Raw genomic sequence first — 57,671 nt, 5'->3', positions numbered from 1 at the left:
CACCAGCATCATGGTGAACCCGCGCCCTCTAAGCGAGAAGTGAAAGCCTACAAAGAGCTTCTGAAAACGCCAGATTTTGATGATCAAGTTGTAGCTCCATCACCTCCTCAAGGGCATGTGGCACCAGTCGAAACCAGAGACAACATAGAAAATAGAGAAAACATAGAAAATATAGAAGCTAAGCCTGCTCAACAGAATCCTGTTCATTCAAAACCAAGAGCTCCTGTGACGGACTTAGGCAAAGCCGTCTCGGTAGTGGAACGCCAATATTTGGTAATGGGAAACAAAAACGGCAGTGTATTGGTGTCTCTAGCCAAAGCGGAATTGCTACGTGTGATTGGCCAACTTGATACTCGAGAAGGGGCGTTAAAAAGCCAACCGTTATTGGTGCCTTTATCGATTAAGCTTGGTAGTGAACTTGTCGAGGTTGCTAAGGCGTTGAGCCAAACACTGGCGTTATTGGGGATTGAGCTTAAGGCGCGAAACAGTGAAGCGGTAATGGTGATGGGCGTGCCTTCTCCGTTGAGGCAGCAAAACTTACAAATTTTAATCCCAGATCTGTTATCTTACGCGGCTTCATTAAACGCTCAGATTGTCGATAATCACGCTGCTACTGTTTTTAACGCAGATAATGTTTCTAACGCTGCTAATGTTTTTAACGATATGTTGCCATCATTGGTCAACTGGATCGGGATTCAAACGGCACAAGTAAAAAGCGACTACACTTTATCTGAAGCGGTTCAACTAGTTGGGGAACTTGAACAGCTTTGGCATGGTCTACTTCCATTAGATGATCCAGAGTTTGTCAATCCTATCGACTTTTCAGCGACCATAGCCGCGTTTACGGTTTAACTTTTTCGCGATGGCATTTGTCTTTTTAGCTGAATACGTCGCGACACAAAGCCCTTTTTTATAAAGCGCTCTAACAGAGAAACAAATACAAAATATCATGACTGAAAAATTACCTTTAGCGTTGTTTTTAATGGGCCCTACGGCATCAGGAAAAACAGATTTAGCTATCCGCTTACGTCAGAAATACCCAGTAGAGATCATCAGTGTCGACTCAGCATTGATCTACAAAGACATGGATATCGGCACCGCTAAACCGGATGCAGGAGAGCTCGCGCTCGCGCCCCATCGTTTGATTGATATTCTCGATCCAAGCGAAGCGTATTCTGCGGCAGATTTTCGTCGTGATGCGATCAATGAAATGAATAAGATTGTAGCGGAAGGAAAAATCCCGTTACTGGTTGGTGGCACAATGCTGTACTACAAGGCATTGTTGGAAGGCTTATCGCCATTACCGGCCGCGGATCAAGAGATTCGTAAGCAGATTGAAGCGGAGTCTATTGAACAGGGTTGGCAGGCATTGCATGATCAATTAAGAGAGATAGATCCCGTATCCGCTGAAAGAATACACCCAAATGATCCACAAAGGCTTTCAAGGGCATTGGAAGTTTACCGAATTTCGGGTAAAACATTAACAGAGCTAACTCAAACGAAAGGCGATAGCCTGCCATTTCGTGTAAAACAATTTGCAATAGCTCCCAAGGAAAGGAAAGAGCTCCATCGCCGCATTGAACTTCGCTTTGAGAAGATGATAGAGGCGGGGTTTGAAGATGAGATGAAGGCGTTATATGCCAGAGACGATCTTCACCCTGAACTGCCATCGATCCGATGCGTTGGTTATAGGCAGATGTGGGATTATTTAGATGGGAATTGCGATTTAGACGAAGCGGTTTTCCGTGGTGTCTGCGCAACCCGTCAATTGGCCAAGCGACAAATCACCTGGTTACGCAGTTGGGATGATTTAACTTGGTTGGATAGCGAAAACATTGATCAGGCGTTAGAAACTCTTTCAGATGCAATAGCATCTGATTAGTATTGCTGTGTATAATGTGATCGCTTTTTGCGTGAATATACTCTGAAAAGGATCAGTTATTGAGGCTTTTAAAAATCACAGCCTTTCAATAACAACGGAGTTTTTTTATTCGTTTAGCTCAGATGCAAAGGCCGCACCTTTTTGTGCACCACTAGCTAAATAATTACAACAAAATATAAATAAGGAAAATAAAATGGCTAAGGGGCAATCGCTACAAGACCCATTCCTAAATGCACTCCGTCGTGAGCGCATTCCAGTCTCTATCTATCTTGTTAACGGCATCAAGCTGCAAGGTCAGATCGAGTCTTTCGATCAATTCGTGATCTTATTGAAGAACACAGTAAACCAAATGGTTTACAAGCATGCGATTTCTACTGTGGTTCCTGCTCGTGCAGTTAGTCACCACAGCGGCGAGCAACAGCGTGCGCCATCTGATCGTCCAGAGAAGACTGAAGATTAATCGTTCAATTGATACAGCTTGCGCTGTAATAAGGAGTTGGTTGCTTGTTTGACCGTTATGAATCCGGCGAGCGAGCCGTACTTGTTCATATCAACTTCACGCAAGAGGGAGAATGGGAAGACCTAAGCGAATGTGAAATGCTGGTCTCCTCAGCGGGGGTAGAAACGCTACAAGTGATTACTGGTAGCCGACAATCCCCACTCCCTAAATACTACGTTGGAGAAGGTAAAGCCCTAGAAATCGCTCAAGCCGTTCAGCTGACCGGTGCTGAAATTGTGATTTTTAACCACTCTCTCTCTCCTGCCCAAGAGCGAAACCTCGAGCAATTGTGTAAATGTCGTGTGATTGATCGCACGGGTTTAATCTTAGATATCTTTGCACAACGTGCGCGAACTCATGAAGGTAAGCTACAAGTTGAGCTCGCTCAGCTTCGTCATATCTCTACCCGATTGATTCGTGGTTGGACTCACCTTGAAAGGCAAAAAGGTGGTATTGGTCTTCGTGGTCCAGGTGAAACTCAACTGGAAACCGATCGACGTTTGTTGCGTGACCGTATAAAAGCGATATTACGTCGTTTAGCGAAAGTGGCTAAGCAGCGTGAACAAGGACGACGTGCTCGTAATCGAGCTGAAATCCCAACAATTTCTTTGGTTGGTTATACCAACGCAGGGAAATCAACACTTTTCAATCAAATCACTAGTGCAGGTGTTTATGCGGCAGACCAACTGTTTGCAACTCTAGACCCAACACTACGTAAGATTGAATTGGCAGATGTCGGGCCTGCAATTCTCGCAGATACCGTAGGTTTTATCCGTCATCTACCACACGACTTGGTCGCTGCGTTCAAGGCTACGTTACAAGAGACGCAGGAAGCTGACATTTTGTTACATGTTGTTGATGCCAGTGATGACCGCTTTCGTGAGAACATTCAGGCTGTTCATGAAGTATTAGAAGAAATCGATGCTCATGAAGTGCCAACCCTTGTAGTCATGAACAAAATTGACTGCATGGAAGACCAAAAACCTCGAATTGAAAGAGACGAAGAGGGCGCACCACGCGCTGTTTGGGTTTCTGCAATGGAAGGAGAAGGGATTGAACTGCTGTTTGAGGCTTTAACTGAGCGTTTAGCGAGTCAAATGGTTCAATTCCGGTTGTGTATTCCACATCAACATCAAGGCCGTATTCGCAGCTTATTCTTCGAGATGAAATGTATTCAACAGGAAGAGTATGATGAAAATGGTAACTTGTTGATAGATATCCGAATGCAACAAATAGATTGGTCTAAACTTGAAAAAAGAGAAGGGGCGCTCTTAGGTGACTTTATCGTTACCAAAGAGACTGCTACAGTATAACGTCATATCAAATGATGGAGCTTTCTAATGGCGTGGAATGAGCCTGGAAATAATAACAACGGCGATAATAACGGCCGCGATAATGACCCTTGGGGTAAGAACAATAATCGCGGCGGCCGAGATCAAGGACCGCCAGACTTAGACGAAGTGTTTAGTAAACTAAGTCAAAAGTTAGGTGGCAAGTTTGGTAAAAAAGGTGGCAACGGTAACGGGCCATCTATTGGTGGTGGCGGTGCGATTGGCTTTGGTGTCATTGCTGTCATTGCGATTGCTATCTGGTTCTTCGCTGGTTTCTACACCGTTGGCGAAGCAGAAAGAGCCGTTGTACTTCGACTGGGTCAATTCGACCGTATCGAAGAACCGGGTCTTAACTGGCACCCACGCTTCATCGATGAAATTAAAGATGAGCAACTGGTTAACGTTCAAGCGATTCGTTCTCTACGTGCTTCTGGCACCATGCTAACGAAAGATGAAAACGTTGTGACGGTTGAAATGGGCGTTCAATACCGTGTTTCTGACCCGTACAAGTACTTGTATCGTGTAACGGATGCGGATGATAGCTTACGCCAAGCAACTGATTCTGCGCTTCGTGCGGTAATTGGTGACTCACTAATGGATAGTATCCTAACAAGTGGTCGTCAGCAGATTCGTCAGAGCACTCAAGAAACGTTGAACCGTATTATTGATAGCTACGACATGGGTATTCTGATTGTTGACGTGAACTTCCAGTCAGCACGTCCACCTGAGCAAGTGAAAGATGCATTTGATGATGCTATCGCGGCTCGTGAGGATGAAGAGCGTTTTGAACGTGAAGCTGAAGCTTACCGAAATGACATTCTTCCAAAAGCAACAGGTCGAGCTGAGCGTTTGAAGAAAGAAGCGGTCGGTTACTCTGAGCGTATTGTTAATGGTGCTTTGGGTCAGGTTGCTCAGTTCGAGAAGCTTTTACCTGAATACCAAGCTGCTCCTGAAGTAACACGTAACCGTATGTACCTTGATACAATGGAAAAAGTGTACTCAAGCACATCGAAAGTCCTGATTGATTCTGAATCAAGCGGTAACTTGCTATACCTACCAATTGATAAGCTAGGCGCACAAGGTGGTTCTCAGTCGGGTACTCGCCCTGCAAAAGCATCATCAACTTACGATCAAATTGAGTTAGAAACTCAAGCGGATCCAAAGTCTAGCACTCAAACTCGTTCAGACAGTTCACGTCAAGGGAGATACTAATAATGCGTAAATTAATGATCCCTGTATTAGTTGTGACGATTGCCCTTCTATTGATGTCACTATTTGTGATTCAAGAAGGCGAACGTGGCATGGTAATTCGTTTTGGTCGAGTTCTCGATGACAACGGCGTATCACGAATCTATGAACCAGGCTTGCACTTTAAACTGCCACTGTTTGATCGCGTAAAAGTACTTGATGCTCGTATTCAAACGATGGATGGTCGTTCTGACCGTTTCGTAACATCAGAGAAAAAAGACGTTCTAATTGATACCTACGCAAAATGGCGTATTGCTGATTTTGGACGTTTTTATCTGAGTACCGGCGGCGGCAATATCATGACGGCAGAAGCACTTCTTGAGCGTAAAGTGACAGATGTTCTTCGTTCTGAAATTGGTGCTCGTGAAATTAAGCAGATCGTGTCAGGCCCTCGTAATAAGGACATCCTGCCAGACTCTGCTGATAGCGAAGTTGTTACAACGGTAGCGGCTGCAGAAGCTCTAGAAGTTGATGGCGAACGCGACAAGATCATGGAAAACGTTTTGTCTGGAACGTCAGAAAGTGCGATGGCTGATTTAGGTGTTGAAGTTGTTGATTTCCGAATGAAGAAGATTAACCTTCCTGACGAAATCAGTGAATCTATCTACCGCCGTATGCGTGCAGAACGTGAATCGGTTGCTCGTAGACACCGTTCTCAAGGTCGTGAGAAAGCAGAAGTTATCCGTGCTCAAGCTGAGCTAGAAGTAGCAACAGTTCTTGCAGAAGCTGACCGTACAGCTCGAATCACTCGTGGTGATGCAGATGCAGAAGCAGCGAAGATCTACTCTGATGTGTACAGTAAAGATCCTGAGTTCTATGGCTTCATGCGTTCATTGCAAGCTTATGAGACTTCATTTAGCGATAAGAGCGACATTCTAGTACTGGATCCGAAGACTGACTTCTTCCAATACATGAATCAAGCAAGCGGTGCTCCAGCAAAATAAGCTGATGCGTTAGCGGATGCTTAGCTCAATAAGCAAAATACGTTAAAACTTAAAAGGCTCCCATTATGGGAGCCTTTTTGTTTTCTATTCTTTGAAGACTGAAGACTAAATATTGGCCATTGCGTCATCGAGGGAAATCGAGCGACAGAGCCGTGCTTTGAGAAAGCCTAGCGGTAGGTCATGAAAGCGATAACGACGCCAGCAACCACAAGGCAACCGCCAATTCGACGCAGTTGCGTGTCTGGCTGTTGGCTTAATTGAGCAACCATGTTTCTCCAGCCATTGGGTGCAATCAAGGGCCCCAGCCCTTCAACGATAAGAACAAGCCCGATTGCGAGCCAGATAGAATTAGACATGTTGCTGCCTTTTGTCTGTAAAAAGATAATAATATCAGCATCTTTACGGATCTTCGCGGTGTCATTGCAAATTTGCTTGTCGTTAGCTTTAACAATTATGAACAAAAAATGACTGCAAGAAATGTGATTCGGTGCTAGAATCCATTTTTAATTAGCAACAGAAATTGGAAAGATGGGAAATAACGTAGTCGTTCTAGGCACCCAATGGGGTGATGAAGGTAAAGGTAAAATCGTTGACCTTTTAACTGAAGATGCAAAATACGTGGTTCGCTACCAAGGCGGTCACAATGCAGGTCACACACTTGTAATTGACGGTGAGAAAACCGTTCTTCACTTAATTCCATCAGGTATCCTACGCAATAACGTTAAATGTGTTATTGGCAACGGTGTAGTATTATCGCCTGACGCACTTCTTAAAGAAATGAAACCTCTTGAAGAACGCGGTATCCCAGTACGTGAGCGTCTTTTCATCTCTGAAGCTTGTCCTCTAATTCTTCCGTACCACATTGCAATCGACAACGCGCGTGAAATCGCTCGTGGCGCTAAAGCTATTGGTACAACGGGTCGTGGTATCGGTCCTGCTTACGAAGATAAAGTTGCTCGTCGCGGTCTACGCGTTGGCGACCTTTTCGATAAAGAAGCATTTGCTGAGAAGCTAAAAGAAGTTATGGAATTCCACAACTTCCAACTAGAGCACTTCTACAAAGCTGAAACAGTAAGCTACGAAGAAGTTCTTGAGCAAGCGATGAGCTACGCAGACATGTTAACTGCGATGGTTATCGACGTAACTGACGAACTAGACGCAGCACGTAAGCGCGGCGACAAGATCATGTTCGAAGGTGCTCAAGGTACGCTACTAGATATCGACCACGGTACTTACCCATACGTAACGTCTTCTAACACGACTGCTGGTGGTGTTGCTGCAGGTTCTGGTTTTGGTCCTCGTCACATCGGTTACATCCTTGGTATTACTAAGGCTTACTGTACTCGTGTTGGTTCAGGTCCATTCCCAACTGAGCTATACGATGGCCTTGAAAAACAAGACCCAGTTGGTAAGCACCTAGGCGATGTTGGTCACGAGTTTGGCGCAACGACTGGTCGTCTACGCCGCACTGGTTGGTTCGATGCTGTTGCTATGCGTCGTGCAATCCAAATCAACTCTCTATCTGGTATCTGTCTAACTAAACTAGACGTTCTAGATGGCCTAGAAGAACTAAAAATCTGTACTGGTTACAAGATGAAAGATGGTTCTATCCTAGAAGTTTCTCCAATGGCTGCTGAGTCATTCGAAGAAGCGACGCCAATCTACGAAACAATGCCTGGTTGGTCTGAAAACACATTTGGTGCTAAATCTATCGACGCGCTTCCACAAGCTGCTCTAGATTACATCAAGCGTATCGAAGACCTAACTGGCGTTCCAATTGATATCGTATCAACTGGCCCAGATCGTAACGAAACTATCATCAAGGTTCACCCATACGGCGCATAATGCCCGCTGAGTGATTACCAGGCACTAACCGTGCTGTGGTAATTAAAGTACTTTGTTAATTAAAGTGCTCTGATAATGAAATAGTTTTCTAAAAGCCGACTTTATTAAGTCGGCTTTTTAATACCTGCAATTTAGCCATGCACTCTTTGATGGTGATCTTTTAAGCGTCATCAGGCAAAATATTGCCCATTAGCGGCAAGTTTTGTCTAAAGCCGTCAGGGTTATTGCCGATACAGATATCATGGAAAGTGAAGTTCACCCTGTTTTGTGCGTGTAGAAATCCTCTGCGGCCCTCAATAGATAACTTTAGCGACAGATAATAGAGTGCAGGTATGAAGCTACGAATTGTAGCAGCTTCATTGATAATGGCGCTGAGCTCACCCTTGAGTCATGCAAATTTGACTGACGTGGGAGAGCCCGTTCCAATATATACAGAAGCTGAACTGATTAATTTAATCGAGAATAATCAACACCTAGAGCGAGTGAAAGCTGATAAGTGCCAGTTAGTTGAAGATATCGTTGCTCGTGCGACGCGTATTAGCTTGCCTTCTTATGAGTTTTTATACGGTGATATGTTGGCTTGGGGCGTGTGTGTTCCACAAGATGTAGAGCTTGGCATTTACTATATGGAAAACGCGGCGCATCAAGGTTTACCGGCTGCACTAGAGCAGCTAGGTCGTTATTATTCTCGTGGAACCTTGGTTCAACAGGACAAAGAGCGCGCGATTCCGTATTTACGTGAAGCGGCCTCTATGGGTAACCTAAGTGCGAGTATTCACTTAGCGGAACTCTTGCTGCGTGATTACGGTAGCCCGTTAGATTATGAAGATGCTTACCGCTGGTTATACAACTCGGTGACTGCGGATGATAGGCAACACAAACGCATCACCGTGCTTCGTAGCGGTCTGGAACAGAGAATGCCAGACAATATTATCGCTCGAGCAAAACGTCGAGACGTGTTCTGGTAATGACGAATATTAATTAAGGTTGATGGTGAACGACTGCACTCGTTAGCCATCTATCTTGATATAGAAAGATATCGATATAAAAAGGCCTCGTAGGTAAATACCTATGAGGCCTTTTTTGATCTTAACGGTAAACCGTTTATCTCACTCGGTGGCGTTATTGAACAACTTCACCAGATTCAATCACCGTCTTACGAACGACTTTAGTGAAGTCGAGTGCTTCTTGACGAATCTTATCTTCATCGACTGTTAGCATGTCGCGGTCTTGCATGATGATCTTACCGTCAACGATGGTGTGGCGAACGTTACCAGAATTAGCTGAGTAAACTAATGCAGAGTATGGGTTGTAGACCGGAACCATGTTTGGCGCTTTCGTATCGATCACTATGATGTCGGCGAGTTTACCCGCTTCAAGAGAACCGATCTTATCTTCCATGTGTAGCGCTTTTGCTGCGCCCATTGTTGCCATGTCGATCACTTTGATCGGCGGCATTGCGGCACGATCTTTATTCACCAGCTTGTGAACTTTAGCGACTTGGTTGAATTCATCAATGGTGCTCAGTGTGTTACCAGACATTGGGCCATCAGTACCTAAACCAATACGAACATTTTCGTCATACATCTTAAGCGCAGGAGATACACCTTTTGCTGACTTGATGTTAGCACTCATGTTGTGAGCCACACCCATATCCGATTTTTTTACCAGTTCGATATCATGATCGTCAACAAGGATCATGTGTGCACCCACCAAGTTTTTGTTGAGTGCGCCAATGCTGTCCATGTATTGAACCGGTGATAGCCCATCTGAACGCTCTGCGATTTTCTCTTCTTCACGGTGTGATTCTGCTAGGTGAATCATTACTGGTACATCGAGCTCTAGAGAGAGCTTAGAGATCTTCTGCAGTATCTCTGTGGTGTTGGTGTAAGGCGCATGTGGTGCAAACGCGGGTGTGATACGCGGATGGTCTTTGTATTCTTCAATGAAATTCAGCGCGTATTGGATGCCTTCTTCCGCATTAGCCGCATCAGCGACTGGGAACTTAATCACGGTTTCACCAAGAATGGCACGCATACCGATCTTATCGACAGTTTTCGCAACTTCATCTTCGAAGTAGTACATGTCGGCGTAAGTCGTGACACCGCCTTTCACCATTTCAACGTTACCGAGATTAGCGCCAATGCGTACCATGTCTCGCGATACCAGTTTCTTCTCTAGAGGGAAGATATAACGGTGAAGGCGATCTGGCACATCATCGGCTAATGAACGAAACACGGTCATTGATACGTGAGTATGAGTATTGATGAGACCTGGCATAACGATATCGCCATCAACGTCTAACACTTGCTTCGCTTGGTACTGCTTCTCTAGTGAAGCATCACCAACGGCAATGATTTTGTTGTCTTTCACGACAACCGTTCCGCTCTCATAAACCGTTTTGTCTTGGTTCATGGTTAGAACCATCGCATCGGTAATCATTAGGTCGGCTTTTTCCATCGCAGAACTCGCGAATGGAAATAGAGCGAGGCTTGCCATTGCTGAAGCCAATAGGGTGCGTTTTAGTTTCATATCAATACTCAGAACAGGAGTTGGTAAAGTGTCAGGATAATAGTGTATTTCATTCATGGCGCAAACGTTTGTTTTATCGTTTGCTTGAAATTTTGATGATAGTCCGCCTCTATGAAGCGATGTTTCACAAAGTGAAGATATGTATCAATCTTAGGTTATTTTAGGCTTTTCCAAAGCATATCTGTAGCTTACCCCTAGCATCAGATATACTAGGGGTATATACATTCCTTGCTTAAGCAGGCCCGCCTATGTCAAAAAACACACCAATGTCAGAAAACACGACAGCGACAACCACTGTTGATCCTTTTGCCGACCGAGAGTCGAAAAATTACGAAAACCCAGTACCAAGCCGAGAGTTCATTATTTCGTTTCTAACAGACGCGAATATCCCAATGAACCGTAACGATCTATTCGAAGCTTTGGGTTTGGCTGGAGAGGAACAATATGAAGGGCTGCGTCGTCGTTTACGTGCAATGGAACGTGATGGACAGCTTATCTTTACCCGTCGTCAGTGCTACGCATTGCCTGAGAAGATGGAATTGATTAAAGGCTATGTGATTGGTCATAAAGACGGTCATGGTTGGGTTCGCCCAGACGGCAGTGTGGGTAAAGACAATGATATCGTGTTGCCGCATCACCAGATGAAAACCATCATGCACGGTGATTACGTACTGGCTCAGCCGACTGACAATAGTAAACGTGGTCGTCGTGAAGGTCGTTTGGTTCGTGTTCTTGAAGAGAGAAAAACCCCACTTGTTGGTCGCTTCTTCCTAGAATATGGCCATTCTTACGTGGTTGCTGATGATTCTCGTATTAGTCACGACATCCAGATCCCTACCGAGCATAAAGGCGGTGCTCGAATGGGTAATGTGGTTGTGATTGAAATTACGGATCGTGGTGGTCGTTCTCGTAACATGATGGGTAAAGTGACCGAAGTTCTTGGTGAAAACATGGCTCCGGGTATGGAAACGCAGATCGCGATCCGTACTCACCAGATCCCACAAGAGTGGCCTGAAGCGGTAGATAAGCAAATCGTAAACCTCGGTGAGCATGTTCCTGAAGAAGCAAAAGAAGGACGTGTTGATCTACGCAAACTGCCATTGGTTACCATTGATGGTGAAGATGCGCGTGACTTCGATGATGCGGTTTACTGTGAAGCGAAGAAAGGCGGAGGCTGGCGCCTGTGGGTAGCGATTGCTGACGTAAGTTACTACGTTCGCCCAGATACCGCGCTAGACAAAGAAGCGATTAACCGTGGTAACTCGGTATACTTCCCGTCACAAGTTGTGCCAATGCTGCCAGAAGTCCTTTCTAATGGCCTATGTTCATTGAACCCTCAAGTCGACCGTTTATGTATGGTGTGTGAGATGACTATCTCAGACAAAGGTAAACTGTCGGGTTACAAGCACTACGAAGCGGTAATGAACTCTCATGCCCGTCTGACTTACAACAAAGTTGGCGCTATCTTAGATGGCAATGAAGAACTTCGTGAGCGTTACGAGCCTGAAGTTCCACATCTTGAAGAGCTTCATAAGATGTACAAGGTACTTAAGAAAACGCGTGATGAACGTGGTGCGATTGAGTTTGAAACGGTAGAAACTAAGTTTATCTTCAATGCGGATCGTAAGATTGACCGTATTGAGCCAGTCATCCGTAACGATGCACACAAGATCATCGAAGAGTGTATGATTCTTGCGAATATCGCATCGGCGTCTTACGTAGAAAAAGCGAAAGAACCTGCACTGTACCGTGTTCACGATACTCCGGGAGAAGAGCGTTTAACGGGCTTTAAGAGCTTCCTGAGTGAGCTAGGTTTAACGCTGGAAGGTGGCCTGTCGCCATCACCAGTAGACTATGCACAACTGATGCAACAGATTAATGAGCGTGAAGATCGTGAGTTAATCCAAACCATGCTACTGCGCTCGATGAAGCAAGCGGTATACAACGCGGACAACGCAGGTCACTTTGGTTTAGCTCTTAAACGCTATGCTCACTTTACCTCGCCAATTCGTCGTTACCCAGATTTGCTATTGCACCGCGCGATTAAGTACCTTATTGCGAAAGAAGAAGGCCGTCAGAGTGAGCGTTGGACGCCAACGGGTGGTTACCACTACACTTTCGATGATATGGACTTCTACGGCGAGCAGTGTTCAATGACTGAGCGTCGTGCTGATGATGCTACGCGTGAAGTGAACGACTGGCTGAAGTGTGAGTACATGCAAGACCATGTCGGCGAAGTGATGGATGGCGTAATTGCTAACGTGACTGGCTTCGGCTTCTTTGTTCGTCTCACTGAACTGCATATTGATGGCTTGGTACATATCTCAGCGCTAGCGAATGATTACTACCAATTTGATGCTGTTGGTCAGCGTTTAGTCGGTGAAAGCTCAGGTAACATCTACCGCTTAGGTGATTCGGTTAAAGTGAAGGTTTCTGCGGTTAATCTAGAAACTCGCCAAATCGACTTTGATTTAGAAGACACCGATCGTCAGCCTCGTGGTAAAGGTAAAACGGCCAAGAAGCGTGCAGCTGAAGCGATGAAAAAGGCGAAAAGCAAAAAGCGTTCAGCGGTGAAGAGTAATAAGCCGGGTGTACCTGCGACGCCTTTAGTTGAACCGACTAAGCGACCAGACGGTAGCTCTGAAAGTTCAGCTAAGAAGAAGTCAGCGAATAAAACCGGTGCTGCGAAAGCGCGAGCTAAGAAAAAGCGTACCGCAAGTCGTAAGCCAAAGGCTGATAAGTCTTAAGTTTATAAGCCTTAAGGTTAATAAGTATTAAGCTTAATAAGTCTTAAGCTTAATAAGGCGCTTTGCTAGTTAGGTTTAGCACAGCGCTAATTTAATGCGACATGACTTTAACGCGAGATGACTTTAACGCGAAAAGATTTTAATGCGAGAGTATCAGGCGCAAGACGCATACTCTCGAAATAAACAACACAGGGGTGAGTGCATCGGGTTTGATGTCATTCATCTCTGAGCAATAAGAGTAACCAGAGACAATGAGTAACGAATTTATTTACGGTATTCACGCGGTGAAAGCCGTACTAGAAAAAGATCCAGCGCGCTTTATTGAAGCGTACGTGCTTAAAGGTCGTCAAGACGATCGTCTTCTTCCATTACTGAATCAACTGCAGCAATTTGGTGTGTCGATTCAACAAATGGGCCGTAAGCCGCTTGATGAAAAAGCACAGGGTGCAAATCACCAAGGTCTTATTGCTAAGGTGAAGCCTGCTAAGCAGCTTAATGAAACTCACCTAGACGATATCCTAGCGCAGCACGAACAGCCTCTGCTGTTGGTTCTAGATGGCGTAACAGACCCTCATAACCTAGGTGCTTGTCTACGTAACGCGGATGCTGCGGGTGTGGCGGCTGTTATCGTACCTAAAGATCGCTCTTCGCCGCTAACGGCAACCGTAAGTAAGGTTGCTTGTGGCGCAGCTGAAACCGTTCCTCTAGTACGCGTAACCAACCTAGCTCGTACAATGCGTGCACTGCAAGAGCAGGGTGTATGGTTCGTGGGTACCGCAGGTGAAGCAACGCATGATATCTACCAAGCGAAGCTAACGGGTCCTCTTGCGGTAGTTATGGGTGCAGAAGGTGACGGCATGCGTCGTTTAACGCGTGAAACCTGTGATGACCTAATTAAGATTCCAATGTCAGGCAGCGTGTCGAGCCTCAACGTTTCGGTAGCATCAGGCATCTGTCTGTTCGAAGCGGTACGTCAGCGCCTAGCTCAATAGCGTTAAGCTGAGTCAAAAGGCAAAACGACTCTAAGTCTATGAATTTATTAACGCTCACCACTTGCTGGTGGGCGTTTCTTTTTAGGCTGTTATGACGGAATCGTTTGGTTTGTCAGATGGCTAGATGGCGAAAGAAAAACTGTTTCATTATTAGCCAAATACCGCTTGCCAATACCGGGTTCTTTCTATAATATTTGCCGTCCTTAAAACTCGGTCATTTTTCTTTAGTTCCTTGCTTCCCTTGGACGACCGAGCCTTTCGTGGAAGCTAATAATCCGTAAGGAGCAACCAAATGCGTCATTATGAAATCGTATTCATGGTTCACCCTGATCAAAGCGAGCAAGTTGCTGGCATGATCGAGCGTTACACTGGTTCAATCACTGAAGCTGGCGGTACTATCCACCGTCTAGAAGACTGGGGCCGCCGTCAAATGGCTTACCCAATCAACAAACTTCACAAAGCTCACTACGTTCTTATGAACGTTGAAGCTGGCCAAGAAGTGATGGACGAGCTAGAAACTGCTTTCCGTTTTAACGATGCAGTTCTACGTAACATGATCATGCGCACTAAAGGCGCTGTGACTGAGCAATCTATCATGCTTAAGCAAAAAGAAGAGCGTGCAGAGCGTGCTCCTCGTCGTGATGACCGTGAAGAACGTGCACCACGTCGTGAAGAAGAAGCTAAGCCAGAAGCTGCTGCTGAGTAATTCTTTTTTGGCCTTTTAGGTCATTAAATTTTATTCAACTCGTTTAGGTATTTTCACTACAAGCATTTGCTTACGCTTATTTATAAGCCTGTGTTAATACCGCATTATTAAATTTAGATCAGGAGATAGCCCATGGCTCGTTTCTTCCGTCGTCGTAAATTCTGCCGTTTTACTGCAGAAGGCGTACAAGAGATTGACTACAAAGACGTAGCAACTCTAAAAAACTACATCACTGAAGCTGGTAAAATTGTACCTAGCCGTATCACTGGTACAAGTGCTAAATACCAACGTCAGCTAGCTCGCGCTATCAAGCGTTCTCGTTACCTAGCTCTACTACCGTACACTGACAAGCATCAGTAATCGGTAATAGTTAACAATAGTTTAAGAGGACTAAGATAATGCAAGTTATTCTACTTGATAAAATCGGTAACCTAGGTGGCCTTGGCGACCAAGTAAACGTTAAATCTGGTTACGCTCGTAACTTCCTTATCCCACAGGGTAAAGTAGTTATGGCAACTAAAGACAACGTTGCTATGTTCGAAACTCGCCGTGCTGAACTAGAAGCTAAAGTTGCTGAGCAACTAGCTGCTGCAGAAGCTCGCGCAGAGACAGTTAACACTCTAGAAGGCGTTACAATCGCTTCTAAAGCTGGTGACGAAGGCAAACTATTCGGTTCTATCGGTACTCGTGACATCGCAGATGCTATTACAGCAGCTGGTGTTGCAGTAGTTAAGAGCGAAGTACGCCTACCTGAAGGCGCTCTACGTAACATCGGCGAATTCGAAGTAAGCATCCAACTTCACTCTGAAGTTTTTGCTACTGCGAAAATCGCTATCGTTGCAGCTGAGTAATTTCAGTACCAAGACGAATTCTTTCTTTTGAAAGTTTTAAACACCAGCTTCGGCTGGTGTTTTTTTATGTCTGAAATATAGGAAAACATAGCGAAGGGGTTATGGTAAGTAAAAAGCTTACAGTGATCCAAAAGCTCCTATTGCTGAACAGTCTGTTCTCAAGGTTAGAAGTGGCCTTAAGACTAGAATTGCTCTTGAGATTAGAATAGTTCTTGAGACTAGAACTGCTCTTGAGATTAGAGCAGCTCTTGAAACTAGAACTGAAAGAGCAGGTTAATCGACAGAACAGAGTCTTCTTTGCTTAATCCATCAGGTACCTTATCGTGGTACTGGCGAGAGTGAGCTATTTTCAGCGCAATATTGTCAGTAATATCGTTGATCGCTTCTAATTCAGTATCAAATTTCAGGTTACTGTGGCCAGATACTAACGTCACATCAGCCTTGAGCTGCAAATTCTTCAACACCTGCCATGATGTATTTACATTGCCACGGAAAATCGCCTCTTCAACAATCTCTGGGAAGATGATGTCATCGTCGTCCAACTCATCGAGATTAGGTTCTTGGTAACGAAAACCCGGTCCGACTTCGACTTCCAACACAAACTCTTCAGTGTTCGAGAACTGATAACCCAAACCACTAGAGATTGTGTAGTCTTTAAAGTAAGCACTGTATCGTGAGTCGACACCTTTGAAGCTGCCGTAAAGGTAGGTTTTAGGGCTTAACTTGTAGTCACTCTGAGCCGAGTAAGTCGATTGCCTTTTATCTTCTTCACCGTCTTTGTAGAGGTTGTAGTATTTCCATTCGCCACTGGTTCTATGACGGCCAGCCGTATACTCACCGTTTAGGCGGGCATTTAGCGATCGTGAATCAGAATTACCAGTATGCGACTGATACCCAAATTCGACTTCCGTCTTGAGTGGGTTCGGCAGTTCTGTGTCACTCGTATCACTTGGTGCGATATCCATATCTTTTTCAGGTGTCGGTGCAACGACGATCGGCTCAACAGTAGGTTCTGAAACTACTATAGAGTCGAGGATTGCATCGACAGAGGCTTTAGCATCATCATCAGCTAAGGCCAACGGAGAGATCAGAAGGCTGGTGCTTAGAAGACCAGAGCTTAGAAGACCAGTGCTCAGAGCCAATAATTTGGACACGCATACCTCTAGTTATACAGTGAGTGAATGGCAGGATCGTAATGCTACCCTTGGTTAATTCCGTCAGCAATAGGTAAATTCTTCCTGAAGAATAAAACAAACGCTTAGGAACGGATTACAAATGAGTGTTCTTGGGTATAATGAACGATCATTATTAGTTATTGAGTGTAGTCATAGTGGATACCAAAAGTCAGAAATCAGCCAACGATCAGGTGGACGCCATCAAGGTCCCGCCACATTCATTAGAAGCTGAACAATCTGTTATTGGCGGTTTGTTATTGGATAACGAACGCTGGGATACAGTTGCTGAAAAGGTTGTGGCCAAAGACTTTTATAGCCGTCCTCACCGTCTGATCTTTGAAGCGGTAAAGGATATCCTTGAAGAAAGTTCTCCTCTGGACCTGATTACACTCTCTGAACATTTAGAGCTTCGTGAGCAGCTAGAAGACGTAGGTGGCTTTGCTTACCTTGCTGACTTAGCCAAAAACACCCCAAGTGCCGCTAACATTAATGCGTATGCTGATATCGTGGCACAGCGAGCACTGGTTCGTAGCCTGATCGGTGTGGCGAATGAGATCGCGGATTCTGGTTATGACCCTCAAGGTCGTACATCGGAAGAGCTGGTTGATCTTGCTGAAAGTAAAGTCTTCGCGATTGCAGAAGGCCGAGCAAGTGAAAACGAAGGTCCACAAAACGTTGATAGCATTCTCGAGAAGACGCTAGAACGTATCGAAATCTTATATAAATCGCCACAAGATGGTGTTACTGGTGTCGATACTGGCTTTAACGACCTCAACAAGAAGACAGCAGGCCTACAGGGTTCTGACTTAATCATTGTTGCTGCGCGTCCATCGATGGGTAAAACCACGTTTGCGATGAACTTGTGTGAAAACGCGGCGATGAAGCAAGACAAACCGGTTTTAATCTTCTCTTTAGAGATGCCAGCTGAACAGCTGATGATGCGTATGCTTGCGTCACTTTCTCGCGTAGACCAAACCAAGATTCGTACTGGTCAATTAGACGATGAAGATTGGGCACGTATTTCGTCGAGTATGGGTATTCTGATGGATAAGAAGAATATGTATATCGATGATAGCTCGGGCTTAACACCAACAGAGGTTCGTTCTCGTGCTCGACGTATCGCTCGTGAGCACGATGGTATCTCTATGATCATGATAGATTACCTTCAATTAATGCGTGTACCTTCGTTGTCTGAAAACCGTACGTTAGAGATCGCCGAAATTTCTCGCTCCCTAAAAGCGCTAGCGAAAGAGTTGAACGTTCCGGTTGTGGCACTTTCTCAGCTTAACCGTTCCCTAGAGCAACGTGCTGATAAGCGCCCAGTAAACTCGGATTTGCGTGAATCAGGTTCTATCGAGCAAGATGCCGATTTGATCATGTTTATCTATCGTGATGAGGTTTATAACCCAGACAGTTCACTGAAAGGCATCGCTGAGATCATCCTTGGTAAGCAACGTAACGGTCCTATCGGTTCGGTTCGTTTAACATTCCAAGGTCAACACTCCCGATTTGATAACTATGCAGGTCCTGCATTTGATGATGAGTAAGTTAATGACTTATATGAAAGCAGCGACGGCAAGCATTGACTTAAACGCGCTCGAACATAACCTGAACCAGATAAAGTCGAAGGCTCCACAGTGTAAAGTTATGTCGGTTGTGAAAGCGAATGGCTACGGGCACGGCTTACTGCATATCGCTAAGCACTCGAAAAACTCAGATGCTTTTGGTGTGGCACGTATTGAAGAAGCCTTACAACTGCGAGCTGGTGGTATTGTTAAACCCATTTTGTTGCTGGAAGGGTTTTACTCTTCGGGTGATTTACCCATCCTGGTGACCAATAACATTCAAACCGTGGTGCATTGTGAAGAGCAATTAAGCGCGCTAGAGAATGCAGATTTGGAAACACCCGTTGTGGTATGGCTTAAAGTCGACAGTGGCATGCACCGATTAGGTGTTCGCCCTGAGCAATACCAAAACTTTGTTGAGCGTTTGCATCAATGTGCGAATGTTGCCAAGCCTCTACGTTACATGAGCCACTTTGGTTGTGCTGATGAACTTGATAGAGCAACCACCGTTGAACAGACTGAGCTTTTCTTATCTCTCACTGACGGTTGTGAAGGTGAGCGTTCACTTGCTGCCTCTGCGGGTCTATTGGCTTGGCCTAACAGCCACCTTGATTGGGTTCGCCCGGGAATCATTTCTTACGGTGTTTCGCCTTTTGCTGATAAATCGGCGCAAGAACTTGGCTTTAAGCCTGTGATGACTTTGACCTCACATCTGATTGCGGTTCGTGATGTTAAAGCAGGTGAAAGCGTAGGCTATGGCGCTAACTGGACCAGTGAACGTGATACCAAGGTTGGCGTGATCGCGATTGGTTACGGTGATGGTTATCCACGCATGGCACCTAACGGCACTCCAGTGTTCGTTAATGGACGAAAAGTACCGATCGCAGGACGTGTGTCAATGGACATGCTAACGGTCGACCTTGGCCCTGATGCTGCAGATCAAGTGGGCGATGAAGCGACTCTGTGGGGTAAAGGCTTACCTTCAGAAGAAGTAGCAGATCATATCGGCACTATCGCATACGAGTTAGTCACTAAGCTGACTTCACGTGTTGCGATGGAGTATGTGAAGTAGCTATGGATCTTGTAAACTAAATGATGTTCAAGCGAACGACTCGACACTGGTTAACGTCAGCTATGGCATTGCTCGGTGTTAGCTTTTCTTCTTCTGTTTTGAGTGAAGAAAAAGATTCAGCCTTTGTCCCTTTCTATTTTAGTACTGAAACATTGGGCAATACCTTTGGGGTTGCGGGTGTCGCAAAGGGTGTTTGGCAACCTCAAGCCGCTCTGTTTGGTATGGCGCTTTATTCAGACAAAGACAGTTACGTCGGTTTTCTATCGGCCTTTAACTACGCTTTGTCTGAAAATGTTTTGTTCAGTACTCAGATGTACCAAGCGCGCTTCAACGACAATCCTTATTACATTGGCTCTCAAGGCGATAACGACTCATCTATTGATGATAAAACCATTGCCGATGGCTTAGAGCAAAACTATCAGTTTGAATTCAAGTATTTGCTACCTTGGGGCAATGTTGCAGAACATGGCTTGTTAGGGGCTTTTCAGCCAATCAAAGATGTGAGTTTTGCTTCGCCAGTCGAGTCAGGTGTCAGTTCGATTATCTTCACGCCTTTCTATACCGCTCGTGAACTGGAAGGTTTAAATAACACGGAAGAGGCGACAGGCTTTAGTCTGGCATTGGATTGGGATAACCGTGATAGCACTCGTAATCCAACCACGGGCTCTCATACTAACCTTGAATTCACGACCGGAGCAGAAAGCTGGTCTAACGATGATTTATGGTTGAAGTGGACGTTCCAAAACAGTCAGTACTTCGCATTAGGCCCTTTAGGTGACCTGTTCGACCAACAAGTCGTGGCACTCGATTTCTATACCGCTGATACACCAACCTGGGATAACTGTTCTGGGCAAGATTGTGCTCGTCCACCGGAAACTGAACAAGCTCGATTGGGTGGTTTATATCGCTTACGAGGTTATACAGGAGGTCGCTACCACGGACGTTCTGCGGTTCATTACTCTGCTGAGTACCGAGTGATTCCTGACTGGCAACCTTTGGGTGATATCCCAGTTATTAACTATTACGATTTGCCTTGGTGGCAATGGGTCGCGTTTGCCGAAGTCGGGCGTGTTGCTGATGAGTACGATATAAAAACACTGCACTCGGATATGAAATGGAGCCTAGGTGGCGCGGTTCGTTTCCAAGTAGAGGGTATTGTTGTTCGTGCTGAGTTAGCTCGAGGTGGTGATGAAGGGACCTTTAGGGTCATGATAAACCAGCCCTTCTAATCTGGTTTTACTAACTCGAATATCTCATGTTTTTAAAGGGTGGCACATAACTGTGTCCCCCTTTTTTTATTATCTATCATTATGTTTATTAAGAACTTGTTGCTCTTGGTAATTATGATTACTCACCTTGAATCGTAGCAACAACCGTACGGCTGCCACCACAATCTCGATGCTCACCCAAGTAAATGCCCTGCCATGTTCCCAAAGCTAAACGACCATTAGTGATAGGTATTGTCACACTGGTGCCAAGTGTCGATGCTTTAATGTGGGCTGGCATGTCATCATCGCCTTCATAGGTGTGTCTGTAGTAGGGGGCTCGCTCAGGTACAAACTTATTAAAGTGTGATTCCATATCGGTACGGACGGTAGGATCTGCGTTCTCGTTTAGCGTGAGGCTGGCAGAGGTATGTTGGATAAAAAGATGTAATAAACCAACAGATAGAGAATTGATATCGTGTATCTGTTGTTCAATTTCATCAGTAATGAGATGAAATCCACGCTTTCGTGCATTTAGGTGTATAGTCTTCTGAATCCACATACGCCATCCTTTATAATGTATTTGGAAAAAAAGTGGTTTAACGCTATCTTTTGAACTTGAATTTATCAGGTATCGCTCACATTTAATTATGTTAGAGCTAGAGTCTGTACCGATTCTTGTATCAGGAAATCGAATCCTGATTTATCTCAAGGTACAGCTCTTCATATGCGGCATAATACGTCGTGAAAAAAAATTACAAAGAATCTTTCAGTGGTGACGCGGTTTGGTCATCACAGAAAAATATAAACTTTCGCCTAATCGGGGGTTCTATTCATCACCCAGGTGACGTTTAGAATAAAACCTACAGTAACATCGGGATAGATACCATGTTGAAAAATATCAACCCAACGCAAACACAAGCGTGGAAAGCTCTAACTGCACATTTTGAGTCTGCTCAAGATATGGATATGAAAGAGCTGTTTGCTCAAGATGCAAAGCGTTTCGAGAGCTTTTCTACTCGTTTCGGTTCTGACATCTTAGTGGATTACTCTAAGAACCTTATCGATGCTGAAACGATGCAGCACCTATTTGCTCTTGCGAACGAGACTGAAGTTAAGTCTGCAATCGAAGCAATGTTCGGCGGTGATGCAATCAACAAGACTGAAGGTCGTTCAGTACTTCACACTGCTCTACGTAACCGTAGCGACAACCCAGTAATGGTTGATGGCAAAGACGTAATGCCAGCAGTGAACGCAGTACTAGCGAAAATGGAACTGTTCACGCACCGCATCGTTTCTGGTGAGTGGAAAGGTTACACAGGTAAAGAGATCACTGATGTAGTTAACATCGGTATCGGCGGTTCGGACCTTGGTCCATACATGGTGACTGAAGCACTTACGCCATACAAAACTCGCCTGAACATGCACTTCGTTTCTAACGTAGATGGCACTCACATTGTTGAGACACTTAAGCCTCTTAACCCAGAAACAACGTTGTTCCTAGTAGCATCTAAGACATTTACGACTCAAGAAACAATGACGAATGCACACTCTGCTCGTGATTGGTTCCTGGCTGAAGCGGGTGATGACGCACACGTAGCTAAGCACTTCGCAGCGCTATCAACTAACGCAACTTCAGTTGCTGAGTTTGGTATTGATACTGACAACATGTTCGAATTCTGGGACTGGGTTGGTGGTCGTTACTCACTATGGTCTGCAATCGGCCTTTCTATCTCACTTTCTATCGGCTTCGATAACTTCGCTGAGCTACTAGACGGCGCACACGAGATGGATAACCACTTTGCTTCAACTGAGTTTGAAAGCAACATTCCAGTGATCCTTGCTCTTATTGGTGTTTGGTACAACAACTTCCATGGCGCTGAGTCAGAAGCGATTCTACCTTACGATCAGTACATGCACCGTTTTGCTGCTTACTTCCAGCAAGGTAACATGGAATCAAATGGTAAGTTTGTTGACCGTGAAGGCAACCCAGTAGAATACCAAACAGGTCCTATCATCTGGGGTGAACCTGGTACTAACGGCCAACACGCTTTCTACCAACTGATTCACCAAGGTACTAAGCTGATCCCATCAGACTTTATTGCCCCTGCTATCAGCCACAACCCAGCATCTGATCACCACCAGAAGCTAATGTCTAACTTCTTTGCTCAAACTGAAGCACTAGCATTCGGTAAGACAAAAGAGACCGTGGAAGCTGAATTCCTAGCGGCTGGCAAAACAGCTGAAGAAGTGGCTGAGCTTGTACCTTTCAAAGTATTTGAAGGTAACCGCCCAACGAACTCTATTCTTGTTAAGCAAATCAACCCTCGCTCTTTAGGTAACCTAATCGCGATGTACGAGCACAAGATCTTCGTTCAAGGCGTTATCTGGAACATCTTCAGCTTCGACCAATGGGGTGTAGAACTTGGTAAGCAACTAGCAAACCAAATTCTTCCAGAGCTTGCTGACGATGCTCAAGTAACCTCTCACGACAGCTCAACTAACGGTCTAATCAACGCATTTAAAGCGCTGAAAGCTTAAGACTGTTTAAGTAACACCAAGTAATAACTGTAAACGCCAACCTTTCGGTTGGCGTTTTTTATGTCCGTTGATTTTACGGCAATAAAAAAGGCTGACGTATGTACGTCAGCCTTTCGTTTTTTTATTTACTCGATTGTCTCTATTCGAAACAGATCTCGATGAAGGCGTTACCCCACTGAGAAGTGAAAGGCATGATGATAATAGCACCTTCACACTTATGACGAATGGTGTGGCCTTTACCTGAAACGACGATTGGCGTTGCCATGTCGAAATCAAAGCCGCTTTCTGCAAGAATACGTTTTGCACCACCAGTCACCATATTAGTGATTTCACCCACCATATCGGTCACTTCTTCGTTCAAGCCATTTGGTCGTTCACCCAACATGTTTTCCATGATTTCTAGGGCAAGACCTTCATCAAAAGTGATCGACATTGAGCCACGAGATTGTGTGCCAACCATACCAATTAGGCCGGATACATCACCACGAGCGATCTCATCTTTCTTTACTCTTGGTTTTTGTGGCTTCAATTCAAGAGAAGCCATCGTTTTTAGTACATTCATCAAAGAAGCTAAAAACGGGTTTACAAATTCAGCGCGCATAATGTTCTTCTATAATCTTATTCTTTCATTTCAGAGGAGCAAGATTGGCAAATGCCATGCGATTCAATGACATGATTGGTCAATTGAAAGCCATGCTTCTCAGCGTTACTAGCGAGTAGAGTGACAAGCGCATCGTCTTGCAATTCTATCACAGTGCCACATTTATCGCAGATCAGTAGTTGGGAGAAATGTTTGTTTGCATTGCAAGAACAGCAACATATGAAGCTATTGGTTGATTCAACTCGGTGAATGAAACCTTGTTCCAACAAGAAATCCAAAGCACGATAAACTGTAGGAGGCTTGGCTTGCGGTTCACTGACTTTCAACTGCTCTAATAATTCATAAGCGCTAGAGGCTTTTTTATTAGAGAAAATGAGCTCAAACACTCGCTTTCTCTGAGGTGTTAATCTAACGCCTCGAGATGCGCATATCCCTTCAACTTGCTCTATTAATGTGTGGTCCAAATTTTTCACCATTCAATCGGACATCCCTATTCAAACCCTATTTCTAGGTTACTACGTTTTGGGAGCCAATGATTTCTATTAAAGTCAGGTACAGAGCGTATTGTGACCCACGACTTTGAATAAGACAAGGTAACTCAAAATGACAGTGTGACTCAAGGCATAACTGATTAATGAGGCTGAATTAGAGATCTGGTGAATATGTTTATAAAAAAATGTGCAATAAGGTGCTTTTAATAAAAAGCTCTCAATCGACATTAGCTTGTCATCGACTAAAAAGGGCTTGCGCTAATTGGGGCGGGTATTGCTCTTGCTGCGGGATACCCTGAACTTATCACCGCAAGCGTATCGGCAGACGGTGTTCAATTCGGTGGCATTATTGGCGCAAGTGCTCCAATAGTATTTGGCCTATGGGAAACCCTACGCAATGAGTTCAAGTAATGGATGCATTAATGATTGCTGTGGCTACAGGGGTTATCTCCAGTGCTGCTACTGTGGCTGCAATTAAAGTAGATATTGATTGGATTAAACAAACCCAAGTTGAGCTTAAGAAACGATTAGAAAAGTTAGAACAGCGCATGATGGGAATAGAAAAAGGCGCTTGAAGCGCCTTGCAATAGCTTAATGTTACGACTGAAATTATTTACCATCATCCCATGAGTTTAAGAACTCAGCAATTACATCGCCATGACAAGCTTCAGGTTTGCAATAGCACCCTAGACGTTTTCCTGAAAGAGCATATGCTTTACTTTTGTCTCGATTCAATAAGCAGTCATGATCGAAATCATATTTAAACTTACGAATTACATTCTCCCTAGGGGTCTCATCTTCTAGATCTTCAACTTCATAAATCGAGTAGGGATTTCCCCAATACGACCCTCTACCAATGTACTCGAATTTAGAGTCTTTCGAACTTGCTGAAAACTCATCTGACATTTTAATGTTGATAACCCGAGTAATGTCGATCTTTATTAACCTAAGTGGGACCCTATTAGATTTTACATGCTCAACTTCGTTTTGAAATTCTTCGCCATCATCAAAAATCACAGCGTGTGTATATGGCTTGTTAGTCCAGTCACTATCAATGCTGAGGTTGATTTCTTTTGGAGACTCTTGTGAAAATTTTTTGACCATACCATTAGGATCTTTAGGACAGATAATCTTAAAGCTAGGCAGGGTTGATGTAATGTTATTTAGTTTTCGTTGAAACTTTGTATAACAAGTAAACTCGATAGGGTATATCACAAGGATCACGTTCATATTAAAACAAATGCTTAACGTTGAGTTTGAAGTTAGTTGTTTGATTTAAATATTCAACGACTAGGCGTCTGTGACAGAAATGAGGTTCATGCTCACTACACAATAAACAGCCATTTTCTAATAGACTTGGAGATACAAGACGCTCTACATTTCTTTGTGCCATTAAGTTAAGAAATTCATTTTCGTATTTCTCCCAAGTAATTACATTTTTCTTGTAATCACTCAAGATTTGCTTAGTAGGCGCTAGTTCAGGCATGTGAATGTATTCAGTTTGACAAAGTTCATTTAAGAAGAACTTTAAGTCATCCCTTTTTGCAAACCCAGCTAGTTGTGACACATTATTTAGTCTTACATCGATTAATGTAGATATGTTTTCATTTGAAATGAAGCCAAAGAACTTAGCTGCATTTTTTTGGGTAAAACCTATCGTGTAGATCTCCATGTCTCCGCCTTTTTTAATAAATTTCAGCAACTATTTTATAGCATACACCTTCTAGTTCTTCACCTAGGCTAATACACAAGATGTCATTTAATACTTGTTTTGTCTCTAGGATGTTGTCGAACTTAGGAGAAGTTACAGGAAGGTCATAAGCTACATTGTTATATGTAAATGAAGCACGCCTTTTTTCGTATCTGTTGACATATAGATTGAGGTCTTGGACTTTTATTAGATACAAAGATTGGCTTATTTTAATGTCACCATTAACAATAGAAGAGTGGTTGATGCTGCTAGATACACCCCATAAGTCATTTGGTTGATCGATATATTGAATTAGTTCAGTCTCGTCAAGACTGTAATTTTGTCGCCAAGGTTGCTCGCCCCTAACATAGTTTTCGGGTTGTTGTATCAATGGCGCTGGACCTTGAAGCTGCATACTGATTTTTTGTAATGGTTTTGTTGAGAAAGTTCCGAAAGGGTTTGTGTATTGAACTTGTGAGTGGTTGAGAGCATCACCAGCACTATTGCTGACAACCCTAAGCCATTGTTTTGTATTTACATCTTTACCTGCCAAACAATGACCACCGTGTTTGATAGAATTAGCAAAAATAGCAACCGTCACCTGAGACATTTTGTTTCCTTATAGCATTCGCTTACATTTATTAGTGTTATAGGTGCATACTATATTGTAGTAATTAAATGCCACTTGATTAATATCATGAATGTAAACGTACAGGTGTTATTTTAAGTTCTTGAGTGAAGTTTATGCGGAAACAGCTGTGTATAAACTTGCCATAAAATATTCAAGTTTCTATGCCCTGTGACTTGGGCTACTTCTTCAATGGAGTAACCTTTCTCAAACAACCGACTTGCCCCTTCTCTTCGTAAGTCGTGATACCTCAAATTCTCAATACCCAATTCATTCCTTACTTGCTGAAAGCCTGCGCTTACGCCTCGCGAGTTGTATGGGAAAATAAGTTCGTCTTTGTTCCTGAATGTTTTCGATTCCCTGTGTATAATCGCCGAATTATTTTTGACTACAATGTCCACTGTGAAGCGTGATTTACCGCTTTGAAGTGTTCTTTTTAATGCTAGATGCCTTCGTTTCACTTCATCAATACGTACTATAGGCGTACTGAGTGGGTGAGCTTGCGGCTGAACTGGCGAGTTTCTGTATATATATGCAGTGTATAGATTTTGAGTAACGCTTTATGAAACCTGACAATACCAGTAAATACGCGGCTAACCGCTTATCCGTTGCTCCAATGCTCGATTGGACTGACCGCCACTGTCGTTACTTTCACCGTTTGCTTTCTCAGCAGACGCTTCTGTACACGGAAATGATAACAACAGGTGCGATCTTACATGGTAAGGGCGATTTCCTAGAATATAACGAGCAAGAACATCCTCTTGCACTTCAACTTGGCGGTTCAAACCCGGTTGATCTAGCTGCTTGTGCCAAGCTGGCGGGTGAGCGTGGCTATGATGAAATCAACCTTAATGTCGGTTGTCCTTCAGACCGAGTTCAGAATGGTCGCTTTGGTGCTTGCCTAATGGCTGAGCCTGAGCTGGTGGCAGATTGTGTGTCGGCGATGAAAGAAGTCACTGATATTCCAATTACCGTGAAAACGCGTATTGGTATCGACGACCAAGACTCTTATGAGTTCTTAACTAAGTTTGTTTCGACGGTTTCTGAAAAAGGTGGCTGTGAACAATTTACTATTCACGCTCGTAAAGCATGGTTGAGTGGTCTTAGCCCGAAAGAGAACCGTGAGATCCCACCGCTAGATTACGATCGTGCATACCAAATCAAGAAAGATTTCTCTGATCTTGTGATTGCCGTGAATGGTGGCGTTACGACTCTTGAGCAAACTAAAGAGCACTTGCAACACCTTGATGGTGTGATGATTGGTCGTGAGGCTTACCATAGCCCGTTTATCTTGGCTGAAGTTGATCAGCAGATCTTTGGTTTAGACACGCCAATCAAGAAGCGCTCACAAGTGGTTGAAGAAATGTATCCGTACATTGAGCGTGAGCTTTCAAATGGTGCAAGCTTAGGACACATCTCTCGTCATATGCTTGGTTTGTTCCAAAGCATGCCGGGCGCAAGACAATGGCGTCGTTACATCAGTGAAAACGCACATAAGAAAGGTGCAGGTATCGAAGTGATGCAGACAGCATTAGCTAAGATCCCTAAAGAGCTAAACGTATAACCTCCCTCGAGGTGAAAAGTTCGAGCTTAAAAGCCCAAGCTAAAAAACCAAGCTTAAAAACTTAAGCTTAAAAGCCCAAGCTTAAAAACTTAAGGCTAAATTCGCCACTAGAGGCTAAATTTGCCATTGATAGTTTCTTTAAAAGCCACGCATTTAGATGTGTGGCTTTTTATTTATCTGATAAGTAAGGGTTTTATTGGTTTTACTAACTTGGTATGGAAGCTGCAATGTTAGAAAGTAGGAAAGATAGGTCATTAACTCATTAGGGAGACCATTATGTTTGAATTAATCTTTGTTCTTATTTTCGTCGCAACTCTACTTGTCACCGGTATCACGTTTATGACGGTATTGGCTGCAACCGGAATCGCGTTAGTCGTCATGTTGGTCTTAGGTATGATGGGGGTTGTGTTTAAGTTGCTGCCTTGGTTAATTGTGATTGCATTGGGTATCTGGTTTTTCAAAAACTTTGTACACAGTTCTAACCAAAGACGTTACTAAGGTCATGGTGTCGTCAAATCTTTGATCGTCATCGGTTTATCGTTTTAGAATTTAAGATGTGTGATAGAATTTTCCCCAATAATCTATGAATGTGCATACAATTAGCACAACGATATGGAATTGGAGCTATCTCAAATGAATAAAATGCCATTAATTGCTTTAGTGGGAATGCTATCTTTAAGCTCGGCAGTGTCTGCTGAAGAAGAGTTTTCTTACACGGCTAAAGTCGGTGCCGATATGTGGTGGGGAAGTACAAAGCTAAACGAAGTTAGACAAGATGATGATTCTAACTCACCTTCGTTGTATCTCGCATTTGAGCATAATGCCCCGATGCTACCAAACGCTAGCTTTCGCTATACTTCTGTCGATGCGGATTCATTGGCCTTCGATAAGTACGACTACACCTTCTATTACACGTTGTTAGATCACAAGCTGATGAACTTCGATGCGGGTGTGACGTTTACTCAGTATTCAAACTCGAATTATATCGAACCGAAAACGGGTGGCGCTCAAACAAGCTTTGATGAGTTCACTTGGAGCTTCTACGGCAACGCAGAGATCAACGTTCCTGAGACCAATTTCGATATCATCGGTACGATGGAGTTCGGTGATAGCAGTGGTATTAAGAGCACGGATTTGATGGCAGGTGTTCAGTACCGAATTCCTGTAGCAGAAACTGAGATAGCACTGCGTGGTGGTTACCGCGTGATCGACCTTGATTCGGAAGAGTTCTTCTCTTCAGAGGTTGGCAAAGAGTTTGTCATGGTTGATGGCTGGTTTGCTGGCGCTGAAGTGCGCTTCTAGGCCATAGAAAGCAAATTTAGAACGAATTTTGAGAACGCCACTTTATTAAGTGGCGTTTTTTTATATCTATTGGTTATACCCAAGTGGCTTCAAGATGCTGGATTCAGAGCGTTGTCATTGAGCCCCTAATTACCGAAAGTAAGTAAGGAAAACGACGCAGCGTAATAGCTGGCTCTTTCCAAGTTGTTTGACGCAGCAATCGGTTCAATGACACGCTCCCAAAGGGCGAGTTGTCTTGGCTTGTATACTTTGTTGTCGATTCTTGATTTAGGCCCACTAGACCTTTAAATCGTCGCCGCGTCTACAAACCAAGTCATTCTCGCTGAACCAAGCATCTTGAGGTTACTTGGGTATATATCTTTCTGGAATTAGTTAGCACATTCATCACTTTCGACCATCCTTTATACAGAGAGCTAATTAGCGTCTATTCTTATAAGGTCTATGTTGTGAGGTCAAAGCAAGGGATGGAATATGACACTCAATGAATTACGAAATTTATATAGAGAAAATCTGTTAGTTGAAGCGATCATAGAGCCCTCAATTCAAGAAGGGTCTTGGGTTGTGGAGTTTCGCCATATGGGAGGTGGCTTTGTTCTGCTTACTGATGTTCATGGTGAAGAGTGCCATTACGCGGATTTAGACTTAGCATCTAAATCGGCAATGGCGGTTGGCTTTCAGCAAGTGCGTATTGAAAACCAGTAAGTCAATTTAGGTTTCAATCGGTTTTTACTTCCAAAAAGTTATAAAACATACTTTTCTATTCTTTCTTGTTATTAAAAGGAGTGGTTAATCTATCGTCACGCAATGATTAGGGATGTCGTGACCATGTCTTTAAATAAGAAAGAGTCTTCACAAAATAATAATGCACAGTCTGGGGCTAATGAGTTACCTGGGCTAGCAGCACCACTTAATGACCAACAATTGGGTCATCTTCAACACACTGTTTCTGAGTTATCTTCACAACAACTGGCATGGGTCAGTGGTTACCTTTGGGGAGTGAGCCAAGCTCAGCCTGTCGGTGCAGCTGCGCCAATCGCTCAAGCGGCCGCTGCAGTAGCGGCTAAACCAGCGGGTAAGCTCAGCATTATCTTCGCATCTCAAACAGGTAATGCTAAAGGTGTCGCTGAATCGCTTGAGGCAGAAGCTAAAGCCTTGGGTATTGCGGTCGAGCTTTTCGATGCCAGTGATTATAAAGGTAAGAACCTAGCCAAAGAGACACACGTCATTTTTGTGGCTTCAACCAATGGTGAGGGCGAAGCCCCTGATAACGCTATTGAGTTGCATGAATTCCTACAATCGAAGAAAGCGCCAAAATTATCAAACCTACAATATGGTGTGATTGGTTTAGGTGACTCAAGCTATGAGTTCTTCTGCCAAACGGCTAAAGACTTCGATAGCTTCCTCGCTAAGCTTGGTGCTAAATCGTTTGTCGACCGTCTTGATTGTGATGTTGATTACGAAGAATCAGCAACGGAATGGCGCGCTAAAGCATTAGAGCAAGTAAAAGAGACGCTATCGACAGGCACTGAAGCCGATGTGGTTCAATTACCAGTAGGTCAAGCGGCTGCCGGTCATTCGCAATACACTAAACAAAATCCATACACCGCGACACTATTGACGAGCCAAAAGATCACCGGTCGCGACTCGGGCAAAGATGTTCGTCATATCGAGATTGATCTTGATGAGTCGGGTATTACTTACCAACCGGGTGATGCGCTAGGTGTATGGTTTGAAAACAGTTCAGAACTCGCAAATCAGATCCTTTCTAAGGTTGGGTTGTCTGGTATCGAAAGTGTTGATGTCGATGGTGACAACTTATCTATCCACAGCGCACTCGTCAGTAAATTCGAAATTACATCTTCAAATCCTCAACTAGTGACTAAGTTTGCTGAGCTTTCGGGCAGCAAGAAGTTAATTAAGCTGGTGGAAGACAAAGACAAGCTTCGTGAATACGCGGGTAATACTCAAGTTGTCGATGTTTTAGCTGAGAAGAAAACTAAGCTATCGGCTGATGAATTGATTGGTCTACTACGTAAGCTGACACCGCGCCTCTATTCTATTGCATCAAGCCAAGCTGAAGTGGATGAAGAGGTTCACTTGACGGTTGGTTTGGTTGAATACCAAAAAGGCGATGAATCTCGTTTAGGCGGAGCTTCTAGCTTCTTAGCCCAACGTCTTGAAGAAGGCGGTGAAGTGAAGGTGTTTGTTGAGAACAACAATAACTTCAAACTACCACAAGACGACAATACACCAATCATCATGGTCGGCCCGGGTACCGGTATCGCACCGTTCCGCAGTTTTGTTCAAGAGCGTGAAAACAATGATGCTGAAGGCAAAAGCTGGCTGTTCTTTGGTGACCGAACTTTCACTCAAGATTTCTTATATCAAGTTGAATGGCAGAAGTACCTTAAGTCTGGTGCGCTAACCAAGCTTGATGTTGCCTTCAGTCGAGATCAAAAAGAAAAGGTTTATGTTCAAGACCGCTTAATTGAACAAGCAGATCAGGTTTGGCAATGGCTTCAAGAGGGCGCTTACCTCTATGTATGTGGCGATGCGACTCGAATGGCGAAAGATGTTCATGAAGCGTTAGTTACAATTGCGGAAAAACATGGCAATCAGAGCCGCGAGCAAGCTGAACAATATATTAATGATTTACGTAAAGCGAAACGTTACCAAAGGGATGTGTACTAATGAGCAAGCAAGTAATAGAGCAAGAAGTGCTAGGTCAAGTACTGGGGCCTTTGGCTGACAATGAACGTCTTAAGCGTGAAAGTAAAAATCTTCGCGGTACGATTGAACAAGATCTCCAAGATAGAATTACGGGTGGCTTTACTGCTGATAACTTCCAGTTGATCCGCTTCCACGGTATGTATCAACAAGACGACCGTGATATTCGTAATGAACGTACCAAGCAAAAGCTAGAACCTTTACATAATGTCATGCTGCGTGCGCGTATGCCTGGCGGCATTATCACACCGAAGCAGTGGCTCGCGATTGATAAATTCGCAGATGAAAGCACCTCTTATGGTTCTATCCGTCTCACTACTCGTCAAACTTTCCAGTTTCACGGTGTGTTGAAGCCGAACATTAAGTTAATGCACCAAACGCTAAACAGTATTGGTATTGATTCCATTGCAACGGCGGGTGACGTAAACCGAAATGTTTTGTGTACCACAAACCCGGTTGAGTCTGAGCTCCATCAAGAAGCCTACGAGTGGGCGAAAAAGATCAGTGAACATCTATTACCTAAGACTCGTGCTTATGCCGAAATCTGGTTAGATGGTGAAAAGCTAGCAACAACGGATGAAGAACCTATCTTAGGTAGCAACTACCTACCACGTAAGTTCAAGACGACGGTTGTAATTCCTCCACAAAATGACGTAGATGTTCATGCTAACGATCTTAACTTCATCGCGATTGCTAAAGACGGAAAGCTGGTGGGCTTTAACGTATTAGTGGGCGGTGGTCTTGCAATGACGCACGGCGATACTTCTACTTATGCACGTAAAGCTGACGATTTCGGTTTTGTGCCATTAGAGAAAACGTTAGATGTAGCAGCTGCGGTGGTAACGACTCAGCGTGATTGGGGTAACCGTTCGAACCGTAAGAACGCAAAAACCAAATACACACTAGACCGTGTTGGTATTGATGTATTCAAAGCAGAAGTAGAAAAACGTGCAGGCGTTGAGTTTTCTGAAAGCCGTCCTTATGAGTTTACTGGCCGTGGCGATCGTATCGGTTGGGCGGAAGGCATTGATGGTAAGCACCACTTAGCGTTATTCATCGAAAATGGTCGTTTACTTGATTTCCCAGGGAAAGCGCTGAAAACAGGTGTTGCTGAAATAGCGAAGATCCACAAAGGTGACTTCCGCATGACAGCGAACCAAAACCTAATTGTTGCAGGTGTACCTAAGAGCCAAAAGGCAAAAATTGAAAAGCTGGCACGTCAATACGGTCTGATGGATGATGCCGTTTCCGAGCAGCGTAAAAACTCTATGGCGTGTGTGGCATTCCCAACATGTCCTTTAGCAATGGCAGAAGCTGAGCGTTTTCTTCCTGAGTTTGTAACGGATGTTGAAGACATTCTGAAGAAACATGGATTACCAGAAGAAGATAACATCATCCTTCGTATCACGGGTTGTCCAAACGGTTGTGGTCGTGCAATGTTGGCTGAACTGGGGTTAGTCGGTAAGGCTCCGGGGCGTTACAACATGCACTTAGGTGGCAACAAAGCCGGAACTCGTATCCCGAAGATGTATAAAGAGAACATCACTTCAGCTCAGATCTTAGAAGAGATTGATTCGCTGGTGGGACGTTGGGCTACGGAACGTAACGACAATGAAGGGTTCGGTGATTTTACAATCCGAGCTGGCATCATCGAAGAGGTGATCATTTCAAAGAGGGATCTGCATGCATAATTCTGTCGCTTCAAAACTGAAGTTAGCAGAGCTACTCGCATTGACTAAGACGGAGCAAATACTTCGTCTTGGACAAATCAATGCTGAGTTAGAGCAGCTAACCGCATTAGAAAGAGTTAAGTGGGCACTCGAACATTTAGAAGGGACACATGTTGTGTCTTCTAGTTTCGGAATCCAAGCGGCGTTGATGCTGCACTTAGTGACTCAAGCAAAACCAGATATTCCGGTTATTCTTACGGACACTGGGTATCTATTCCCGGAAACGTATCAATTTATCGATGAGTTAAGTCAGAAGTTGACTCTAAACCTTCAAGTTTTTCGTTCTCAGCAGAGCCCTAATTGGCAAGAAGCGCAATATGGCAAACTTTGGGAGCAAGGTATAGAAGGGATAGAGAAGTACAACAAGCTTAATAAAGTTGAACCGATGAGAAGAGCGCTGGATGAACTCGAGGCTGGCACTTGGTTTTCTGGGTTGAGAAGAGAGCAATCTCAATCGCGTGCAAACTTGCCTATCTTATCTATCCAAAATGGTGTGTTTAAGTTCTTGCCAGTAATTGATTGGACAAATAAAGATGTTCATTATTACTTAGAAGAGCATGGTCTCAGTTACCACCCACTTCGCGAACAGGGGTACCTTTCTGTTGGAGATACTCATACGACTAAGAAATGGGAACCGGGTATGACTGAAGAAGAAACCCGTTTTAATGGTCTAAAACGAGAATGTGGTCTCCATGAAGACGATGGAGAGCAATATGGCTCTGGGATTTAGACACATTGCCATTTAAAAAGCTGCCTCAAGGCAGCTTTTTTAGTTTCTAGGATGAAAATTAGAGCAATTGTGGATAAGTCTGTGGTTATTCTGTAAGTACTTTGTAGTTAAACTTGCATAAATAAGGCTTTGAGTGTTTATTCGTCATCTAACCGTTATTTTTACATTTTTCGGTAATAAACACTTGCCAATGTGAGGAACATCTCTATAATGCCGCCTCACTGACACGGTAGACGCCACAAGGCTTCAGCGAAGAATGTTAGTAAGGCAACTAGCTTTAAGCGATTATTCGCTTCTACTTTTTAAAAGTAGAAATTAATTTTCAAAAGTGTTTGACACTGAGAATTAAAACGCTAGAATGGCCGCCTCTTCCGAAGTGATGTAAGTCACAACGAAGAGAAGCTCTTTAACAATTTAAACCTATCAATCTGTGTGGGCACTCGTTGATGAATATCAAAACGTTTTATCTTCCCTTTTTATTAAGAGAAGTAAAACAGATTCCTCGGAATCAACTTTGGTTTCAATGAACTGAGTGACCAATACGAATAACTACTTTCTCTTGTAGAAAGAAAGTATTTGGCACAGTCAATTCATTATCTTTCTGTTGGAAAGATAATAGCTTTAGAATTACATGTTCATTTTCGAATGAATATTAGTTTTGAAGTCAGTATTCATTGAGCCGACAAAATCTTAAATTGAAGAGTTTGATCATGGCTCAGATTGAACGCTGGCGGCAGGCCTAACACATGCAAGTCGAGCGGAAACGACACTAACAATCCTTCGGGTGCGTTAATGGGCGTCGAGCGGCGGACGGGTGAGTAATGCCTAGGAAATTGCCTTGATGTGGGGGATAACCATTGGAAACGATGGCTAATACCGCATAATGCCTACGGGCCAAAGAGGGGGACCTTCGGGCCTCTCGCGTCAAGATATGCCTAGGTGGGATTAGCTAGTTGGTGAGGTAATGGCTCACCAAGGCGACGATCCCTAGCTGGTCTGAGAGGATGATCAGCCACACTGGAACTGAGACACGGTCCAGACTCCTACGGGAGGCAGCAGTGGGGAATATTGCACAATGGGCGAAAGCCTGATGCAGCCATGCCGCGTGTATGAAGAAGGCCTTCGGGTTGTAAAGTACTTTCAGTTGTGAGGAAGGGTGTGTAGTTAATAGCTGCGCATCTTGACGTTAGCAACAGAAGAAGCACCGGCTAACTCCGTGCCAGCAGCCGCGGTAATACGGAGGGTGCGAGCGTTAATCGGAATTACTGGGCGTAAAGCGCATGCAGGTGGTTCATTAAGTCAGATGTGAAAGCCCGGGGCTCAACCTCGGAACTGCATTTGAAACTGGTGAACTAGAGTGCTGTAGAGGGGGGTAGAATTTCAGGTGTAGCGGTGAAATGCGTAGAGATCTGAAGGAATACCAGTGGCGAAGGCGGCCCCCTGGACAGACACTGACACTCAGATGCGAAAGCGTGGGGAGCAAACAGGATTAGATACCCTGGTAGTCCACGCCGTAAACGATGTCTACTTGGAGGTTGTGGCCTTGAGCCGTGGCTTTCGGAGCTAACGCGTTAAGTAGACCGCCTGGGGAGTACGGTCGCAAGATTAAAACTCAAATGAATTGACGGGGGCCCGCACAAGCGGTGGAGCATGTGGTTTAATTCGATGCAACGCGAAGAACCTTACCTACTCTTGACATCCAGAGAAGCCAGCGGAGACGCAGGTGTGCCTTCGGGAGCTCTGAGACAGGTGCTGCATGGCTGTCGTCAGCTCGTGTTGTGAAATGTTGGGTTAAGTCCCGCAACGAGCGCAACCCTTATCCTTGTTTGCCAGCGAGTAATGTCGGGAACTCCAGGGAGACTGCCGGTGATAAACCGGAGGAAGGTGGGGACGACGTCAAGTCATCATGGCCCTTACGAGTAGGGCTACACACGTGCTACAATGGCGCATACAGAGGGCAGCAAGCTAGCGATAGTGAGCGAATCCCAAAAAGTGCGTCGTAGTCCGGATTGGAGTCTGCAACTCGACTCCATGAAGTCGGAATCGCTAGTAATCGTGAATCAGAATGTCACGGTGAATACGTTCCCGGGCCTTGTACACACCGCCCGTCACACCATGGGAGTGGGCTGCAAAAGAAGTGGGTAGTTTAACCTTTCGGGGAGGACGCTCACCACTTTGTGGTTCATGACTGGGGTGAAGTCGTAACAAGGTAGCCCTAGGGGAACCTGGGGCTGGATCACCTCCTTATACGAAGATACTTACGATGAGTGTCCACACAGATTGATGGTTTAGATTTAGTTAAAGCCAGAGCTTTAATTAATAACGCAAGTTATTGATTAAAGCTTTTTGCTTTATGCTCTTTAACAATTTGGAAAGCTGACTGATTGATTTACTTACGAGTAATTCAATCAAATTTAAAAGTTCTCAATGTTTATCTTTCATTAGATAAACACAACAAACACATTCAAGTGTCTTGTATTCGAATCAATGTTTACATTGATTCACAATTGAGTCCGGCAAACAGTCATCAAGAATTAACCCTTCTTGATGACAACCAAAAAACCTTGGTTAGTTGCCATACGCTTATTTGTCTTCACTTTTTAAAGTGAAAGCAAATAGAAACCCTTTCGGGTTGTATGGTTAAGTGACTAAGCGTACACGGTGGATGCCTTGGCAGTCAGAGGCGATGAAAGGCGTAATAACTTGCGATAAGCCCAGATTAGGTAGTAATAACCTTTTGAGTCTGGGATTCCTGAATGGGGAAACCCACTTACATAAGTAAGTATCCTGTTGTGAATACATAGCAACAGGAGGCAAACCGGGGGAACTGAAACATCTAAGTACCCCGAGGAAGAGAAATCAACCGAGATTCCGAAAGTAGCGGCGAGCGAAATTGGATTAGCCCTTAAGCTTTTAATGAGACAGATGAAGGCTCTGGAAAGTGCCGCAATAAAGGGTGATAGCCCCGTAATCGACATCTCATAATCAGTGAAAACGAGTAGGGCGGGACACGTGATATCCTGTCTGAATATGGGGGGACCATCCTCCAAGGCTAAATACTACTGACTGACCGATAGTGAACCAGTACCGTGAGGGAAAGGCGAAAAGAACCCCTGTGAGGGGAGTGAAATAGAACCTGAAACCGTGTACGTACAAGCAGTAGGAGCACCTTCGTGGTGTGACTGCGTACCTTTTGTATAATGGGTCAGCGACTTAATTTTAGTAGCAAGGTTAACCGTTTAGGGGAGCCGTAGGGAAACCGAGTCTTAACTGGGCGTACAGTTGCTAGGATTAGACCCGAAACCAGGTGATCTAGCCATGGGCAGGTTGAAGGTTGAGTAACATCAACTGGAGGACCGAACCGACTAATGTTGAAAAATTAGCGGATGACTTGTGGCTAGGGGTGAAAGGCCAATCAAACCTGGAGATAGCTGGTTCTCCCCGAAAGCTATTTAGGTAGCGCCTCGGACGAATACTACTGGGGGTAGAGCACTGTTAAGGCTAGGGGGTCATCCCGACTTACCAACCCTTTGCAAACTCCGAATACCAGTAAGTACTATCCGGGAGACACACGGCGGGTGCTAACGTCCGTCGTGGAGAGGGAAACAACCCAGACCGCCAGCTAAGGTCCCAAAGTATAGCTAAGTGGGAAACGATGTGGGAAGGCTCAGACAGCCAGGATGTTGGCTTAGAAGCAGCCATCATTTAAAGAAAGCGTAATAGCTCACTGGTCGAGTCGGCCTGCGCGGAAGATGTAACGGGGCTAAGCTATACACCGAAGCTGCGGCTACGTACCTTAGGGTATGTGGGGTAGGGGAGCGTTCTGTAAGCCGTTGAAGGTGTGCTGTAAGGCATGCTGGAGGTATCAGAAGTGCGAATGCTGACATGAGTAACGATAAAGGGAGTGAAAAACTCCCTCGCCGGAAGACCAAGGGTTCCTGTCCAACGTTAATCGGGGCAGGGTAAGTCGACTCCTAAGGCGAGGCCGAAAGGCGTAGTCGATGGGAAACGGGTTAATATTCCCGTACTTCTTACAATTGCGATGGGGGGACGGAGAAGGCTAGGTGGGCCTGGCGACGGTTGTCCAGGTTCAAGTACGTAGGCGGAAAGTTTAGGTAAATCCGGACTTTCATTAACGCTGAGATACGATGTCGAGCTACTACGGTAGTGAAGTCATTGATGCCATGCTTCCAGGAAAAGCCTCTAAGCTTCAGATTGTAAGGAATCGTACCCCAAACCGACACAGGTGGTCGGGTAGAGAATACCAAGGCGCTTGAGAGAACTCGGGTGAAGGAACTAGGCAAAATGGTACCGTAACTTCGGGAGAAGGTACGCTCTTATCAGTGAAGTCCCTTGCGGATGGAGCAGACGAGAGTCGCAGATACCAGGTGGCTGCAACTGTTTATTAAAAACACAGCACTGTGCAAAATCGTAAGATGACGTATACGGTGTGACGCCTGCCCGGTGCCGGAAGGTTAATTGATGGGGTTAGACTTCGGTCGAAGCTCTTGATCGAAGCCCCGGTAAACGGCGGCCGTAACTATAACGGTCCTAAGGTAGCGAAATTCCTTGTCGGGTAAGTTCCGACCTGCACGAATGGCGTAATGATGGCCACGCTGTCTCCACCCGAGACTCAGTGAAATTGAAATCGCTGTGAAGATGCAGTGTACCCGCGGCTAGACGGAAAGACCCCGTGAACCTTTACTACAGCTTGGCACTGAACATTGAACCTACATGTGTAGGATAGGTGGGAGACTATGAAATTGCGTCGCTAGATGTGATGGAGTCGTCCTTGAAATACCACCCTTGTAGTTTTGATGTTCTAACGTTGGTCCCTGAATCGGGATTACGGACAGTGCCTGGTGGGTAGTTTGACTGGGGCGGTCTCCTCCCAAAGAGTAACGGAGGAGCACGAAGGTGGGCTAAACACGGTTGGACATCGTGTGGTTAGTGCAATGGCATAAGCCCGCTTGACTGCGAGAATGACAATTCGAGCAGGTGCGAAAGCAGGTCATAGTGATCCGGTGGTTCTGAATGGAAGGGCCATCGCTCAACGGATAAAAGGTACTCCGGGGATAACAGGCTGATACCGCCCAAGAGTTCATATCGACGGCGGTGTTTGGCACCTCGATGTCGGCTCATCACATCCTGGGGCTGAAGTCGGTCCCAAGGGTATGGCTGTTCGCCATTTAAAGTGGTACGCGAGCTGGGTTTAGAACGTCGTGAGACAGTTCGGTCCCTATCTGCCGTGGGCGTTGGAAAATTGAAAGGGGCTGCTCCTAGTACGAGAGGACCGGAGTGGACGAACCTCTGGTGTTCGGGTTGTCATGCCAATGGCATTGCCCGGTAGCTAAGTTCGGAATCGATAACCGCTGAAAGCATCTAAGCGGGAAGCGAGCCTTGAGATGAGTTTTCCCTGGCACTATAAGTGTCCTAAAGGGTTGTCGTAGACTACGACGTTGATAGGCAGGGTGTGTAAGTGCTGCGAGGCATTGAGCTAACCTGTACTAATTGCCCGTGAGGCTTAACCATACAACACCCAAGGGGTTTTGTGGACTCAGAAGTACCAGACCTTGAATGCGTTTGAAGAGAAATAACTTTTAGATAAGCTTTCCGAATTTTAAAATTTGCTTGGCGACCATAGCATTGTGGACCCACCTGATTCCATGCCGAACTCAGAAGTGAAACACAATAGCGCCGATGGTAGTGTGGGGTTTCCCCATGTGAGAGTAGGACATCGCCAGGCTTTAATTTCGACTTTGTCTAGTTTTTAGACAAGTCACCATAGAGTTCTAAGTTTTCTTAGAGTTTTATGTTGACTTTCAAAGTGGAAAGCGTATTATACGCGTCCTGTTTAAGTGCTAAGGCACTGAAAGCGTTCTCTTTTTAGAGAACAGGCTCTTTAACAATTTAAACCTATCAATCTGTGTGGGCACTCGTTGATGAATATCAAAACGTTATTACTTAGGTAGTAACAGTTACTTCGGTAACAAACTTGATTTCAATGAACTGAGTGACCAATACAAAGTTAAGTTTACTTAATTTTGGCACAGTCAATTCATTACCATTCTGTTGGAATGGTAATAGCTTTAGAATTACATGTTCATGTTTACATGAATATTAGTTTTGAAGTCAGTATTCGTTGAGTCACAAAATCTTAAATTGAAGAGTTTGATCATGGCTCAGATTGAACGCTGGCGGCAGGCCTAACACATGCAAGTCGAGCGGAAACGACACTAACAATCCTTCGGGTGCGTTAATGGGCGTCGAGCGGCGGACGGGTGAGTAATGCCTAGGAAATTGCCTTGATGTGGGGGATAACCATTGGAAACGATGGCTAATACCGCATAATGCCTACGGGCCAAAGAGGGGGACCTTCGGGCCTCTCGCGTCAAGATATGCCTAGGTGGGATTAGCTAGTTGGTGAGGTAATGGCTCACCAAGGCGACGATCCCTAGCTGGTCTGAGAGGATGATCAGCCACACTGGAACTGAGACACGGTCCAGACTCCTACGGGAGGCAGCAGTGGGGAATATTGCACAATGGGCGAAAGCCTGATGCAGCCATGCCGCGTGTATGAAGAAGGCCTTCGGGTTGTAAAGTACTTTCAGTTGTGAGGAAGGGTGTGTAGTTAATAGCTGCACATCTTGACGTTAGCAACAGAAGAAGCACCGGCTAACTCCGTGCCAGCAGCCGCGGTAATACGGAGGGTGCGAGCGTTAATCGGAATTACTGGGCGTAAAGCGCATGCAGGTGGTTCATTAAGTCAGATGTGAAAGCCCGGGGCTCAACCTCGGAACTGCATTTGAAACTGGTGAACTAGAGTGCTGTAGAGGGGGGTAGAATTTCAGGTGTAGCGGTGAAATGCGTAGAGATCTGAAGGAATACCAGTGGCGAAGGCGGCCCCCTGGACAGACACTGACACTCAGATGCGAAAGCGTGGGGAGCAAACAGGATTAGATACCCTGGTAGTCCACGCCGTAAACGATGTCTACTTGGAGGTTGTGGCCTTGAGCCGTGGCTTTCGGAGCTAACGCGTTAAGTAGACCGCCTGGGGAGTACGGTCGCAAGATTAAAACTCAAATGAATTGACGGGGGCCCGCACAAGCGGTGGAGCATGTGGTTTAATTCGATGCAACGCGAAGAACCTTACCTACTCTTGACATCCAGAGAAGCCAGCGGAGACGCAGGTGTGCCTTCGGGAACTCTGAGACAGGTGCTGCATGGCTGTCGTCAGCTCGTGTTGTGAAATGTTGGGTTAAGTCCCGCAACGAGCGCAACCCTTATCCTTGTTTGCCAGCGAGTAATGTCGGGAACTCCAGGGAGACTGCCGGTGATAAACCGGAGGAAGGTGGGGACGACGTCAAGTCATCATGGCCCTTACGAGTAGGGCTACACACGTGCTACAATGGCGCATACAGAGGGCAGCAAGCTAGCGATAGTGAGCGAATCCCAAAAAGTGCGTCGTAGTCCGGATTGGAGTCTGCAACTCGACTCCATGAAGTCGGAATCGCTAGTAATCGTGAATCAGAATGTCACGGTGAATACGTTCCCGGGCCTTGTACACACCGCCCGTCACACCATGGGAGTGGGCTGCAAAAGAAGTGGGTAGTTTAACCTTTCGGGGAGGACGCTCACCACTTTGTGGTTCATGACTGGGGTGAAGTCGTAACAAGGTAGCCCTAGGGGAACCTGGGGCTGGATCACCTCCTTATACGAAGATACTTACGATGAGTGTCCACACAGATTGATGGTTTAGATTTAGTTAAAGCCAGAGCTTTAATTAATAACGCAAGTTATTGATTAAAGCTTTTTGCTTTATGCTCTTTAACAATTTGGAAAGCTGACTGATTGATTTACTTACGAGTAATTCAATCAAATTTAAAAGTTCTCAATGTTTATCTTTCATTAGATAAACACAACAAACACATTCAAGTGTCTTGTATTCGAATCAATGTTTACATTGATTCACAATTGAGTCCGGCAAACAGTCATCAAGAATTAACCCTTCTTGATGACAACCAAAAACCTTGGTTAGTTGCCATACGCTTATTTGTCTTCACTTTTTAAAGTGAAAGCAAATAGAAACCCTTTCGGGTTGTATGGTTAAGTGACTAAGCGTACACGGTGGATGCCTTGGCAGTCAGAGGCGATGAAAGGCGTAATAACTTGCGATAAGCCCAGATTAGGTAGTAATAACCTTTTGAGTCTGGGATTCCTGAATGGGGAAACCCACTTACATAAGTAAGTATCCTGTTGTGAATACATAGCAACAGGAGGCAAACCGGGGGAACTGAAACATCTAAGTACCCCGAGGAAGAGAAATCAACCGAGATTCCGAAAGTAGCGGCGAGCGAAATTGGATTAGCCCTTAAGCTTTTAATGAGACAGATGAAGGCTCTGGAAAGTGCCGCAATAAAGGGTGATAGCCCCGTAATCGACATCTCATAATCAGTGAAAACGAGTAGGGCGGGACACGTGATATCCTGTCTGAATATGGGGGGACCATCCTCCAAGGCTAAATACTACTGACTGACCGATAGTGAACCAGTACCGTGAGGGAAAGGCGAAAAGAACCCCTGTGAGGGGAGTGAAATAGAACCTGAAACCGTGTACGTACAAGCAGTAGGAGCACCTTCGTGGTGTGACTGCGTACCTTTTGTATAATGGGTCAGCGACTTAATTTTAGTAGCAAGGTTAACCGTTTAGGGGAGCCGTAGGGAAACCGAGTCTTAACTGGGCGTACAGTTGCTAGGATTAGACCCGAAACCAGGTGATCTAGCCATGGGCAGGTTGAAGGTTGAGTAACATCAACTGGAGGACCGAACCGACTAATGTTGAAAAATTAGCGGATGACTTGTGGCTAGGGGTGAAAGGCCAATCAAACCTGGAGATAGCTGGTTCTCCCCGAAAGCTATTTAGGTAGCGCCTCGGACGAATACTACTGGGGGTAGAGCACTGTTAAGGCTAGGGGGTCATCCCGACTTACCAACCCTTTGCAAACTCCGAATACCAGTAAGTACTATCCGGGAGACACACGGCGGGTGCTAACGTCCGTCGTGGAGAGGGAAACAACCCAGACCGCCAGCTAAGGTCCCAAAGTATAGCTAAGTGGGAAACGATGTGGGAAGGCTCAGACAGCCAGGATGTTGGCTTAGAAGCAGCCATCATTTAAAGAAAGCGTAATAGCTCACTGGTCGAGTCGGCCTGCGCGGAAGATGTAACGGGGCTAAGCTATACACCGAAGCTGCGGCTACATACCTTAGGGTATGTGGGGTAGGGGAGCGTTCTGTAAGCCGTTGAAGGTGGTCTGTAAGGGCTGCTGGAGGTATCAGAAGTGCGAATGCTGACATGAGTAACGATAAAGGGAGTGAAAAACTCCCTCGCCGGAAGACCAAGGGTTCCTGTCCAACGTTAATCGGGGCAGGGTAAGTCGACTCCTAAGGCGAGGCCGAAAGGCGTAGTCGATGGGAAACGGGTTAATATTCCCGTACTTCTTACAATTGCGATGGGGGGACGGAGAAGGCTAGGTGGGCCTGGCGACGGTTGTCCAGGTTCAAGTACGTAGGCGGAAAGTTTAGGTAAATCCGGACTTTCTTAACGCTGAGATACGATGTCGAGCTACTACGGTAGTGAAGTCATTGATGCCATGCTTCCAGGAAAAGCCTCTAAGCTTCAGATTGTAAGGAATCGTACCCCAAACCGACACAGGTGGTCGGGTAGAGAATACCAAGGCGCTTGAGAGAACTCGGGTGAAGGAACTAGGCAAAATGGTACCGTAACTTCGGGAGAAGGTACGCTCTTATCAGTGAAGTCCCTTGCGGATGGAGCAGACGAGAGTCGCAGATACCAGGTGGCTGCAACTGTTTATTAAAAACACAGCACTGTGCAAAATCGTAAGATGACGTATACGGTGTGACGCCTGCCCGGTGCCGGAAGGTTAATTGATGGGGTTAGACTTCGGTCGAAGCTCTTGATCGAAGCCCCGGTAAACGGCGGCCGTAACTATAACGGTCCTAAGGTAGCGAAATTCCTTGTCGGGTAAGTTCCGACCTGCACGAATGGCGTAATGATGGCCACGCTGTCTCCACCCGAGACTCAGTGAAATTGAAATCGCTGTGAAGATGCAGTGTACCCGCGGCTAGACGGAAAGACCCCGTGAACCTTTACTACAGCTTGGCACTGAACATTGAACCTACATGTGTAGGATAGGTGGGAGACTATGAAACCGCGTCGCTAGATGTGATGGAGTCGTCCTTGAAATACCACCCTTGTAGTTTTGATGTTCTAACGTTGGTCCCTGAATCGGGATTACGGACAGTGCCTGGTGGGTAGTTTGACTGGGGCGGTCTCCTCCCAAAGAGTAACGGAGGAGCACGAAGGTGGGCTAAACACGGTTGGACATCGTGTGGTTAGTGCAATGGCATAAGCCCGCTTGACTGCGAGAATGACAATTCGAGCAGGTGCGAAAGCAGGTCATAGTGATCCGGTGGTTCTGAATGGAAGGGCCATCGCTCAACGGATAAAAGGTACTCCGGGGATAACAGGCTGATACCGCCCAAGAGTTCATATCGACGGCGGTGTTTGGCACCTCGATGTCGGCTCATCACATCCTGGGGCTGAAGTCGGTCCCAAGGGTATGGCTGTTCGCCATTTAAAGTGGTACGCGAGCTGGGTTTAGAACGTCGTGAGACAGTTCGGTCCCTATCTGCCGTGGGCGTTGGAAAATTGAAAGGGGCTGCTCCTAGTACGAGAGGACCGGAGTGGACGAACCTCTGGTGTTCGGGTTGTCATGCCAATGGCATTGCCCGGTAGCTAAGTTCGGAATCGATAACCGCTGAAAGCATCTAAGCGGGAAGCGAGCCTTGAGATGAGTTTTCCCTGGCACTATAAGTGTCCTAAAGGGTTGTCGTAGACTACGACGTTGATAGGCAGGGTGTGTAAGTGCTGCGAGGCATTGAGCTAACCTGTACTAATTGCCCGTGAGGCTTAACCATACAACACCCAAGGGGTTTTGTGGACTCAGAAGTACCAGACCTTGAATGCGTTTGAAGAGAAATAACTTTTAGATAAGCTTTCCGAATTTTAAAATTTGCTTGGCGACCATAGCATTGTGGACCCACCTGATTCCATGCCGAACTCAGAAGTGAAACACAATAGCGCCGATGGTAGTGTGGGGTTTCCCCATGTGAGAGTAGGACATCGCCAGGCTTTAATTTCGACTTTGTCTAGTTTTTAGACAAGTCACCATAGAGTTCTAAGTTTTCTTAGAGTTTTATGTTGACTTTCAAAGTGGAAAGCGTATTATACGCGTCCTGTTTAAGTGCTAAGGCACTGAAAGCGTTCTCTTTTTAGAGAACAGGCTCTTTAACAATTTAAACCTATCAATCTGTGTGGGCACTCGTTGATGAATATCAAAACGTTATTACTTAGGTAGTAACAGTTACTTCGGTAACAAACTTGATTTCAATGAACTGAGTGACCAATACAAAGTTAAGTTTACTTAATTTTGGCACAGTCAATTCATTACCATTCTGTTGGAATGGTAATAGCTTTAGAATTACATGTTCATGTTTACATGAATATTAGTTTTGAAGTCAGTATTCGTTGAGTCACAAAATCTTAAATTGAAGAGTTTGATCATGGCTCAGATTGAACGCTGGCGGCAGGCCTAACACATGCAAGTCGAGCGGAAACGACACTAACAATCCTTCGGGTGCGTTAATGGGCGTCGAGCGGCGGACGGGTGAGTAATGCCTAGGAAATTGCCTTGATGTGGGGGATAACCATTGGAAACGATGGCTAATACCGCATAATGCCTACGGGCCAAAGAGGGGGACCTTCGGGCCTCTCGCGTCAAGATATGCCTAGGTGGGATTAGCTAGTTGGTGAGGTAATGGCTCACCAAGGCGACGATCCCTAGCTGGTCTGAGAGGATGATCAGCCACACTGGAACTGAGACACGGTCCAGACTCCTACGGGAGGCAGCAGTGGGGAATATTGCACAATGGGCGAAAGCCTGATGCAGCCATGCCGCGTGTATGAAGAAGGCCTTCGGGTTGTAAAGTACTTTCAGTTGTGAGGAAGGGTGTGTAGTTAATAGCTGCACATCTTGACGTTAGCAACAGAAGAAGCACCGGCTAACTCCGTGCCAGCAGCCGCGGTAATACGGAGGGTGCGAGCGTTAATCGGAATTACTGGGCGTAAAGCGCATGCAGGTGGTTCATTAAGTCAGATGTGAAAGCCCGGGGCTCAACCTCGGAACTGCATTTGAAACTGGTGAACTAGAGTGCTGTAGAGGGGGGTAGAATTTCAGGTGTAGCGGTGAAATGCGTAGAGATCTGAAGGAATACCAGTGGCGAAGGCGGCCCCCTGGACAGACACTGACACTCAGATGCGAAAGCGTGGGGAGCAAACAGGATTAGATACCCTGGTAGTCCACGCCGTAAACGATGTCTACTTGGAGGTTGTGGCCTTGAGCCGTGGCTTTCGGAGCTAACGCGTTAAGTAGACCGCCTGGGGAGTACGGTCGCAAGATTAAAACTCAAATGAATTGACGGGGGCCCGCACAAGCGGTGGAGCATGTGGTTTAATTCGATGCAACGCGAAGAACCTTACCTACTCTTGACATCCAGAGAAGCCAGCGGAGACGCAGGTGTGCCTTCGGGAACTCTGAGACAGGTGCTGCATGGCTGTCGTCAGCTCGTGTTGTGAAATGTTGGGTTAAGTCCCGCAACGAGCGCAACCCTTATCCTTGTTTGCCAGCGAGTAATGTCGGGAACTCCAGGGAGACTGCCGGTGATAAACCGGAGGAAGGTGGGGACGACGTCAAGTCATCATGGCCCTTACGAGTAGGGCTACACACGTGCTACAATGGCGCATACAGAGGGCAGCAAGCTAGCGATAGTGAGCGAATCCCAAAAAGTGCGTCGTAGTCCGGATTGGAGTCTGCAACTCGACTCCATGAAGTCGGAATCGCTAGTAATCGTGAATCAGAATGTCACGGTGAATACGTTCCCGGGCCTTGTACACACCGCCCGTCACACCATGGGAGTGGGCTGCAAAAGAAGTGGGTAGTTTAACCTTTCGGGGAGGACGCTCACCACTTTGTGGTTCATGACTGGGGTGAAGTCGTAACAAGGTAGCCCTAGGGGAACCTGGGGCTGGATCACCTCCTTATACGAAGATACTTACAATGAGTGTCCACACAGATTGATTAGGTTTAGAAAGTAAAAGAGACGATATTGGGTCTGTAGCTCAGCTGGTTAGAGCGCTCGCCTGATAAGCGGGAGGTCGGTGGTTCGAGTCCACTCAGACCCACCAATATCGATGAGAAACAAAGATGGGGCTATAGCTCAGCTGGGAGAGCGCCTGCCTTGCACGCAGGAGGTCTGCGGTTCGATCCCGCATAGCTCCACCATCTTTAAGTGTTTTTATTTGAAAATATTTAGAAATGGTTCATTAGTTTGAATCAAGCTCTTTAACAATTTGGAAAGCTGACTGATTGATTACTTACGAGTAATTCAATCAAATTTAAAAGTTCTCAATGTTTATCTTTCATTAGATAAACACAACAAACACATTCAAGTGTCTTGTATTCGAATCAAACTTTAGTTTGATTCACAATTGAGTCCGGCAAACAGTCATCAAGAATTAACCCTTCTTGATGGCAACCAAAAACCTTGGTTAGTTGCCATACGCTTATTTGTCTTCACTTTTTAAAGTGAAAGCAAATAGAAACCCTTTCGGGTTGTATGGTTAAGTGACTAAGCGTACACGGTGGATGCCTTGGCAGTCAGAGGCGATGAAAGGCGTAATAACTTGCGATAAGCCCAGATTAGGTAGTAATAACCTTTTGAGTCTGGGATTCCTGAATGGGGAAACCCACGTGCATAAGCACGTATCCTGTTGTGAATACATAGCAACAGGAGGCAAACCGGGGGAACTGAAACATCTAAGTACCCCGAGGAAGAGAAATCAACCGAGATTCCGAAAGTAGCGGCGAGCGAAATTGGATTAGCCCTTAAGCTTTTAATGAGACAGACGAAGGCTCTGGAAAGTGCCGCAGTAAAGGGTGATAGCCCCGTAGTCGACATCTCATAATCAGTGAAAACGAGTAGGGCGGGACACGTGATATCCTGTCTGAATATGGGGGGACCATCCTCCAAGGCTAAATACTACTGACTGACCGATAGTGAACCAGTACCGTGAGGGAAAGGCGAAAAGAACCCCTGTGAGGGGAGTGAAATAGAACCTGAAACCGTGTACGTACAAGCAGTAGGAGCACCTTCGTGGTGTGACTGCGTACCTTTTGTATAATGGGTCAGCGACTTAATTTTAGTAGCAAGGTTAACCGTTTAGGGGAGCCGTAGGGAAACCGAGTCTTAACTGGGCGTACAGTTGCTAGGATTAGACCCGAAACCAGGTGATCTAGCCATGGGCAGGTTGAAGGTTGAGTAACATCAACTGGAGGACCGAACCGACTAATGTTGAAAAATTAGCGGATGACTTGTGGCTAGGGGTGAAAGGCCAATCAAACCTGGAGATAGCTGGTTCTCCCCGAAAGCTATTTAGGTAGCGCCTCGGACGAATACTACTGGGGGTAGAGCACTGTTAAGGCTAGGGGGTCATCCCGACTTACCAACCCTTTGCAAACTCCGAATACCAGTAAGTACTATCCGGGAGACACACGGCGGGTGCTAACGTCCGTCGTGGAGAGGGAAACAACCCAGACCGCCAGCTAAGGTCCCAAAGTATAGCTAAGTGGGAAACGATGTGGGAAGGCTCAGACAGCCAGGATGTTGGCTTAGAAGCAGCCATCATTTAAAGAAAGCGTAATAGCTCACTGGTCGAGTCGGCCTGCGCGGAAGATGTAACGGGGCTAAGCTATACACCGAAGCTGCGGCTACGTACCTTAGGGTATGTGGGGTAGGGGAGCGTTCTGTAAGCCGTTGAAGGTGTGCTGTAAGGCATGCTGGAGGTATCAGAAGTGCGAATGCTGACATGAGTAACGATAAAGGGAGTGAAAAACTCCCTCGCCGGAAGACCAAGGGTTCCTGTCCAACGTTAATCGGGGCAGGGTAAGTCGACTCCTAAGGCGAGGCCGAAAGGCGTAGTCGATGGGAAACGGGTTAATATTCCCGTACTTCTTACAATTGCGATGGGGGGACGGAGAAGGCTAGGTGGGCCTGGCGACGGTTGTCCAGGTTCAAGTACGTAGGCGGAAAGTTTAGGTAAATCCGGACTTTCATTAACGCTGAGATACGATGTCGAGCTACTACGGTAGTGAAGTCATTGATGCCATGCTTCCAGGAAAAGCCTCTAAGCTTCAGATTGTAAGGAATCGTACCCCAAACCGACACAGGTGGTCGGGTAGAGAATACCAAGGCGCTTGAGAGAACTCGGGTGAAGGAACTAGGCAAAATGGTACCGTAACTTCGGGAGAAGGTACGCTCTTATCAGTGAAGTCCCTTGCGGATGGAGCAGACGAGAGTCGCAGATACCAGGTGGCTGCAACTGTTTATTAAAAACACAGCACTGTGCAAAATCGTAAGATGACGTATACGGTGTGACGCCTGCCCGGTGCCGGAAGGTTAATTGATGGGGTTAGACTTCGGTCGAAGCTCTTGATCGAAGCCCCGGTAAACGGCGGCCGTAACTATAACGGTCCTAAGGTAGCGAAATTCCTTGTCGGGTAAGTTCCGACCTGCACGAATGGCGTAATGATGGCCACGCTGTCTCCACCCGAGACTCAGTGAAATTGAAATCGCTGTGAAGATGCAGTGTACCCGCGGCTAGACGGAAAGACCCCGTGAACCTTTACTACAGCTTGGCACTGAACATTGAACCTACATGTGTAGGATAGGTGGGAGACTATGAAACCGCGTCGCTAGATGTGGTGGAGTCGTCCTTGAAATACCACCCTTGTAGTTTTGATGTTCTAACGTTGGTCCCTGAATCGGGATTACGGACAGTGCCTGGTGGGTAGTTTGACTGGGGCGGTCTCCTCCCAAAGAGTAACGGAGGAGCACGAAGGTGGGCTAAACACGGTTGGACATCGTGTGGTTAGTGCAATGGCATAAGCCCGCTTGACTGCGAGAATGACAATTCGAGCAGGTGCGAAAGCAGGTCATAGTGATCCGGTGGTTCTGAATGGAAGGGCCATCGCTCAACGGATAAAAGGTACTCCGGGGATAACAGGCTGATACCGCCCAAGAGTTCATATCGACGGCGGTGTTTGGCACCTCGATGTCGGCTCATCACATCCTGGGGCTGAAGTCGGTCCCAAGGGTATGGCTGTTCGCCATTTAAAGTGGTACGCGAGCTGGGTTTAGAACGTCGTGAGACAGTTCGGTCCCTATCTGCCGTGGGCGTTGGAAAATTGAAAGGGGCTGCTCCTAGTACGAGAGGACCGGAGTGGACGAACCTCTGGTGTTCGGGTTGTCATGCCAATGGCATTGCCCGGTAGCTAAGTTCGGAATCGATAACCGCTGAAAGCATCTAAGCGGGAAGCGAGCCTTGAGATGAGTTTTCCCTGGCACTATAAGTGTCCTAAAGGGTTGTCGTAGACTACGACGTTGATAGGCAGGGTGTGTAAGTGCTGCGAGGCATTGAGCTAACCTGTACTAATTGCCCGTGAGGCTTAACCATACAACACCCAAGGGGTTTTGTGGACTCAGAAGTACCAGACCTTGAATGCGTTTGAAGAGAAATAACTTTTAGATAAGCTTTCCGAATTTTAAAATTTGCTTGGCGACCATAGCATTGTGGACCCACCTGATTCCATGCCGAACTCAGAAGTGAAACACAATAGCGCCGATGGTAGTGTGGGGTTTCCCCATGTGAGAGTAGGACATCGCCAGGCTTTAAATTAAATCTTTAGGTTGACCGACCTGGAGATATGGACGCTCACTTAGTGAGTTGACCACTGCGGAGTGGTAGTTCAGTTGGTTAGAATACCGGCCTGTCACGCCGGGGGTCGCGGGTTCGAGTCCCGTCCACTCCGCCACTTATTCGATAACCTCGCCTAGTGCGAGGTTTTTTCGAATCTGACGTAGTAAAAAGTTTTAGGGGTGTAGCTCCAATTGGCAGAGCAGCGGATTCCAAATCCGCGTGTTGGGAGTTCGAATCTCTCCACCCCTGCCATATACGAAGCCTCAGCAGAAATGCTGAGGCTTTTTTGCATCTGTTGCTTCTACGGAGCAATGTTGGGAGCTGGATCGCCAGCCCGGTCGACTCTCCGGAGTACCGGTTCAGTTCAGTCCTACCATATTTAAGGGTCTAAGCTGCGCGTCCCGGCAGAAATGCTGGAGCCTTTTTATGCCTGTCACCTTTAACGTAACGCTAGATATATTAAGTGTTCCTCTAGCTCCCTCTAATTAATCGAATCGCTTAATACCTAATAAGTACAACCTTGCCGTATTTGAAGACTTAGTCGAACACTAGAGCTTTCTGTTCAGCACTCATCTGGCTGCGTAGTTTCTGGTAGTGACTAAAGCTATTGCTGTTAGGCCTTGAGTCTCATTATTTTTTCCGGAAGGAATGCTTATACAACTGAAGTCTGTTCTAGTGGGTAGACTCGCTAGTGTTGTAGAAGAACCAGTTCTTTGCATGCTTCACTTCTAGCAAGATTTTTGTCTAAGATCGCTGTTTATCATGTCGTCTGTATCATGATTAAACATCCTTTGTAGTTATTTTGGTTCTGGCCAAATCTAGTGTTCAATCCACATTAAGGTTTCTGATTACACTAGTACTAGTGCATAAAATATCGAAGTAAGTTCTATTGTTCATGTATACCTTTCAACTAGATCTTGAGTGAGGGGAGCTGTGAATTTGACTTTTATCAGGTATAAAAAAGGCCACCTATATTAGGCAGCCTAGTTTAATATTTTGAGATGTTAATCTAACTCTTTCTCAGCTTGTTTCGCTTTCTCTATCATCGGAGTAATTGTTGAACCTTGAACTAAGATTGAGAACACAACAACAGCGTATGTCATGACGAGGATTATCTCTTTAACATCTATTGCCTTGTCTTCAATCACCCAGATACCTGAAGGGATTGAAAGTGCCATGGCTAGAGCTAGTCCACCACGCAACCCACCCCAAGTTAAGATCTTGATTGACCAAGGGTTGTAAGTTCTAAAGCGTTTGAATCCGATATAAGACAAGAAAACACTTAGGTAGCGTGCGCTTAGCACTAGAGGTACTGCGAACGCCATTAAGATCCAGTCTTCTTGGTGGAATTTGAATAACAACATCGACATACCGATCAATAAGAACAAGACGCCATTTAAGAATTCATCTATCAATTCCCAGAAGTGGTCTAGGTGATCCTCACTCTCTTTCGAGAATCCAATAAAGCGCGTCCAGTTACCAATCATGATACCTGATACCACCATTGCTAACGGTCCTGATACATGTAGGACTTCAGCAAAGGCATAACCAGCTGTCGGAATACCTATGGTTAATAGCAACTCCATCGAGTGGTCATCGGTGTTGCTGATTAGGTAATGGAATATTAAACCTAGAACAAAGCCATAGACGATACCACCGATAGCCTCTTGGACGAATAACATGGTCACGCTACCTACAGTCGGTGCTTCTGTACCGAACGCAATGGTAAATAGGGTAACGAAGATCACTAGGCCAAAACCATCGTTGAATAGAGATTCTCCCTCGATTTGAGTAGAGATTCGTCTGGGAGCGTCGAGCTTCTTCACTATAGCTAATACAGCGATTGGATCGGTTGGAGAGATTAGAGAACCAAAAAGTAAGCAATAAATTAGGTCAAATTGAATACCGATAAACTGACAGAATCCATACAGTACAAAGCCAATAAAGAATGTCGAAAACAGTGTAGCGCCAAGAGCGAGTACCGTTATTTCCCATTTCTGATCTTTTAGATTAGGTAACTTAATCCCCAAACCACCTGCAAAGAGTAAGAATCCCAGTATTCCTTTCAGGAGGAAATCTTCAAAGTTGATACTGGCAACGGTTTCTGAGGCGATGTCAGCCAATTGGAACCAATTGTTTTGTCCCGCAATGATAATTAATAGAGATAACATCATTGAGCCAGCTGTAATGGCGATGGTTGTCTGCATTTTACCAATTTTGGTATTCACGAAAGCAATAAGCATGGCAGCTGCGGACAAGAAGCATAAGGTGTAATAGACCGACATTGGGATCCCAACATGTAACAAAGTATGAATATGAATATGAATTTTCGTTGTCTCATGCTCAAATAGCAAACATTTTTTTGTCATGACTTGGTAATCAATTTCATCTTTTAGACGTCTAGACTCCTTTTTAATGTGTGGTAGGATGGAGAGATAATTAAAGGAATGAGGTTGTACCGTGGGAAGTAATGTAAGGCAAAAGATTGACGCTCTGTTGAAGCAACGAATTTTACTGATTGATGGTGGCATGGGTACCATGATTCAGGATTATAAATTGGAAGAGCAAGACTATCGTGGTGAGCGCTTTGCTGATTGGCATAGTGATTTAAAAGGTAACAACGACCTTTTGGTACTTACACAGCCTAAGCTTATCAAAGATATCCATATGGAATATTTGGAAGCCGGTGCTGATATCCTCGAGACCAATACCTTTAACTCTACAACCATCGCTATGGCCGACTACGATATGGAAAGCCTTAGCGAAGAAATTAACTTTACAGCTGCAAAATTAGCTCGTGAAGCGGCAGATGAATGGACGGCAAAGACCCCAGACAAACCCCGTTTCGTAGCGGGTGTGTTAGGTCCAACTAACCGAACGTGTTCTATCTCCCCAGACGTTAATGATCCGGGCTATCGTAATGTTAGCTTTGATGAGCTTGTTGAAGCTTACTCCGAATCGACACGAGCACTTATCAAAGGCGGCTCAGATCTTATTCTTATCGAGACTATCTTCGACACGTTAAATGCAAAAGCATGTTCTTTTGCGGTTGAATCTGTTTTTGAAGAGGTAGGCATCACGCTTCCTGTGATGATCTCCGGTACCATTACTGACGCTTCAGGTCGTACGCTTTCAGGGCAGACAACAGAAGCCTTCTACAACGCCCTTCGTCATGTTAAACCTATCTCATTTGGATTGAACTGTGCATTAGGCCCTGACGAACTGCGAGAGTACGTTGGTGAGATGTCTCGTATCTCTGAATGTAACGTTTCCGCTCACCCTAACGCGGGTTTACCTAATGCATTCGGTGAGTATGACCTTTCTCCTGAAGATATGGCTGAACACGTTAAGGAATGGGCCGAGAGTGGCTTCTTGAACCTAATTGGTGGTTGTTGCGGTACGACGCCAGAACATATACGTCACATGGCTGAGGCCGTTGAAGGCGTAACGCCACGTCAATTACCTGATTTGCCTGTGTCTTGCCGTTTATCTGGCTTAGAACCATTAACGATTGCCAAAGAATCTCTATTTGTGAACGTCGGTGAGCGTACTAACGTTACCGGTTCTGCTCGATTTAAGCGATTGATTAAAGAAGAGCTCTACGACGAAGCTTTGAGTGTTGCTCGAGAGCAAGTTGAGAACGGCGCTCAGATCATCGATATCAACATGGATGAAGGGATGCTAGACGCTGAGGCGTGTATGGTTAAATTCCTTAATCTATGCGCTTCTGAACCTGAGATCTCGAAAGTACCAGTCATGGTCGACTCTTCAAAATGGGAAGTTATCGAAGCGGGTCTGAAATGTATTCAGGGTAAAGGTATCGTTAACTCTATCTCATTGAAGGAAGGGAAAGAGAAGTTTGTCGAACAAGCTAAACTGGTTCGTCGTTATGGAGCTGCTGTCATTGTGATGGCGTTCGATGAATTAGGGCAGGCTGATACCCGAGAGCGTAAAGTCGAGATTTGTACTAATGCCTACAATATTCTTGTTGATGAAGTAGGTTTCCCGCCAGAAGATATTATTTTTGACCCAAACATTTTCGCAGTGGCTACTGGTATTGATGAGCATAACAACTATGCGGTCGACTTCATTGAAGCAGTAGGGGACATCAAACGCGATCTTCCGCATGCGATGATCTCGGGTGGTGTGTCGAATGTTTCATTCTCTTTCCGCGGTAATAACTACGTTCGTGAGGCTATTCACGCGGTATTCCTATACCACTGTTTTAAAAACGGTATGGATATGGGCATCGTAAATGCTGGGCAGTTAGAGATTTACGATAATGTGCCTGAGGATTTGCGTGAAGCCGTTGAAGATGTAGTTCTAAACCGCCGAGACGACTCAACAGAGCGATTACTCGATATCGCGACTGAATATCTAGAGCGTGCAGTTGGCAAAGTTGAAGATAAATCGGCGTTAGAGTGGCGCACCTGGCCAGTAGAAAAGCGCTTAGAGCACTCTTTGGTGAAAGGCATTACTGATTTCATCGTTGAAGATACCGAGGAAGCTCGTGTTAATGCCTCTCGCCCTATCGAGGTGATTGAAGGTCCATTAATGGATGGCATGAACGTAGTTGGTGACCTCTTTGGTGAAGGTAAGATGTTCCTTCCTCAAGTGGTGAAATCTGCCCGTGTTATGAAGCAGGCGGTAGCCCATCTAGAGCCATTTATTAATGCAACCAAAGACGTTGGTGCAACTAACGGAAAAATCTTACTGGCGACCGTAAAAGGCGATGTTCATGATATTGGTAAAAACATTGTTGGCGTTGTCTTGCAGTGTAATAACTACGAAATTATCGATCTGGGCGTGATGGTTTCATGTGAAAAAATCCTTAAGGTAGCTAAAGAAGAGAACGTCGATATCATTGGCCTTTCCGGGCTGATTACTCCTTCTCTTGATGAAATGGTACATGTTGCCAAAGAGATGGAGAGACAAGGCTTTAAGCTGCCTCTTCTTATTGGCGGAGCAACCACATCTAAAGCGCATACAGCCGTTAAGATTGAACAGAATTACTCTGAACCCGTGGTCTACGTAAACAATGCCTCACGTGCTGTTGGTGTGTGTACTTCTCTACTATCTAACGAACTGAAGCCTGCATTTGTGGAGAAGTTGGATATTGATTACGATCGCGTTCGCGATCAACACAACCGCAAAAAGCCGCGCACTAAGCCAGTCTCGCTAGAGAGAGCGCGTGCCAATAAAGTTGCTATCGATTGGAATGCGTATACTCCCCCTGCACCTGTTAAGCCGGGAGTACACATCTTCAAGGACTTTGATGTGGCTACTTTACGTCAGTACATCGACTGGACTCCGTTCTTTATGACATGGTCATTAGTTGGAAAGTACCCAGCAATTCTCAATCATGAAGAAGTGGGCGAGGAAGCGAAACGCTTATTCAAAGATGCGAATGATTTGTTGGATCGAGTGCAGAAAGAGAAGCTACTTGAAGCTCGCGGGATGTGTGCCATGTTCCCAGCAAACAGTGTTGGCGATGATATTGAAGTGTATACCGATGAATCGCGTACTGAAGTGTTAAAGGTTCTGCACAACCTTCGTCAACAAACCGAAAAGCCCAAAGGATTTAACTACTGTTTGTCAGATTACATTGCGCCAAAAGACAGTGGTAAAGCGGATTGGATTGGTGGTTTTGCAGTAACGGGTGGTATTGGTGAGCGAGAGCTGGCTGATGAATACAAAGCCAATGGTGATGACTACAACGCGATTATGATTCAGGCGGTTGCAGACCGATTGGCTGAAGCGTTCGCTGAATACTTGCATAAAGAAGTGAGAAAGGACATTTGGGGCTACTCACCTGATGAGAATTTGTCTAACGACGATTTGATTCGAGAGAAGTACCAAGGTATTCGTCCAGCCCCGGGTTATCCTGCTTGCCCAGAGCATACAGAGAAAGGCACGTTGTGGGAGTTGATGGACGTTGAAAAAGCAATCGACATGTCACTAACCACGAGCTACGCAATGTGGCCAGGTGCCTCAGTGTCTGGTATGTATTTCTCACATCCTGATGCCCGATACTTTGCGATTGCACAGATTCAACAGGATCAAGTGGATAGCTATGCCGACCGTAAAGGTTGGGATATGTTGGAAGCTGAGAAGTGGTTAGGTCCAAACATTAACTAGTTTGAATCTATGACGGGCTTTGATTCGTAAAAATAAGAGGGT

Annotated in this window: 37 protein-coding genes, 4 tRNA genes and 9 rRNA genes (1 of these 50 only partly in view); 39 read left to right on the top strand and 11 right to left on the bottom strand. The window is 45.5% G+C overall.

The window, feature by feature from the left end:
• From mutL to hflC, 6 genes are all read left to right on the top strand, one after another.
• Window positions 1-852, top strand: partial view of a DNA mismatch repair endonuclease MutL gene (mutL, locus tag AC3CHU_RS14770; RefSeq protein WP_488524811.1) — the final stretch only. 1,482 nt of this gene lie to the left of the window's left edge; only the last 852 of its 2,334 coding nucleotides appear in the window; the start codon falls outside the window, past its left edge; it ends in the stop codon at window positions 850-852.
• 97 nt (window positions 853-949) lie between these two features.
• Entirely contained in the window at window positions 950-1,882 is a 933-nt protein-coding gene (miaA, locus tag AC3CHU_RS14765; protein ID WP_054548395.1) for a tRNA (adenosine(37)-N6)-dimethylallyltransferase MiaA, read from the top strand.
• Window positions 1,883-2,075: 193 nt separating this feature from the next.
• The gene (gene hfq / locus AC3CHU_RS14760; RefSeq protein ID WP_004735866.1) at window positions 2,076-2,342 is read left to right on the top strand and encodes an RNA chaperone Hfq; all 267 of its coding nucleotides are present in this window, start codon (window positions 2,076-2,078) and stop codon (window positions 2,340-2,342) included.
• A gap of 44 nt (window positions 2,343-2,386) precedes the next feature.
• Window positions 2,387-3,694, top strand: coding sequence for a ribosome rescue GTPase HflX (gene hflX, locus AC3CHU_RS14755; RefSeq protein WP_004735864.1), 1,308 nt, complete (start codon window positions 2,387-2,389; stop codon window positions 3,692-3,694).
• 27 nt (window positions 3,695-3,721) lie between these two features.
• Window positions 3,722-4,924: an FtsH protease activity modulator HflK gene (hflK, locus tag AC3CHU_RS14750; protein ID WP_017078236.1), complete on the top strand. Its 1,203-nt coding sequence runs from the start codon at window positions 3,722-3,724 to the stop codon at window positions 4,922-4,924.
• Between the two features lie 2 nt (window positions 4,925-4,926).
• The gene (gene hflC, locus AC3CHU_RS14745) at window positions 4,927-5,904 is read left to right on the top strand and encodes a protease modulator HflC (RefSeq protein ID WP_054548394.1); all 978 of its coding nucleotides are present in this window, start codon (window positions 4,927-4,929) and stop codon (window positions 5,902-5,904) included.
• A 167-nt stretch (window positions 5,905-6,071) separates the two neighbouring features.
• Here hflC and AC3CHU_RS14740 read toward each other — a convergent pair whose 3' ends face one another.
• Entirely contained in the window at window positions 6,072-6,260 is a 189-nt protein-coding gene (locus AC3CHU_RS14740; RefSeq protein WP_026012244.1) for a DUF2065 domain-containing protein, read from the bottom strand.
• A 172-nt stretch (window positions 6,261-6,432) separates the two neighbouring features.
• Between AC3CHU_RS14740 and AC3CHU_RS14735 the strand changes: the two genes are divergently transcribed.
• On the top strand, window positions 6,433-7,749 hold the full coding sequence (locus AC3CHU_RS14735; RefSeq protein WP_004735860.1) for an adenylosuccinate synthase: 1,317 nt from the start codon (window positions 6,433-6,435) through the stop codon (window positions 7,747-7,749).
• Window positions 7,750-8,081: 332 nt separating this feature from the next.
• Window positions 8,082-8,717 (top strand): flagellar protein MotX, encoded by a 636-nt coding sequence (gene motX, locus AC3CHU_RS14730; protein WP_004735859.1) that lies wholly within the window; start codon window positions 8,082-8,084, stop codon window positions 8,715-8,717.
• Between the two features lie 154 nt (window positions 8,718-8,871).
• Here the strand turns inward: motX and AC3CHU_RS14725 are convergent, their stop codons facing one another.
• Window positions 8,872-10,281, bottom strand: coding sequence for an amidohydrolase (locus AC3CHU_RS14725; protein WP_029224282.1), 1,410 nt, complete (start codon window positions 10,279-10,281; stop codon window positions 8,872-8,874).
• A gap of 248 nt (window positions 10,282-10,529) precedes the next feature.
• Here AC3CHU_RS14725 and rnr point away from each other — a divergent pair, with 248 nt between their 5' ends.
• The 5 genes from rnr (at window position 10,530) to rplI (ending at window position 15,577) form a co-directional block, all read left to right on the top strand.
• On the top strand, window positions 10,530-13,028 hold the full coding sequence (gene rnr / locus AC3CHU_RS14720; protein WP_017078239.1) for a ribonuclease R: 2,499 nt from the start codon (window positions 10,530-10,532) through the stop codon (window positions 13,026-13,028).
• A gap of 251 nt (window positions 13,029-13,279) precedes the next feature.
• Window positions 13,280-14,020 (top strand): 23S rRNA (guanosine(2251)-2'-O)-methyltransferase RlmB, encoded by a 741-nt coding sequence (rlmB, locus tag AC3CHU_RS14715; protein WP_004735856.1) that lies wholly within the window; start codon window positions 13,280-13,282, stop codon window positions 14,018-14,020.
• A gap of 292 nt (window positions 14,021-14,312) precedes the next feature.
• The gene (gene rpsF / locus AC3CHU_RS14710) at window positions 14,313-14,726 is read left to right on the top strand and encodes a 30S ribosomal protein S6 (protein WP_004735855.1); all 414 of its coding nucleotides are present in this window, start codon (window positions 14,313-14,315) and stop codon (window positions 14,724-14,726) included.
• Between the two features lie 132 nt (window positions 14,727-14,858).
• Window positions 14,859-15,086: a 30S ribosomal protein S18 gene (rpsR, locus tag AC3CHU_RS14705; RefSeq protein ID WP_000090472.1), complete on the top strand. Its 228-nt coding sequence runs from the start codon at window positions 14,859-14,861 to the stop codon at window positions 15,084-15,086.
• 38 nt (window positions 15,087-15,124) lie between these two features.
• Window positions 15,125-15,577 (top strand): 50S ribosomal protein L9, encoded by a 453-nt coding sequence (rplI, locus tag AC3CHU_RS14700; protein WP_004735854.1) that lies wholly within the window; start codon window positions 15,125-15,127, stop codon window positions 15,575-15,577.
• A gap of 254 nt (window positions 15,578-15,831) precedes the next feature.
• On the opposite strand, the gene AC3CHU_RS14695 is transcribed toward rplI, so the two are convergent.
• The gene (locus AC3CHU_RS14695; RefSeq protein WP_488524810.1) at window positions 15,832-16,731 is read right to left on the bottom strand and encodes a DUF481 domain-containing protein; all 900 of its coding nucleotides are present in this window, start codon (window positions 16,729-16,731) and stop codon (window positions 15,832-15,834) included.
• A 176-nt stretch (window positions 16,732-16,907) separates the two neighbouring features.
• Between AC3CHU_RS14695 and AC3CHU_RS14690 the strand changes: the two genes are divergently transcribed.
• Genes AC3CHU_RS14690 through AC3CHU_RS14680 form a run of 3 tightly spaced genes read left to right on the top strand, consistent with a single transcriptional unit; the run spans window position 16,908 to window position 20,618 of the window.
• Window positions 16,908-18,299 carry a replicative DNA helicase gene (locus AC3CHU_RS14690; RefSeq protein WP_171309440.1) on the top strand — a complete coding sequence of 464 codons (1,392 nt, stop codon included), beginning with the start codon at window positions 16,908-16,910 and terminating at the stop codon, window positions 18,297-18,299.
• Between the two features lie 4 nt (window positions 18,300-18,303).
• Complete coding sequence (alr, locus tag AC3CHU_RS14685; RefSeq protein ID WP_017078240.1) at window positions 18,304-19,389, top strand: alanine racemase; 1,086 nt, start codon at window positions 18,304-18,306, stop codon at window positions 19,387-19,389.
• Between the two features lie 23 nt (window positions 19,390-19,412).
• Complete coding sequence (locus AC3CHU_RS14680) at window positions 19,413-20,618, top strand: BamA/TamA family outer membrane protein (RefSeq protein ID WP_108209646.1); 1,206 nt, start codon at window positions 19,413-19,415, stop codon at window positions 20,616-20,618.
• A 118-nt stretch (window positions 20,619-20,736) separates the two neighbouring features.
• Here AC3CHU_RS14680 and AC3CHU_RS14675 read toward each other — a convergent pair whose 3' ends face one another.
• Window positions 20,737-21,156, bottom strand: a complete 420-nt coding sequence (locus tag AC3CHU_RS14675) for a secondary thiamine-phosphate synthase enzyme YjbQ (protein WP_065205749.1) — start codon at window positions 21,154-21,156, stop codon at window positions 20,737-20,739.
• 326 nt (window positions 21,157-21,482) lie between these two features.
• Here AC3CHU_RS14675 and pgi point away from each other — a divergent pair, with 326 nt between their 5' ends.
• Complete coding sequence (pgi, locus tag AC3CHU_RS14670; RefSeq protein WP_004735848.1) at window positions 21,483-23,135, top strand: glucose-6-phosphate isomerase; 1,653 nt, start codon at window positions 21,483-21,485, stop codon at window positions 23,133-23,135.
• A gap of 139 nt (window positions 23,136-23,274) precedes the next feature.
• Here the strand turns inward: pgi and AC3CHU_RS14665 are convergent, their stop codons facing one another.
• Together AC3CHU_RS14665 and zur are read right to left on the bottom strand one after the other, a co-directional pair.
• Window positions 23,275-23,736, bottom strand: coding sequence for a chemotaxis protein CheX (locus AC3CHU_RS14665; RefSeq protein WP_004735847.1), 462 nt, complete (start codon window positions 23,734-23,736; stop codon window positions 23,275-23,277).
• Between the two features lie 17 nt (window positions 23,737-23,753).
• The gene (zur, locus tag AC3CHU_RS14660; protein ID WP_017078243.1) at window positions 23,754-24,212 is read right to left on the bottom strand and encodes a zinc uptake transcriptional repressor Zur; all 459 of its coding nucleotides are present in this window, start codon (window positions 24,210-24,212) and stop codon (window positions 23,754-23,756) included.
• 425 nt (window positions 24,213-24,637) lie between these two features.
• On the opposite strand from zur, the gene AC3CHU_RS14655 reads away from it, so the two are divergent.
• A complete protein-coding gene (locus AC3CHU_RS14655) occupies window positions 24,638-24,802 on the top strand; it encodes a hypothetical protein (RefSeq protein ID WP_372193387.1) in 165 nt (54 codons plus the stop codon).
• A 34-nt stretch (window positions 24,803-24,836) separates the two neighbouring features.
• Here the strand turns inward: AC3CHU_RS14655 and AC3CHU_RS14650 are convergent, their stop codons facing one another.
• From AC3CHU_RS14650 to AC3CHU_RS14635, 4 genes are all read right to left on the bottom strand, one after another.
• On the bottom strand, window positions 24,837-25,457 hold the full coding sequence (locus tag AC3CHU_RS14650) for a DUF4326 domain-containing protein (protein ID WP_488524809.1): 621 nt from the start codon (window positions 25,455-25,457) through the stop codon (window positions 24,837-24,839).
• Between the two features lies 1 nt (window position 25,458).
• Window positions 25,459-25,899, bottom strand: a complete 441-nt coding sequence (locus AC3CHU_RS14645; RefSeq protein ID WP_372193390.1) for a DUF488 family protein, N3 subclade — start codon at window positions 25,897-25,899, stop codon at window positions 25,459-25,461.
• Between the two features lie 13 nt (window positions 25,900-25,912).
• Window positions 25,913-26,527, bottom strand: a complete 615-nt coding sequence (locus AC3CHU_RS14640; RefSeq protein WP_488524808.1) for a dual OB domain-containing protein — start codon at window positions 26,525-26,527, stop codon at window positions 25,913-25,915.
• 113 nt (window positions 26,528-26,640) lie between these two features.
• The gene (locus AC3CHU_RS14635) at window positions 26,641-26,946 is read right to left on the bottom strand and encodes a tyrosine-type recombinase/integrase (RefSeq protein WP_488524807.1); all 306 of its coding nucleotides are present in this window, start codon (window positions 26,944-26,946) and stop codon (window positions 26,641-26,643) included.
• 161 nt (window positions 26,947-27,107) lie between these two features.
• Between AC3CHU_RS14635 and dusA the strand changes: the two genes are divergently transcribed.
• From dusA to AC3CHU_RS14535, 20 genes are all read left to right on the top strand, one after another.
• Window positions 27,108-28,109, top strand: a complete 1,002-nt coding sequence (dusA, locus tag AC3CHU_RS14630; RefSeq protein ID WP_017080832.1) for a tRNA dihydrouridine(20/20a) synthase DusA — start codon at window positions 27,108-27,110, stop codon at window positions 28,107-28,109.
• Between the two features lie 276 nt (window positions 28,110-28,385).
• On the top strand, window positions 28,386-28,607 hold the full coding sequence (gene pspG / locus AC3CHU_RS14625) for an envelope stress response protein PspG (RefSeq protein WP_004735816.1): 222 nt from the start codon (window positions 28,386-28,388) through the stop codon (window positions 28,605-28,607).
• Between the two features lie 135 nt (window positions 28,608-28,742).
• Window positions 28,743-29,411: a TIGR04219 family outer membrane beta-barrel protein gene (locus AC3CHU_RS14620; protein WP_054548390.1), complete on the top strand. Its 669-nt coding sequence runs from the start codon at window positions 28,743-28,745 to the stop codon at window positions 29,409-29,411.
• A 471-nt stretch (window positions 29,412-29,882) separates the two neighbouring features.
• Window positions 29,883-30,113, top strand: coding sequence for a hypothetical protein (locus AC3CHU_RS14615; protein ID WP_004735813.1), 231 nt, complete (start codon window positions 29,883-29,885; stop codon window positions 30,111-30,113).
• 123 nt (window positions 30,114-30,236) lie between these two features.
• Window positions 30,237-32,102, top strand: a complete 1,866-nt coding sequence (locus AC3CHU_RS14610; RefSeq protein WP_065205746.1) for an assimilatory sulfite reductase (NADPH) flavoprotein subunit — start codon at window positions 30,237-30,239, stop codon at window positions 32,100-32,102.
• Window positions 32,102-33,829, top strand: a complete 1,728-nt coding sequence (cysI, locus tag AC3CHU_RS14605; RefSeq protein WP_102539921.1) for an assimilatory sulfite reductase (NADPH) hemoprotein subunit — start codon at window positions 32,102-32,104, stop codon at window positions 33,827-33,829. The genes AC3CHU_RS14610 and cysI overlap by 1 nt, the downstream gene beginning before the upstream one ends.
• Entirely contained in the window at window positions 33,822-34,598 is a 777-nt protein-coding gene (locus tag AC3CHU_RS14600; protein WP_017073463.1) for a phosphoadenylyl-sulfate reductase, read from the top strand. The genes cysI and AC3CHU_RS14600 overlap by 8 nt, the downstream gene beginning before the upstream one ends.
• Before the next feature lie 692 nt (window positions 34,599-35,290).
• Window positions 35,291-36,845 (top strand): 16S ribosomal RNA (locus AC3CHU_RS14595).
• 391 nt (window positions 36,846-37,236) lie between these two features.
• Window positions 37,237-40,130: ribosomal RNA gene (locus AC3CHU_RS14590) — 23S ribosomal RNA — on the top strand.
• 98 nt (window positions 40,131-40,228) lie between these two features.
• Window positions 40,229-40,344, top strand: a 5S ribosomal RNA gene (gene rrf, locus AC3CHU_RS14585).
• 413 nt (window positions 40,345-40,757) lie between these two features.
• Window positions 40,758-42,312: ribosomal RNA gene (locus tag AC3CHU_RS14580) — 16S ribosomal RNA — on the top strand.
• A gap of 390 nt (window positions 42,313-42,702) precedes the next feature.
• Window positions 42,703-45,595, top strand: a 23S ribosomal RNA gene (locus AC3CHU_RS14575).
• A 98-nt stretch (window positions 45,596-45,693) separates the two neighbouring features.
• Window positions 45,694-45,809, top strand: a 5S ribosomal RNA gene (rrf, locus tag AC3CHU_RS14570).
• 413 nt (window positions 45,810-46,222) lie between these two features.
• Window positions 46,223-47,777: ribosomal RNA gene (locus tag AC3CHU_RS14565) — 16S ribosomal RNA — on the top strand.
• A 67-nt stretch (window positions 47,778-47,844) separates the two neighbouring features.
• Window positions 47,845-47,921, top strand: a tRNA-Ile gene (locus AC3CHU_RS14560).
• 21 nt (window positions 47,922-47,942) lie between these two features.
• A tRNA-Ala gene (locus AC3CHU_RS14555) sits at window positions 47,943-48,018 on the top strand.
• A 336-nt stretch (window positions 48,019-48,354) separates the two neighbouring features.
• Window positions 48,355-51,248: ribosomal RNA gene (locus AC3CHU_RS14550) — 23S ribosomal RNA — on the top strand.
• Between the two features lie 98 nt (window positions 51,249-51,346).
• Window positions 51,347-51,462 (top strand): 5S ribosomal RNA (gene rrf / locus AC3CHU_RS14545).
• Together the 16S, 23S and 5S rRNA genes with 4 tRNA genes alongside form the textbook arrangement of a ribosomal RNA operon.
• 67 nt (window positions 51,463-51,529) lie before the next feature.
• A tRNA-Asp gene (locus AC3CHU_RS14540) sits at window positions 51,530-51,606 on the top strand.
• A 60-nt stretch (window positions 51,607-51,666) separates the two neighbouring features.
• A tRNA-Trp gene (locus AC3CHU_RS14535) sits at window positions 51,667-51,743 on the top strand.
• A gap of 752 nt (window positions 51,744-52,495) precedes the next feature.
• On the opposite strand, the gene AC3CHU_RS14530 is transcribed toward AC3CHU_RS14535, so the two are convergent.
• On the bottom strand, window positions 52,496-53,776 hold the full coding sequence (locus AC3CHU_RS14530; RefSeq protein ID WP_017078851.1) for a cation:proton antiporter: 1,281 nt from the start codon (window positions 53,774-53,776) through the stop codon (window positions 52,496-52,498).
• A gap of 175 nt (window positions 53,777-53,951) precedes the next feature.
• On the opposite strand from AC3CHU_RS14530, the gene metH reads away from it, so the two are divergent.
• Window positions 53,952-57,629 carry a methionine synthase gene (gene metH, locus AC3CHU_RS14525; protein WP_488524806.1) on the top strand — a complete coding sequence of 1,226 codons (3,678 nt, stop codon included), beginning with the start codon at window positions 53,952-53,954 and terminating at the stop codon, window positions 57,627-57,629.
• The last annotated feature ends 42 nt before the right edge of the window (window positions 57,630-57,671 follow it).

It is taken from the genome of Vibrio sp. QJM3NY_39 (genome assembly GCF_057785895.1).
Note: the sequence above shows the minus strand (reverse complement) of the source record. Positions and strands in the feature narration are given on the sequence as shown.

What these genes read in the sequence shown, in the direction of transcription:
- miaA (WP_054548395.1), top strand. Translation starts at nt 950, where the DNA reads ATGACTGAAAAATTACCTTTAGCGTTGTTTTTAATGGGCCCTACGGCA.
- hfq (WP_004735866.1), top strand. Translation starts at nt 2,076, where the DNA reads ATGGCTAAGGGGCAATCGCTACAAGACCCATTCCTAAATGCACTCCGT.
- hflK (WP_017078236.1), top strand. Translation starts at nt 3,722, where the DNA reads ATGGCGTGGAATGAGCCTGGAAATAATAACAACGGCGATAATAACGGC.
- hflC (WP_054548394.1), top strand. Translation starts at nt 4,927, where the DNA reads ATGCGTAAATTAATGATCCCTGTATTAGTTGTGACGATTGCCCTTCTA.
- AC3CHU_RS14740 (WP_026012244.1), bottom strand. Translation starts at nt 6,260, where the DNA reads ATGTCTAATTCTATCTGGCTCGCAATCGGGCTTGTTCTTATCGTTGAA.
- AC3CHU_RS14735 (WP_004735860.1), top strand. Translation starts at nt 6,433, where the DNA reads ATGGGAAATAACGTAGTCGTTCTAGGCACCCAATGGGGTGATGAAGGT.
- motX (WP_004735859.1), top strand. Translation starts at nt 8,082, where the DNA reads ATGAAGCTACGAATTGTAGCAGCTTCATTGATAATGGCGCTGAGCTCA.
- AC3CHU_RS14725 (WP_029224282.1), bottom strand. Translation starts at nt 10,281, where the DNA reads ATGAAACTAAAACGCACCCTATTGGCTTCAGCAATGGCAAGCCTCGCT.
- rnr (WP_017078239.1), top strand. Translation starts at nt 10,530, where the DNA reads ATGTCAAAAAACACACCAATGTCAGAAAACACGACAGCGACAACCACT.
- rlmB (WP_004735856.1), top strand. Translation starts at nt 13,280, where the DNA reads ATGAGTAACGAATTTATTTACGGTATTCACGCGGTGAAAGCCGTACTA.
- rpsF (WP_004735855.1), top strand. Translation starts at nt 14,313, where the DNA reads ATGCGTCATTATGAAATCGTATTCATGGTTCACCCTGATCAAAGCGAG.
- rpsR (WP_000090472.1), top strand. Translation starts at nt 14,859, where the DNA reads ATGGCTCGTTTCTTCCGTCGTCGTAAATTCTGCCGTTTTACTGCAGAA.
- rplI (WP_004735854.1), top strand. Translation starts at nt 15,125, where the DNA reads ATGCAAGTTATTCTACTTGATAAAATCGGTAACCTAGGTGGCCTTGGC.
- alr (WP_017078240.1), top strand. Translation starts at nt 18,304, where the DNA reads ATGACTTATATGAAAGCAGCGACGGCAAGCATTGACTTAAACGCGCTC.
- AC3CHU_RS14680 (WP_108209646.1), top strand. Translation starts at nt 19,413, where the DNA reads ATGTTCAAGCGAACGACTCGACACTGGTTAACGTCAGCTATGGCATTG.
- AC3CHU_RS14675 (WP_065205749.1), bottom strand. Translation starts at nt 21,156, where the DNA reads ATGTGGATTCAGAAGACTATACACCTAAATGCACGAAAGCGTGGATTT.
- pgi (WP_004735848.1), top strand. Translation starts at nt 21,483, where the DNA reads ATGTTGAAAAATATCAACCCAACGCAAACACAAGCGTGGAAAGCTCTA.
- AC3CHU_RS14665 (WP_004735847.1), bottom strand. Translation starts at nt 23,736, where the DNA reads ATGCGCGCTGAATTTGTAAACCCGTTTTTAGCTTCTTTGATGAATGTA.
- zur (WP_017078243.1), bottom strand. Translation starts at nt 24,212, where the DNA reads ATGGTGAAAAATTTGGACCACACATTAATAGAGCAAGTTGAAGGGATA.
- AC3CHU_RS14655 (WP_372193387.1), top strand. Translation starts at nt 24,638, where the DNA reads ATGGATGCATTAATGATTGCTGTGGCTACAGGGGTTATCTCCAGTGCT.
- AC3CHU_RS14650 (WP_488524809.1), bottom strand. Translation starts at nt 25,457, where the DNA reads ATGAACGTGATCCTTGTGATATACCCTATCGAGTTTACTTGTTATACA.
- AC3CHU_RS14645 (WP_372193390.1), bottom strand. Translation starts at nt 25,899, where the DNA reads ATGGAGATCTACACGATAGGTTTTACCCAAAAAAATGCAGCTAAGTTC.
- AC3CHU_RS14640 (WP_488524808.1), bottom strand. Translation starts at nt 26,527, where the DNA reads ATGTCTCAGGTGACGGTTGCTATTTTTGCTAATTCTATCAAACACGGT.
- dusA (WP_017080832.1), top strand. Translation starts at nt 27,108, where the DNA reads ATGAAACCTGACAATACCAGTAAATACGCGGCTAACCGCTTATCCGTT.
- pspG (WP_004735816.1), top strand. Translation starts at nt 28,386, where the DNA reads ATGTTTGAATTAATCTTTGTTCTTATTTTCGTCGCAACTCTACTTGTC.
- AC3CHU_RS14620 (WP_054548390.1), top strand. Translation starts at nt 28,743, where the DNA reads ATGAATAAAATGCCATTAATTGCTTTAGTGGGAATGCTATCTTTAAGC.
- AC3CHU_RS14615 (WP_004735813.1), top strand. Translation starts at nt 29,883, where the DNA reads ATGACACTCAATGAATTACGAAATTTATATAGAGAAAATCTGTTAGTT.
- AC3CHU_RS14610 (WP_065205746.1), top strand. Translation starts at nt 30,237, where the DNA reads ATGTCTTTAAATAAGAAAGAGTCTTCACAAAATAATAATGCACAGTCT.
- cysI (WP_102539921.1), top strand. Translation starts at nt 32,102, where the DNA reads ATGAGCAAGCAAGTAATAGAGCAAGAAGTGCTAGGTCAAGTACTGGGG.
- AC3CHU_RS14600 (WP_017073463.1), top strand. Translation starts at nt 33,822, where the DNA reads ATGCATAATTCTGTCGCTTCAAAACTGAAGTTAGCAGAGCTACTCGCA.
- AC3CHU_RS14530 (WP_017078851.1), bottom strand. Translation starts at nt 53,776, where the DNA reads ATGTCGGTCTATTACACCTTATGCTTCTTGTCCGCAGCTGCCATGCTT.